The organism is Massilimicrobiota sp. An80, assembly GCF_002159255.1.
Lineage (GTDB): Bacteria > Bacillota_I > Bacilli_A > Erysipelotrichales > Coprobacillaceae > Allocoprobacillus > Allocoprobacillus merdigallinarum.
Genome location: NZ_NFHI01000001.1, coordinates 1 through 57,671, shown reverse-complemented (window position 1 = coordinate 57,671; position 57,671 = coordinate 1). Strand labels below are relative to the sequence as shown.

The 57,671-nt window shown below is 31.5% G+C and carries 55 protein-coding genes, 11 tRNA genes, 1 pseudogene and 1 other annotated feature (1 of these 68 running past the window's edge); of the genes and pseudogenes, 14 read left to right on the top strand and 53 right to left on the bottom strand.

What is annotated here, in order from left to right:
* On the top strand, positions 1–874 hold the 3' portion of the coding sequence (locus B5G32_RS00335) for a 6-phosphofructokinase (RefSeq protein WP_087245113.1). It extends 368 nt beyond the left edge of the window; only the last 874 of its 1,242 coding nucleotides appear in the window; its start codon lies beyond the left edge, outside the window; its stop codon occupies positions 872–874.
* Positions 875–957: 83 nt separating this feature from the next.
* Here the strand turns inward: B5G32_RS00335 and B5G32_RS00330 are convergent, their stop codons facing one another.
* From B5G32_RS00330 to B5G32_RS00310, 5 genes and pseudogenes are all read right to left on the bottom strand, one after another.
* A complete protein-coding gene (locus tag B5G32_RS00330; protein ID WP_087935461.1) occupies positions 958–3,090 on the bottom strand; it encodes a transglutaminase-like domain-containing protein in 2,133 nt (710 codons plus the stop codon).
* A complete protein-coding gene (locus B5G32_RS00325) occupies positions 3,087–3,929 on the bottom strand; it encodes a DUF58 domain-containing protein (RefSeq protein ID WP_204209549.1) in 843 nt (280 codons plus the stop codon). Before B5G32_RS00325 ends, B5G32_RS00330 begins: the two co-directional genes overlap by 4 nt.
* A gap of 119 nt (positions 3,930–4,048) precedes the next feature.
* On the bottom strand, positions 4,049–4,984 hold the full coding sequence (locus B5G32_RS00320; RefSeq protein WP_087298003.1) for an AAA family ATPase: 936 nt from the start codon (positions 4,982–4,984) through the stop codon (positions 4,049–4,051).
* A gap of 78 nt (positions 4,985–5,062) precedes the next feature.
* On the bottom strand, positions 5,063–5,404 hold the full coding sequence (locus tag B5G32_RS00315; RefSeq protein WP_087935459.1) for an arsenate reductase family protein: 342 nt from the start codon (positions 5,402–5,404) through the stop codon (positions 5,063–5,065).
* A pseudogene (locus B5G32_RS00310) lies at positions 5,405–6,874 on the bottom strand (helix-hairpin-helix domain-containing protein); the annotation flags it as partial.
* 200 nt (positions 6,875–7,074) lie between these two features.
* On the opposite strand from B5G32_RS00310, the gene B5G32_RS14340 reads away from it, so the two are divergent.
* The 3 genes from B5G32_RS14340 (at position 7,075) to B5G32_RS00300 (ending at position 9,242) form a co-directional block, all read left to right on the top strand.
* Positions 7,075–7,491: a DUF6431 domain-containing protein gene (locus B5G32_RS14340; RefSeq protein ID WP_353477938.1), complete on the top strand. Its 417-nt coding sequence runs from the start codon at positions 7,075–7,077 to the stop codon at positions 7,489–7,491.
* A gap of 108 nt (positions 7,492–7,599) precedes the next feature.
* Positions 7,600–9,009, top strand: coding sequence for an ISL3 family transposase (locus B5G32_RS00305; protein ID WP_143746539.1), 1,410 nt, complete (start codon positions 7,600–7,602; stop codon positions 9,007–9,009).
* A complete protein-coding gene (locus B5G32_RS00300) occupies positions 9,006–9,242 on the top strand; it encodes a hypothetical protein (RefSeq protein ID WP_087358087.1) in 237 nt (78 codons plus the stop codon). Before B5G32_RS00305 ends, B5G32_RS00300 begins: the two co-directional genes overlap by 4 nt.
* A gap of 684 nt (positions 9,243–9,926) precedes the next feature.
* Here the strand turns inward: B5G32_RS00300 and B5G32_RS00295 are convergent.
* The 5 genes from B5G32_RS00295 to B5G32_RS00275 all read right to left on the bottom strand — a co-directional run bounded on the left by B5G32_RS00295 (position 9,927) and on the right by B5G32_RS00275 (position 15,332).
* On the bottom strand, positions 9,927–10,409 hold the full coding sequence (locus tag B5G32_RS00295) for a nucleoside-diphosphate kinase (RefSeq protein WP_087245498.1): 483 nt from the start codon (positions 10,407–10,409) through the stop codon (positions 9,927–9,929).
* 21 nt (positions 10,410–10,430) lie between these two features.
* Positions 10,431–12,644, bottom strand: coding sequence for a RelA/SpoT family protein (locus tag B5G32_RS00290; RefSeq protein ID WP_087935458.1), 2,214 nt, complete (start codon positions 12,642–12,644; stop codon positions 10,431–10,433).
* Between the two features lie 54 nt (positions 12,645–12,698).
* Positions 12,699–13,211 carry an adenine phosphoribosyltransferase gene (locus B5G32_RS00285; protein ID WP_087245494.1) on the bottom strand — a complete coding sequence of 171 codons (513 nt, stop codon included), beginning with the start codon at positions 13,209–13,211 and terminating at the stop codon, positions 12,699–12,701.
* 59 nt (positions 13,212–13,270) lie between these two features.
* The gene (recJ, locus tag B5G32_RS00280) at positions 13,271–14,893 is read right to left on the bottom strand and encodes a single-stranded-DNA-specific exonuclease RecJ (RefSeq protein ID WP_087935457.1); all 1,623 of its coding nucleotides are present in this window, start codon (positions 14,891–14,893) and stop codon (positions 13,271–13,273) included.
* A gap of 151 nt (positions 14,894–15,044) precedes the next feature.
* Positions 15,045–15,332, bottom strand: a complete 288-nt coding sequence (locus B5G32_RS00275) for a post-transcriptional regulator (protein ID WP_087245490.1) — start codon at positions 15,330–15,332, stop codon at positions 15,045–15,047.
* A gap of 79 nt (positions 15,333–15,411) precedes the next feature.
* Between B5G32_RS00275 and B5G32_RS00270 the strand changes: the two genes are divergently transcribed.
* A complete protein-coding gene (locus tag B5G32_RS00270; protein ID WP_087935456.1) occupies positions 15,412–16,722 on the top strand; it encodes an oligosaccharide flippase family protein in 1,311 nt (436 codons plus the stop codon).
* Here B5G32_RS00270 and B5G32_RS00265 read toward each other — a convergent pair.
* The 17 genes from B5G32_RS00265 to B5G32_RS00185 form a co-directional block, all read right to left on the bottom strand.
* Positions 16,717–17,856 (bottom strand): aminotransferase class I/II-fold pyridoxal phosphate-dependent enzyme, encoded by a 1,140-nt coding sequence (locus B5G32_RS00265; RefSeq protein ID WP_087935455.1) that lies wholly within the window; start codon positions 17,854–17,856, stop codon positions 16,717–16,719. The genes B5G32_RS00270 and B5G32_RS00265 overlap by 6 nt on opposite strands.
* Positions 17,856–18,584 (bottom strand): amino acid ABC transporter ATP-binding protein, encoded by a 729-nt coding sequence (locus tag B5G32_RS00260; protein WP_087935454.1) that lies wholly within the window; start codon positions 18,582–18,584, stop codon positions 17,856–17,858. The genes B5G32_RS00265 and B5G32_RS00260 overlap by 1 nt, the downstream gene beginning before the upstream one ends.
* Positions 18,577–19,248 (bottom strand): amino acid ABC transporter permease, encoded by a 672-nt coding sequence (locus B5G32_RS00255; RefSeq protein ID WP_087303675.1) that lies wholly within the window; start codon positions 19,246–19,248, stop codon positions 18,577–18,579. The genes B5G32_RS00260 and B5G32_RS00255 overlap by 8 nt, the downstream gene beginning before the upstream one ends.
* A gap of 5 nt (positions 19,249–19,253) precedes the next feature.
* Positions 19,254–20,000 (bottom strand): transporter substrate-binding domain-containing protein, encoded by a 747-nt coding sequence (locus B5G32_RS00250; RefSeq protein WP_087303676.1) that lies wholly within the window; start codon positions 19,998–20,000, stop codon positions 19,254–19,256.
* 132 nt (positions 20,001–20,132) lie between these two features.
* Positions 20,133–20,339 (bottom strand) — a binding site (T-box leader).
* 131 nt (positions 20,340–20,470) lie between these two features.
* Positions 20,471–20,704: a hypothetical protein gene (locus tag B5G32_RS00245; RefSeq protein ID WP_087297406.1), complete on the bottom strand. Its 234-nt coding sequence runs from the start codon at positions 20,702–20,704 to the stop codon at positions 20,471–20,473.
* Between the two features lie 8 nt (positions 20,705–20,712).
* Positions 20,713–21,249 (bottom strand): nitroreductase family protein, encoded by a 537-nt coding sequence (locus B5G32_RS00240; protein ID WP_087935453.1) that lies wholly within the window; start codon positions 21,247–21,249, stop codon positions 20,713–20,715.
* A gap of 54 nt (positions 21,250–21,303) precedes the next feature.
* Entirely contained in the window at positions 21,304–21,591 is a 288-nt protein-coding gene (locus B5G32_RS00235; RefSeq protein ID WP_087935452.1) for a hypothetical protein, read from the bottom strand.
* Positions 21,592–21,630: 39 nt separating this feature from the next.
* Positions 21,631–22,233 (bottom strand): hypothetical protein, encoded by a 603-nt coding sequence (locus B5G32_RS00230; RefSeq protein ID WP_087935451.1) that lies wholly within the window; start codon positions 22,231–22,233, stop codon positions 21,631–21,633.
* A 68-nt stretch (positions 22,234–22,301) separates the two neighbouring features.
* Positions 22,302–24,197 (bottom strand): molecular chaperone HtpG, encoded by a 1,896-nt coding sequence (gene htpG / locus B5G32_RS00225; protein WP_087935450.1) that lies wholly within the window; start codon positions 24,195–24,197, stop codon positions 22,302–22,304.
* A 202-nt stretch (positions 24,198–24,399) separates the two neighbouring features.
* Positions 24,400–25,812: a glycoside hydrolase family 1 protein gene (locus B5G32_RS00220; RefSeq protein ID WP_087242708.1), complete on the bottom strand. Its 1,413-nt coding sequence runs from the start codon at positions 25,810–25,812 to the stop codon at positions 24,400–24,402.
* Between the two features lie 137 nt (positions 25,813–25,949).
* The gene (gene vanT, locus B5G32_RS00215; RefSeq protein WP_224762547.1) at positions 25,950–27,071 is read right to left on the bottom strand and encodes a serine racemase VanT catalytic subunit; all 1,122 of its coding nucleotides are present in this window, start codon (positions 27,069–27,071) and stop codon (positions 25,950–25,952) included.
* Positions 27,052–28,062 (bottom strand): acyltransferase family protein, encoded by a 1,011-nt coding sequence (locus tag B5G32_RS00210; RefSeq protein WP_158093933.1) that lies wholly within the window; start codon positions 28,060–28,062, stop codon positions 27,052–27,054. The genes vanT and B5G32_RS00210 overlap by 20 nt, the downstream gene beginning before the upstream one ends.
* On the bottom strand, positions 28,059–28,805 hold the full coding sequence (locus B5G32_RS00205) for a D-alanyl-D-alanine carboxypeptidase family protein (RefSeq protein WP_087935448.1): 747 nt from the start codon (positions 28,803–28,805) through the stop codon (positions 28,059–28,061). The genes B5G32_RS00210 and B5G32_RS00205 overlap by 4 nt, the downstream gene beginning before the upstream one ends.
* The gene (vanG, locus tag B5G32_RS00200) at positions 28,783–29,841 is read right to left on the bottom strand and encodes a D-alanine--D-serine ligase VanG (protein WP_087935447.1); all 1,059 of its coding nucleotides are present in this window, start codon (positions 29,839–29,841) and stop codon (positions 28,783–28,785) included. Before vanG ends, B5G32_RS00205 begins: the two co-directional genes overlap by 23 nt.
* A 128-nt stretch (positions 29,842–29,969) precedes the next feature.
* Positions 29,970–31,052, bottom strand: coding sequence for a sensor histidine kinase (locus tag B5G32_RS00195; protein ID WP_204209546.1), 1,083 nt, complete (start codon positions 31,050–31,052; stop codon positions 29,970–29,972).
* On the bottom strand, positions 31,042–31,737 hold the full coding sequence (gene vanR / locus B5G32_RS00190) for a VanR-ABDEGLN family response regulator transcription factor (protein WP_087297414.1): 696 nt from the start codon (positions 31,735–31,737) through the stop codon (positions 31,042–31,044). The genes B5G32_RS00195 and vanR overlap by 11 nt, the downstream gene beginning before the upstream one ends.
* A gap of 9 nt (positions 31,738–31,746) precedes the next feature.
* Positions 31,747–32,433, bottom strand: a complete 687-nt coding sequence (locus B5G32_RS00185) for a nitroreductase family protein (RefSeq protein WP_087935446.1) — start codon at positions 32,431–32,433, stop codon at positions 31,747–31,749.
* A 161-nt stretch (positions 32,434–32,594) separates the two neighbouring features.
* Between B5G32_RS00185 and B5G32_RS00180 the strand changes: the two genes are divergently transcribed.
* Positions 32,595–33,479: a MurR/RpiR family transcriptional regulator gene (locus B5G32_RS00180; RefSeq protein ID WP_087242712.1), complete on the top strand. Its 885-nt coding sequence runs from the start codon at positions 32,595–32,597 to the stop codon at positions 33,477–33,479.
* An 80-nt stretch (positions 33,480–33,559) separates the two neighbouring features.
* On the top strand, positions 33,560–34,759 hold the full coding sequence (locus B5G32_RS00175) for an MFS transporter (RefSeq protein ID WP_087242714.1): 1,200 nt from the start codon (positions 33,560–33,562) through the stop codon (positions 34,757–34,759).
* 21 nt (positions 34,760–34,780) lie between these two features.
* Here B5G32_RS00175 and B5G32_RS00170 read toward each other — a convergent pair whose 3' ends face one another.
* Together B5G32_RS00170 and rbr are read right to left on the bottom strand one after the other, a co-directional pair.
* Positions 34,781–35,320, bottom strand: coding sequence for a phosphohydrolase (locus B5G32_RS00170; protein ID WP_204209544.1), 540 nt, complete (start codon positions 35,318–35,320; stop codon positions 34,781–34,783).
* Between the two features lie 224 nt (positions 35,321–35,544).
* Positions 35,545–36,198 carry a rubrerythrin gene (rbr, locus tag B5G32_RS00165; RefSeq protein WP_087242718.1) on the bottom strand — a complete coding sequence of 218 codons (654 nt, stop codon included), beginning with the start codon at positions 36,196–36,198 and terminating at the stop codon, positions 35,545–35,547.
* Positions 36,199–36,440: 242 nt separating this feature from the next.
* Here rbr and B5G32_RS00160 point away from each other — a divergent pair, with 242 nt between their 5' ends.
* Genes B5G32_RS00160 through B5G32_RS00150 form a run of 3 tightly spaced genes read left to right on the top strand, consistent with a single transcriptional unit; the run spans position 36,441 to position 39,019 of the window.
* Complete coding sequence (locus B5G32_RS00160; RefSeq protein ID WP_087242720.1) at positions 36,441–37,031, top strand: ECF transporter S component; 591 nt, start codon at positions 36,441–36,443, stop codon at positions 37,029–37,031.
* 9 nt (positions 37,032–37,040) lie between these two features.
* Entirely contained in the window at positions 37,041–38,234 is a 1,194-nt protein-coding gene (gene coaBC / locus B5G32_RS00155; protein WP_087935445.1) for a bifunctional phosphopantothenoylcysteine decarboxylase/phosphopantothenate--cysteine ligase CoaBC, read from the top strand.
* On the top strand, positions 38,228–39,019 hold the full coding sequence (locus tag B5G32_RS00150) for a type III pantothenate kinase (protein WP_087242724.1): 792 nt from the start codon (positions 38,228–38,230) through the stop codon (positions 39,017–39,019). The genes coaBC and B5G32_RS00150 overlap by 7 nt, the downstream gene beginning before the upstream one ends.
* On the opposite strand, the gene B5G32_RS00145 is transcribed toward B5G32_RS00150, so the two are convergent.
* The 5 genes from B5G32_RS00145 to B5G32_RS00125 are packed head-to-tail and all read right to left on the bottom strand — an operon-like array spanning position 39,014 to position 44,626.
* Positions 39,014–40,282, bottom strand: a complete 1,269-nt coding sequence (locus B5G32_RS00145; RefSeq protein WP_087935444.1) for a patatin-like phospholipase family protein — start codon at positions 40,280–40,282, stop codon at positions 39,014–39,016. The two genes, B5G32_RS00150 and B5G32_RS00145, sit on opposite strands and share 6 nt — an antisense overlap.
* Before the next feature lie 2 nt (positions 40,283–40,284).
* Positions 40,285–41,727, bottom strand: a complete 1,443-nt coding sequence (malQ, locus tag B5G32_RS00140; RefSeq protein ID WP_087935443.1) for a 4-alpha-glucanotransferase — start codon at positions 41,725–41,727, stop codon at positions 40,285–40,287.
* Between the two features lie 10 nt (positions 41,728–41,737).
* On the bottom strand, positions 41,738–42,379 hold the full coding sequence (locus tag B5G32_RS00135) for a lactate utilization protein (RefSeq protein ID WP_087297422.1): 642 nt from the start codon (positions 42,377–42,379) through the stop codon (positions 41,738–41,740).
* 11 nt (positions 42,380–42,390) lie between these two features.
* A complete protein-coding gene (gene feoB, locus B5G32_RS00130; RefSeq protein WP_087297423.1) occupies positions 42,391–44,403 on the bottom strand; it encodes a ferrous iron transport protein B in 2,013 nt (670 codons plus the stop codon).
* Positions 44,393–44,626, bottom strand: a complete 234-nt coding sequence (locus B5G32_RS00125; RefSeq protein ID WP_087242734.1) for a FeoA family protein — start codon at positions 44,624–44,626, stop codon at positions 44,393–44,395. The genes feoB and B5G32_RS00125 overlap by 11 nt, the downstream gene beginning before the upstream one ends.
* A 117-nt stretch (positions 44,627–44,743) precedes the next feature.
* Between B5G32_RS00125 and B5G32_RS00120 the strand changes: the two genes are divergently transcribed.
* Positions 44,744–45,265 (top strand): cysteine hydrolase family protein, encoded by a 522-nt coding sequence (locus B5G32_RS00120; protein ID WP_087297424.1) that lies wholly within the window; start codon positions 44,744–44,746, stop codon positions 45,263–45,265.
* A gap of 92 nt (positions 45,266–45,357) precedes the next feature.
* On the opposite strand, the gene B5G32_RS00115 is transcribed toward B5G32_RS00120, so the two are convergent.
* The 4 genes from B5G32_RS00115 to B5G32_RS00100 are packed head-to-tail and all read right to left on the bottom strand — an operon-like array spanning position 45,358 to position 48,167.
* Positions 45,358–45,816: a gamma-glutamylcyclotransferase family protein gene (locus B5G32_RS00115; protein ID WP_087935442.1), complete on the bottom strand. Its 459-nt coding sequence runs from the start codon at positions 45,814–45,816 to the stop codon at positions 45,358–45,360.
* A complete protein-coding gene (gene pcp, locus B5G32_RS00110) occupies positions 45,816–46,457 on the bottom strand; it encodes a pyroglutamyl-peptidase I (RefSeq protein WP_087242740.1) in 642 nt (213 codons plus the stop codon). Before pcp ends, B5G32_RS00115 begins: the two co-directional genes overlap by 1 nt.
* 13 nt (positions 46,458–46,470) lie before the next feature.
* Positions 46,471–47,490 (bottom strand): DUF979 domain-containing protein, encoded by a 1,020-nt coding sequence (locus tag B5G32_RS00105; RefSeq protein ID WP_087935441.1) that lies wholly within the window; start codon positions 47,488–47,490, stop codon positions 46,471–46,473.
* Entirely contained in the window at positions 47,490–48,167 is a 678-nt protein-coding gene (locus B5G32_RS00100) for a DUF969 domain-containing protein (RefSeq protein ID WP_087242744.1), read from the bottom strand. Before B5G32_RS00100 ends, B5G32_RS00105 begins: the two co-directional genes overlap by 1 nt.
* Before the next feature lie 240 nt (positions 48,168–48,407).
* Between B5G32_RS00100 and B5G32_RS00095 the strand changes: the two genes are divergently transcribed.
* Together B5G32_RS00095 and B5G32_RS00085 are read left to right on the top strand one after the other, a co-directional pair.
* A complete protein-coding gene (locus tag B5G32_RS00095) occupies positions 48,408–49,472 on the top strand; it encodes a branched-chain amino acid aminotransferase (protein WP_087935440.1) in 1,065 nt (354 codons plus the stop codon).
* 333 nt (positions 49,473–49,805) lie between these two features.
* Positions 49,806–50,078, top strand: a complete 273-nt coding sequence (locus B5G32_RS00085; RefSeq protein WP_255374723.1) for an MFS transporter — start codon at positions 49,806–49,808, stop codon at positions 50,076–50,078.
* Positions 50,079–50,087: 9 nt separating this feature from the next.
* Here B5G32_RS00085 and B5G32_RS00080 read toward each other — a convergent pair whose 3' ends face one another.
* The 3 genes from B5G32_RS00080 to B5G32_RS00070 form a co-directional block, all read right to left on the bottom strand.
* A complete protein-coding gene (locus B5G32_RS00080) occupies positions 50,088–51,425 on the bottom strand; it encodes a citrate synthase (RefSeq protein ID WP_087935437.1) in 1,338 nt (445 codons plus the stop codon).
* Between the two features lie 74 nt (positions 51,426–51,499).
* A complete protein-coding gene (locus B5G32_RS00075) occupies positions 51,500–52,273 on the bottom strand; it encodes an HAD-IIB family hydrolase (RefSeq protein ID WP_087935436.1) in 774 nt (257 codons plus the stop codon).
* A 23-nt stretch (positions 52,274–52,296) separates the two neighbouring features.
* Positions 52,297–53,310, bottom strand: coding sequence for an AI-2E family transporter (locus B5G32_RS00070; protein WP_087935435.1), 1,014 nt, complete (start codon positions 53,308–53,310; stop codon positions 52,297–52,299).
* Between the two features lie 129 nt (positions 53,311–53,439).
* On the opposite strand from B5G32_RS00070, the gene B5G32_RS00065 reads away from it, so the two are divergent.
* Complete coding sequence (locus B5G32_RS00065; protein ID WP_087935434.1) at positions 53,440–53,985, top strand: hypothetical protein; 546 nt, start codon at positions 53,440–53,442, stop codon at positions 53,983–53,985.
* Here B5G32_RS00065 and B5G32_RS00060 read toward each other — a convergent pair.
* The 12 genes from B5G32_RS00060 to B5G32_RS00005 all read right to left on the bottom strand — a co-directional run bounded on the left by B5G32_RS00060 (position 53,982) and on the right by B5G32_RS00005 (position 57,528).
* Positions 53,982–56,318: an HAD-IC family P-type ATPase gene (locus B5G32_RS00060; RefSeq protein ID WP_087935433.1), complete on the bottom strand. Its 2,337-nt coding sequence runs from the start codon at positions 56,316–56,318 to the stop codon at positions 53,982–53,984. The two genes, B5G32_RS00065 and B5G32_RS00060, sit on opposite strands and share 4 nt — an antisense overlap.
* 128 nt (positions 56,319–56,446) lie before the next feature.
* Positions 56,447–56,523: transfer RNA gene (locus B5G32_RS00055), tRNA-Ile, on the bottom strand.
* A 40-nt stretch (positions 56,524–56,563) separates the two neighbouring features.
* Positions 56,564–56,640, bottom strand: a tRNA-Met gene (locus tag B5G32_RS00050).
* A gap of 26 nt (positions 56,641–56,666) precedes the next feature.
* Positions 56,667–56,742, bottom strand: a tRNA-Phe gene (locus B5G32_RS00045).
* An 8-nt stretch (positions 56,743–56,750) separates the two neighbouring features.
* Positions 56,751–56,827: transfer RNA gene (locus B5G32_RS00040), tRNA-Asp, on the bottom strand.
* A 3-nt stretch (positions 56,828–56,830) separates the two neighbouring features.
* Positions 56,831–56,907 (bottom strand) — tRNA-Met (locus B5G32_RS00035).
* Between the two features lie 17 nt (positions 56,908–56,924).
* Positions 56,925–57,017, bottom strand: a tRNA-Ser gene (locus tag B5G32_RS00030).
* A 9-nt stretch (positions 57,018–57,026) separates the two neighbouring features.
* Positions 57,027–57,102: transfer RNA gene (locus tag B5G32_RS00025), tRNA-Ala, on the bottom strand.
* 7 nt (positions 57,103–57,109) lie between these two features.
* A tRNA-Pro gene (locus tag B5G32_RS00020) sits at positions 57,110–57,186 on the bottom strand.
* 14 nt (positions 57,187–57,200) lie between these two features.
* Positions 57,201–57,277, bottom strand: a tRNA-Arg gene (locus B5G32_RS00015).
* A gap of 84 nt (positions 57,278–57,361) precedes the next feature.
* Positions 57,362–57,450, bottom strand: a tRNA-Leu gene (locus tag B5G32_RS00010).
* 3 nt (positions 57,451–57,453) lie between these two features.
* Positions 57,454–57,528, bottom strand: a tRNA-Cys gene (locus tag B5G32_RS00005).
* Between the last annotated feature and the right edge of the window lie 143 nt (positions 57,529–57,671).

Here is a 57,671-nt window from a genome sequence, read left to right as displayed (position 1 = left end):
ACTATCAGCTTATGCCAAGTCTATTCATTCCCCTATTTGTTTTATTGGTATTCCTAAAACAATTGATAATGATTTAATGGGAACTGACCATACTCCTGGTTTTGGTTCAGCTGCTAAATATGTTGCAACTTCTATGTTAGAAATTGCTTATGACAGTTCAATTTATAAATTAAATGCTGTTACAATTGTTGAAATTATGGGGCGTAATGCTGGATGGTTAACTGCTGCCAGTGCGCTAGCAAGAACGCAATGCAATGAAGCACCTGACCTTATCTATTTGCCTGAAGTTCCGTTTTCAACGCAAAAATTCTTAGATGATATTCGTAAAGTTTTTCGTCATAAAAAGAATATTATTATTGCTGTCAGTGAAGGAATTAAAAATGAAAATGGAGAATATTTAGATGCTGATTCTAAATATACAAAACGTGATGCTTTTGGACATGTTTTGCATTCTGGAACTGGTAAAGTCCTAGAATCATTAGTTTATCAGGAATTCAAATGTAAAGTGCGTAGTATCGAATTAAATGTCCTACAAAGATGTGCTATGCATATTGCTTCAAAAGTTGATTTAGAAGAATCATTTCAAATTGGACAAGCGGCTGTTCAAACATCAATGGAAGGACACAGTGGTGTTATGATGACTTTCCAACGTGTTCAAAATCAGCCTTATCAAGTTGAGTACACCTATAAGGATGTTCTCAAAATTGCCAATTTAGAACAACGTATTCCTGTTGAATGGATCAATGATGAACATAATGATATCACTCAAGAACTTTATGACTATTTAATTCCATTGATTCAAGGCGAAGTTGCGATTACATATGAAAATGGTATTCCATGTTATAGTGATATAACACATTTACGTTATAAATAAAACATAAAAAAGAGATTTCACATCAAGTGAATCCCCTTATTTGGACATTCAAATAAGGAAGGTTCATTTCATAAAATCTCTTTTTATTTATTTCCAAAAATATATTGGAAAATAAATCTCTGATACCATTTCAATGATTGACTATATTGACGAATCCATTGTTGATAACAGCGAAGGAATTGAAACCATTCTTCATCACTTATTTCATGAGAAGAATATTTAGCTTTATAAGCAAGATTCTTTAAATCTTCATCATCAACATTATGCCAAGAAGATAATTCCCTTATTTTTCTATAATAAGTTAAAACTTTCTGATTGTTATTCATACGTCTTGTTTTGATCATCATCCAATGTGTTGTCAAATAACGATAAATAACAATGAATATAAAGATTCCAAATACCCCAGCAATAATCCATATATTTTGATGAGATGATCTTGTTGTAACATCTAAATCTACAGGTGTATCCTGTATTGTTTCTTCTTCAGGCTGTGTTGTTGGCACATCACTCGTATTTGCAGTCTGCTGATTTTGACTTGCTATATCATCAAGAACATCACTGATTTCTTCGATATTTCCTGCAGGTGTCATTTCATAAGGAATCCACCCCTTCATATTTTCATAAACTTCTATCCAGGCATGCGAACGATATTGAGGAATTTTGGCTTCACCATTATGAAAATCACTTTCTAGCATTGTATATCCTCTTACAAAGCGTGTTGGAATACCTAACTCCCTTAACAACAAAGCTCCAGCAGTCGCAAAATGAGTACAACTTCCTTTATGATTTTCAAACAGAAAGTATTCAACAAAATCTTTATCAAAAGGTAATGTTCCTGCATTCAAATCATATTCTGCTTGCTTAGCTAAAAGTTCCTGCACCTGTTGGACTGTTGATGCAATATCAAAATCATATGGATATTCAATATCATTTTCATATAATAAACGCGATAATTGTTGTTCTAATTCATCTGGAACATCTAAATAATGTTGATACACATAATCTTCATATTCTTCATCATACTGCTCAGAAATAAAATAGCTATTTTCATCTAGTCCTAATTGAGGATCTTCTTCATAAAGATATAAAACATCCAATGAATCAGAAGTACTTTCTATATATGAATCAAAAAGAACTGGATACTCTTGAACATTATCAATAAAATAGTATGGTACAAATTGAAAATCATATTGACGTTGTGGTAGAATTTCAACACTTTGAAAAGATGGTAAATAATTCAACATTAAAAAATCGCTATACATAGTTAAAGACTGACTATTATCATAATTTTCCGTAACCTCATGCCATTCATTATCACTGTAATTAGCAAGCGAATAAGCTCTCAAATAAGAAGAAAAAGGAATATCTGATTGTACTGTTAAAGCCAATCCATTAGTAAGTTGCACATTGCCTGTAGGTAAAGAACCATCAATATCACGACTCATACCCGTTTGTGTAGCTATTCCTAAAGGATTTCCCTTTCCGTTAGCAATCCAATCAATCATTTGTGATAAAACCGATGATGATTCTTGTTGAAACAAAGGATTTCCCTCTAAATAAGTAGATGCAGTTACAGACATTATACATAATAATATAATAATCACAATCTTTAAGGTATATTGTTTTTGCTGATATTTTAAAGCCACTGTAAATAATAATGCATAACAGATAAAGATAATAAAGCAATAACTCTCTTGAGAAGAAAGTTCATGATTAATAAATACTGGAAACATAAAGAGAAAAATTAAACTGATGATTTTAATTAACGAAAAATGCATTGTACATACAGTTGACACAATCAAATAGATAACTGGCAACCCAATTATGAATATAATAACTTGATAAAACATATCTCGACTATATAGTTCTAAAGGAAGTAATTCATCAAATTTTAAGAAATAATCAAATTCAATAACAGATTGAAGATTATTGAGAAAATAATGACACTCACTTTGAAATAATATAATCAACACTAATAATAAAATGATAAAAATGAATACACATGGTTTTTGAGGCATTGTCTGATATTTAATAAAATAAAGATAAAATCCTATTCCTATCACACCTAAAAGAATAATACTTATATATGTGTTTTCAGGAAAATATAAAGAATGATCATAATTTCCTATCAAACCTATACATCCTAAAATAATCATGAAAATATTAATGATATGGATGATGTATTGTTGAAAAAAGGAGTTGATTGTTTTTTTCATAAATGATACACCTCCAGATTCTGTCCCTTTATTTGATAAAAAGAACGTGACATGAAAGATTTATCTAAAGTTTTGATAGGATTTTTCATCATCCATCGAATGGTAGTTGCAAGATTATCAACAGAATGTATAGATTGCACATGCATATTTTGCACATCACATGAAGTTACAATTTCAAAAGTAATATTCTCTTTTAATAAAGAAATACATAAAGAATAAAAATAATCAAACTGTAAATCATAGAATGTATTGTTTTCTTTATATTCTATCGCAAGAGTAAGATTTTCGTGAACAGGTTGGCTTCCCACCTTAACAAAAAACTCTTGAAATTTTGATGACATATTCCAATGAATATGCTTAAGTTCATCCCCTTCACGATATGTTCTAATCTCAAAAATTTCACTATAATCATCACCTTTTTGATCTGTCAAATAATTTTCTCCTTGTTCATCCAATTGATGAACCTGATGAACAGATACATCTATAAGATGGTAATGTGGCATTACATCAAATGAATTTTGTAAGGATACAGTTTTTGAAAAAGAAAAACATTGTAATAAATCAAAACATTTTATTTTCTGAACCTGAATCGTATAATGACCACAATGAGGACAAGGAATCTCTACATCTACTTGCTGATCATGAAGACATACGCTTTTTTCAGCTACAATTTGAGAAAAAGCATCTATCATTTGATATTCAATTATAATCTGACCACATGGGATAGGTGTAACACTTTGACGACAAAAACTCAGGTTAATAGTTTCATCACGCAAACAATATGCTTGTTGCATTTTTATTGAGATTGTTGATTTTCGCATTGGGATAATACTAAACAATAGGCATATACATATTAAACAAAAAGCCATCAAAAACAATAAAAATGAAAAATACCCTGAAACAAAACGCCATAATCCATATAAAAAAGCAAGAAAACAAAAATATTTTAATAAGTTTTTCATACTTTTAATTGAGGTTCTCCAACTGATTCTAAGATTTCATCTACAATCTGATATGAAGAGACTTTGTTCATTTTAGCTTCATATGTCAGTATGAAACGATGAGCCAAAACCATTGGTGCAACATATTGGACATCTTGTGGAATCACATAATCACGGTCATTTAAAAATGCATAGGCTTTAGCCGTTTTCATGATAGCTAAAGAACCACGTGGTGATACACCTTGTTCAATTTGAGAATGTGAACGTGTTGCAGTAATGATTTGCATGATATAATGATAAATATCATCATGAACATATATCTGATCAATCATCTTTTGATATTGCAGTATCATCTCAGGCGATAAAACTGATTGTATATCATCTAAAGGATTAGATTTTTGACGTTGTTTCATCATTTCTATTTCCTCTTCAAATTGAGGATAACCTAAACTTAATCGACTCATAAAACGATCCATTTGAGAATCAGGCAATAGTTGCGTTCCAGCAGAGCCAAAAGGGTTCTGTGTAGCAATGACACAAAATGGCTGAGGTAATATATATGTTTTTCCATCTACAGTCATTTGTCCTTCTTCCATCAACTCTAATAAAGCTGCCTGTGTTTTACTAGATGTACGATTCATTTCATCTGCTAATAAAAGATGACAAAAAGCAATTCCTTCTTTATATTCAAATTGCTGTGTCTGTGGATTATACATCGTAAATCCAACGATATCACTTGGCATAATATCTGGTGTTAATTGAATACGGTGATAATCTAGCTGTAAACTTTTTGATAATGCTAATGCTAGATTTGTTTTTCCAACACCAGGAATGTCTTCAAGCAAAATATGTCCCCTAGAAAGTAAAGTAACCAATATTTGAATAATAACCTCATCTTTCCCAATAACAGCTTTTTTGATTTCATTGACTGTTTGTTTCATTTCTTGATTCATATTTTTTCACCTCATTCTATCTTTTCTTTAGTATAACAGATATAAAATCATTTCAAAATAAATAATAAAAAAAGAAATCTATTTTTCATAAATTTCTTTTTGATATCCAATAATAATTTTTTCACCATCAATAAGCAATGGACGCTTGATTAACATACCATTTTGAGATAATAACAATGCTGCTTCATCTTCATTCATATCATTTATTTTATCTTTTAAATTCATTTCACGATAAAGTTTTCCAGATGTATTAAAAAATGGTTTGATTCCTTTTCCATTTTGACGTATCCAACAAACTAATTCTTCTTGAGTCGGTGTTTCATTGACAATATCTCGTAATGTCACATCTATTCCCTTTTCTTTAAGCTTTTTTAAAGCTTTTAAACATGTACTACAACGCGGATAATATATAAATTGCATTTATGCCACCTCCATTAATGATAAAGCAACTCTTTTTTTCTTCAAATCAACATCATATACATATACATCTAAAATATCTCCAACATGACATACATCTAAAGCATGTTTCACTTTATGAGATGACATTTTAGAAATATGTATTAAACCATCATTTTTTAATCCAATATCAACAAAGGCACCAAAATCAACAACATTTCTCACAACTCCCTGTAATTTCATTCCTTTTTTCAAATCTTCAATTTTTAAAACATCTTTTCGTAAAATAGGAACATTATATTCATCACGAGGAGAGCGATGTGGAGATATAAAAGCTTCTATTAAATCTTCAGCCAAATAAGAATCTAAGTGTAAATCTTCTTGAATCTGCTGAATAGATACTTGTTCAATCACATCTTTTGCATGTTTTGTACCAATATCATTTTTTTGTAAATGAAGATATTCTAAAAGATGATTCGCATCATTATAATTATCTGGATGGATACTCGTTTCATCTAATTTCTCATTACCAGATAGAATTCTTAAAAATCCAACAGCCAATTCATATGTTTTTTCTCCAAGTTTTTTTACATTTTTAATTTGTTCACGAGATGTAAATTTACCATGTTCTTCACGATATTTCACAATATTTTTAGCTGTAGACATTGATAAACCAGATACATATTGTAGTAATGAAGGAGACGCTGTATTAATATTGACTCCTACCTGATTGACAACTTTTTCTACCACAAAATCTAACTGTTCTGTTAATTTCTTTTGATTCATATCATGTTGATATTGACCAACTGAAATAGCCTTTGGTTCAATTTTAACAAGTTCCGCTAAAGGATCTTGTAAACGTCTGGCAATAGAAACAGCTGACCTTTCTTCTACCTGATAATCTGGAAATTCTTCCTTAGCAATTGTACTTGCAGAATAAACGCTAGCTCCCGCTTCAGACACGATGACATATTGTACATCTAGATTATATTTCTTAATAAACTGTGCTATAAAGCTTTCTGTTTCGCGACTGGCAGTTCCATTTCCAATAGCAATAATTTCAATTTGGTATTTTTGAATCATAGACAGTAATATTTTTTCATCCTTAGTGTAATCATCTTTAGGTATAGTAATGAAAACTTTATGAATATCTAACACTTTACCAGTTGGATCAATAGCCGCTAATTTACATCCTGTTCTAAAAGCCGGATCAACCCCTAATACATATTTATCTTTCATTGGTGCCTGTAATAAAAGATTTTCCAAATTTACTGAAAAAACATTTAATGCCTGTTCCTGTGCTTTTTCTGTTAATTCATTACGAACTTCTCTTTCTACAGATGGGAAAATCAAACGTTTAAATGCATCTTTAACAGTATCTTCAATAAAGGTATCTAGCGAAGATTCACGTCTACGCATAACACCATTATAAATATATTGAATAAAGCGATCTGTATCAATATCAATAGAAACCGTTAATACCTTTTCTTTTTGATAGTCTAAGAAGTCACGGGGTTTCCCAAAACGAATAAGTTTTACGGGAAATCTCTTTTTTTGTTTTCTCTTATGCTGGTTTAAAATCACGGGAAATTCTATAATGGTATTATCAGGATATATCTTCTGAAATCTATAGAAAGAAAAAAAGATGAAACCCTCCCGACCAAAGTTGAGTCTCATCTTGTCCTAACGACAATATGATAATATTAAAAACCAGCAGAAAAATCAATACCATTAATCAAAAAAATTATTCCAATGTTATCTTTTCACTGGATTTGTCTCTTCTGTCATGTCCAAAATGCTCTCATAGAGGCTTGTCTGTTCATGGCTACTATAAAAGAAACTTCAAGGACAGCTCCATCAACATCCAGAGAGTCATATGCCCTCATTGCGGCAAAACTCATGCGCTGCTTCTTTTTCCCATGATTCCTTTCCTATCTGCTGTCTCCTTCGATGATATTGTTTCCATTCTTTCTGATTCAACAGATCATCTTATTATCGAACTGTCTCACATATACTATTTCATCGTTAAGCTTGGCAACTGCCCAATAGATGAACTGCTCATCTATAAGAAATTTTCCAGAAAACTGTATTTCTCTTTTCAAACCACATGACCTTTATGTCTTTCTGCTTCCATTTCCTCTATCATGAAGATGTAGAAAAAGAAAGGACGGGATGTTTTATGAAATTACAGATTCTATTGGCTTTGGATGGTGATGACGATGTGTGATAATACCACGACCATGTCCAGCTGCATCATTTCCCAGAATGATTTCCTTGTTTTCTTCAATATCGAGGACAAGGATATCGAAACATTCGATATCCATCATCAAAAGGATGGTATCTATATTGATGTGACACTGAAGAAGAAGCCCCACCAGTGTCCTGTCTGCCTCAACATGACAGACAGAGTCAAGGACTATAGTGTCAAGCATATCAACCATTCCATACTGACAAACAAGAAATGCATCATCAATTACAGAGCTCGCAGATATAGATGTCCAAAATGCCATAAGACATTTATGGAGTCCAATCCCTTCACCGTTGCTGGCTCAAGAATCTCTCTGGCGACTGTATATAATATCCTGGAGGATTTGAGAAAGCCAAACATGACATTCAGGGATGTGGCCGAACGATACCACATATCCCAGACAACAGCTGCACGTGTATTTGACTCATTTGTCTCCATATCAAGAAGACCTCTGCCTGAGTATCTGCTGATAGATGAGGTCTATGCATTCAAGTCTGCTCACAGTAAGTACGTATGCGTTCTTGTCGACTTCGAAACACAAAATATTGTCGATGTCCTTCCGTCAAGAAGAAAGCAGACACTCATGGATTATTTCTTCTCCATTCCTCTTGAGGAAAGGAAGAATGTCAAAATTGTTTCCTTTGACATGTGGGAAACATACAGAATCGTATCGAAAATCATGTTTCCAAATGCAATATGTGCAACCGATCATTTTCATGTGAAGCAGGAATTTGGAAGAAAAATTGACAGAGTGAGAATCGATGTCATGAATAAGTATTATTCCAGAAAAAAATATCTTGAGAAGAAAAAAGAAAAAACCAAGACTGAAAAGCTTGAGTTAAAGGAAGCATCCAAGCATTACTATGCATTAAAGAAATTCAACTGGATGCTCTTCTCCAATGACAATAGAATATTCGACCCCAACGAAAAGAAGATATACAATCATACCCTTGAGGGGTATTACAACTACTATGATATCCTTGAGTTCATGGTCAGACATGACCCTGTACTGGATCTAGCCTATGATCTTAAATATGAGCTGGATGAATTTTACAGCAGATCCAATGAAAAAAACGCATTGAAGAACATAGAAGAGCTGATCATATCCTTCAGGAATTCCCAGATCAAGGAAATGATGGATTTTGGGAATACACTGGTCAAATGGAAATATGAGATTGTGAATTCATTTGTGCCGGCAAATGGAAGACGCATATCAAACGGCCTGATTGAAAACAGAAACAAATCCATCAAGCTGCTGAAACACAGTTCAAACGGATACCTCAACTGGCATCGTTTCAAAACAAGAATCATGTACAGTCTCAATAAAGACTCAACATATCACCTGTATCCAATCAAAAACAAGGGGGATTTTACAGAATGATGACAAGAAAAAAGATTTATACACTGATTGTGGACAATCATGATGTAAGCATTATCAGCAGACAACGTCTGCTGGAAGACATACTATACAGACTCAATATGATATACGAATATGCAGATGAACTGGATGACTTGACTCAGGAAATCAATCTGAAGTTAGATAAACTGATAGAAAAAGCAGAAAAAAAGAACCATGACCCATCATCAGATCATGATTCTCCTATACAGTTTTAAAATTGTGGGAAGAACAGCCTTCCCACAATTTCTTATAATCCAAAACCCCACAACCCCGTGTTATTTTAGATTACCAAAAAAGATAGAAATCAAGTTTTTCACTTCTTGATTTCTATCCTTTATTTTAAAGAAGAAATATTATCTTCAATGTGATTTATTTATATAAATGTTATAAATAACGATGACACTCAATTATCTATTTGCTTATCATTACTCAACTCTATCTTATTGTTTTATTTCTTAAAAACTCTTTTTTATTTCCATACATATCATTTGAAATATTCAATAAGACTTCATTTCATATTGATAATCTCATGAATAATGTTTCCATATTTTCTATAAAGCGATATCATTATGTCCTTTTTTACTCATTTATCATGAATTGATAAACTTTCTCATTCACCCATCATGATCACTCTTTATTATATCATGAACTTTTTTATATTTACGGCCTATCTTTCCCAGGCCTATTGTATGTTAGGGGGTAGAATATCTCTTTCCAATCTATAATCTTTTGGAAGATCAAGATTGTCAACGAATTTAAGTCCTAAATACAATGTTTTTTCTTTTATTTTTCTTCCCATCATTTTTAAGACCTCCTTTCGTTTCTTTCCTTTTCTTCGCTTATATTTTAACACACTTTTTATAAAAATGAAAGCCTTTTCATTTTCGTATTATGAAAATTTATCGAATAAATTTCTCCCATATAATCAACTCTTTTTGAGCATCTTCATGAGAAGATGAAGCATGAATAATATTATCAACAAGACGATATTCCTGATCAGCTAATTCATAGCTATCACAACTCAATTCTCCACGAATACTCTGTGGATCTGCCTGTATTGGATTTGTCTTTCCAACAATTTTTCGAGAATACGTAATAATATCTTCATCACCATCATAACTCACTTTCATAGGCATAATATAGTGAGGACCATCAAAATAGAAAGTATTAAATAATCTTGCAGGAAAATTAAAATCCTTTCCCTTTTCGTCAATAACGTGATGATAATGTTCCAATAAAATCTTCATGACATCTATATCTACCTGCACGACTTGTGATTTTTCAACATGTAATTGATGTTGAGCTAATATTTCAAGAACTCTTTGATTTTTATGATCAACAAAAGCATCAGGTTTTAACATCATATAAGTATATTGTTTCATTTTCTTCTCCTCTTTTCTATATTAATGAATCACTCTTGTAATATTATAAATACCTTGAATTTTATTTAAATTGTCAATAGTCAACTGTAAAAGTTCTGCATTTTCAACCGAAAGTTTTAATTGAATTTGCGCCTCAGTATCTACAACTCCAGCATTAATATTTAAAATGTTGACTTTCACCTGTCCTAATACAGTAATAATATCATTTAATAAATTAGGACGGTCTAAACCTCTAATATCAATATCAACTTCAAAACGTTTTTGCATAATATTAGTATAATCCCAATACACATCAATTAAACGTCCTTTTTCAACGCCTTTTAAGTTAGGACAATCACTACGATGCACTTTGATTCCCTGTCCCTTAGATACATATCCAACAATATCATCTCCAGGAATAGGATTACAGCATTTAGATAACTGTATTTTCAGCCCATCAACACCTTTAACACTGATTCCTAAACTACTGCTTTTCTTTTCATTTTTTAAAGCATTATTATTCTTCTTTAAAATCTTTGAAAGATTATCAAAGAATCCAGTTTTGCTTGGAAGAACCTTATCAATCAATGTAGAAGCAGTTGCTTGTTTCTTTCCAATGACTAACATTAAATCATCAAAATGACGAGCACCAAAAGACCCAAAATAAGATTTATACGTATCAGGATCCATAAATTTCTTTTCATCCAAATTACGTTTACGAATTTCTTCCTTTAATAATTTTTTTCCTTCCTCAATAGCTTCTTTTTGAGTTTCAGCATCTTTCTTTGAAATATACTGTCTGATTTTATTTCTTGCTCCTGCTGTCTGAACAAATTTCAACCAGTCTTCACTTGGTCCAGAATTTTTATTTGTTTTAATTTCACAGACATCACCTGTTTTTAATTTGGTATTAATAGGAACCATAACATTATTGACAATAGCTCCTACAGCATGATGTCCAACTTCTGTATGAATACGATAAGCAAAATCAATAGGTGTTGAGCCGTTTGGTAACTCTACAATCTTACCTTGAGGCGTCATAACATAAACATTAGCTTCAAAAATATCTCTTTTTAAAGAATCATAATATTCCTTAGCATCACCATCTTTGATTTCATCACTTAAAGTAATAAAATCACCTAACCATTGTAACTTATCAACGATATCTTTTTGTTCCTGTTTAGATGAATATTCTTTTCCTTCTTTATAACGCCAGTGAGAAGCAACTCCACGTTCAGCTAATTCATCCATTTCTTCTGTACGAATCTGAATTTCAAAAATATGCCCGTCTTCTCCTATAACCGCTGTATGCAAAGACTGATACATATTAGGTTTAGGCATCGCAATATAATCTTTAAAACGTCCAGGTAATGGACGATAATGATCATGAATAATACCTAAAACTTCATAACATTTCATTTTATCTTTTAAAATAATACGTAAAGCATTTAAATCATATAATTCATCAAAACGTTTATGCTTGATAACCATTTTTTTATAGATACTATAAATATGTTTTGCACGTCCTTTAATGCGATATTCAATATGATTTTCATCCAATAATTCTTCTACTGACTTCATCATCTTCTCAACAGATTCTTTACGCTCACTACGTTTTTGTTCTAATAATTCAGAAATTTCTAAATAAGCTTTAGGATCCAAATAATGTAAGCATAAATCTTCTAATTCAATACGAATATCATTAATACCTAAACGATGTGCAATTGGCGCATAGACTTCCAATGTTTCCCTAGAAATACGTTGTTGTTTTTCAGGTGTCATATATTGCAATGTGCGCATATTGTGTAAACGATCTGCTAACTTAATCAAAATAACACGAATATCTTTAGCCATAGCAATATAAATTTTACGATGATTTTCAGCATAAACATCTGCTTCATCTTTAAATGGCATTTTATTAATTTTGGTTACACCTTCTACTAAACTTGTAATTTCTTCACCAAAACGCTCAACCATTTCATCATGCGAAACATCACAATCTTCCATGACATCATGTAAAAGCCCAGCTGCAATCGTTGTTGGTCCTGTCTGTAAAGTTGTGAGAATATATGCAACCCAAATCAGATGAATAGTATATGGTTCTCCACTTTTGCGCTTTTGTCCTTCATGTTTGACCATAATAAAATCATAAGCTTTTTGAATCAAATCTATACTTTCTTTTTTCGTGATATAAGTTGAACAGCTTTCTAATACATCATCAAAAGTAACTTGATCATGTGCTCCTTTATATTTCATATATCCTTCCTCCTTTACTTTGGCTTTATGCTAAAAAAGAGACACCGTCTCTTCTTAATACTTCAAGACTGAATAAACGTCATAATCTTTTAAAAGTTCTCTACCTTTCAAAGCTTCAAGTTCAATCAAAAAAGCAATTCCTACAACGTTTCCGCCCATTTTTTCAATTAAAGATACAGCTGCATCAACTGTACCACCAGTTGCTAATAAATCATCAACAATTAAAACATTCTGTCCAGGTTGAATACTATCACTGTGCATTTGAATTTCATTTGATCCATATTCTAAATCATATGACTGGCTTACAACTTCACGTGGTAATTTCCCTGGCTTTCTAACTGGAACAAAACCACAATTCAATGTCAAAGCCACTGGACATCCAAATAGAAATCCTCTCGCTTCTGGTCCTACAACAAGATCTACTTTTTTCTCTTTTGCAAAATCACTCAATAAGCGAATAGATTCCTGATAAGCATCTTTATCAGCTAAAAGTGGTGTCACATCTCTAAACAAGACACCTGGTTCTGGAAAATCAGGAATATCTTTAATATACTTTTTTAAATCCATAGCTTAAAAGCCCTCCTTATTTGTTTATTATATCAAAATTCTATCTTTTTATAAAGTCATTATACGATATCTTTAATAATAAAATTCAGACTTTTCTGATTTCGATATTCATTAATTTGTAATGTTCCTATAACACTCATCTTTTTTATATTTTTAAGTTTTCCATATAAATCTCCATGCTGAAAATACAACATCGACACATGACTACGATTCAAGTCAGTTTGCATCTTTAAATGTTTTCCCTGACTTAATTGTTGTATTTGTGATACAGGTACATCCTTTAACATATATAACGGTTCTTCATTACTCATACCAAATGGTTCCAATAAAGATAAAGATTCAACATTTTTTATATCTATATCCTGTTCATCAATATGAAGAACTGTCGTTGTTGGATGCAAATGAAGATCTTTTAATGCATCTTTAATACATTGATAACATGAATCATAATGTGCTTCATCTACAGTAAATCCACCCGCCAAAGAATGTCCACCAAAAGCAACAAACTGATCTTGATGTTCCATAAAAAATTGATGTAAAGAAAAACCTTCAATACTTCTGGCACTTCCTTTATATAATCCCTTTTTCTCATCATATGCCATCACAAAGCCTGGACGCTCATATTCTCGAGTATATTTACCAGCAATCAAACCAACTAATCCTTCATGAACCTGATCACTTGACCAATATAGAAAATCATCTCCCATACCTTCCTTAGCCATTTCATATTGTTGATTTGTCATTGTTTGACGTTTGGTATTTAAAGAAATCGCCATTTGAGAAACTTTCACCATAAAATCTCTAGGAGCATTCTTTAAAAAATATTTCACTAAAACATTAGGCGAACAAAACTCTGGTAAACGTCCAAATGAATTAATTTTAGGTGCAATCACAAAACCTATACTTGTCGTTGAATATGTCTGCTGATTTCCTAATAATAGCTCTAATGAAGGATATTTTTCTTCCTTCATGAATGTTAAAGCTTTTTTCACTAATGAACGATTTTCATCCAATAATGGCATCATATCTGAAACCGTTGTAATCGCAGCCAAGCAATAAAGATATTTATCCTGTCTTCCTAATAAAGCACTCGCTAATTTATATGCTACAAAACCACCAGAAATTTCTTTAAATGGATAATCCGGAGATAATTTCGTATGAATAAAAGTACAGGCATCAGGTAAATCGTTATCAAATTGATGATGATCAGTAATAATAACGTCAACACCCAATTCATTAGCTCTTTCTACCGCCTCGAAAGCTTTGACTCCATTATCAACCGTAATAATGAGAGAATAACCTTTTTGTGCCATCTGTTCTACACGTTTAACATTGAGTCCATAACCATCATCAAAACGATTAGGAATATGATACCCTACTTCTACACCTAATTCTAAAAAAGCTTGTACAAGAATTGTCGTTGCTAAAATACCATCACAATCATAATCACCATAAATACATATTTTTTCATGATTTTCAATAGCTTCATGAATTCTTTCCAATGTCATATCAGCTTCTTCAAACAAAGAAAAATCATGATAAATTAAACGTGGATTTATAAAATCTTTTAAAGTGTTTTCATCATATTGACGACTTTCAATCACTTTTGCTAATAAAGAATTGATATGATATTGATTTTGAATCTGCTGATAATGTTGTGGCTCAATAATTTTATATTTCATAAAATATATCTATCTCCTTAAAGTTCATCCTTTTTCAATTACGTGTATTATAACATACGTATCTTTTATATTTCAAATAATCTGTTTGGCATGATATCAAATAAAAACACCTCTAACAAAAACAAAACGGTTAGAGGATCAATCATTATTATTATTTAGCTATAAAATCACTAAAATCATCTATATTCATGGTTGAAGCTTCTTTAATGACTTTCATTTTTAAATAATCAAAAACTTCTGAGAAACGTAATGACATAATATCATCAATAACATCACACATTGCTTTTGTTTCAACATCTTTCCATTTTATAGAATAAAGATAGTCTTTAATATCATAACTATCAATTTCATGAATTCCTTCATTTTTAAATTCATTAGCTTTTATACGAATTAAAAAAAGAATATCTAATGGCAAGTTATTCTTAATATTGATTTCCATTGACTGCACTTCCTAACATATTTTTTGAATAATTAACATATTTATTATAAAGGAAATTCGACAATAAAGGAAGTATTTTATGAAAAGAAAATTGATTAATTCATTTCTCATATTAACAAGCAGTACCCTCATCACAAAAGTCTTTTCTTTATTCAACAGAATGCTTTTATCCCGTCTTTTAGACGAAAATGGAATGGCTCTTTATATTTTGGTTATCCCGACACTTTCTTTATGTATTACCTTAGCTCAGTTTTCCATTCCATCTGCTGTTTTCCGCTTGATTTCACACCCCAAATACAACAATAAAAAAGTTATTATTTCAGCTTTATGCATTTGTTTAGCAACATGTTTATTGATTATGGGTGGACTTTTGTTTTTTTCAAAAATAATTGCTCTCTATTTTCTAAAACAAAGTGATGCATATTTACCTTTATTATGCATCCTTCCATTCATTCCATTAGTTGGTATAAGTGGTATTATTAAGAATTACTATTTAGGAAGAGAAGATGTTTGGAACTTATCACTTGCACAATTATTTGAAGAAGTTTCTCGTATTCTTTTTACCTACATTGTTATTCAACAGTTTCATTATTTACCGATGACGTATTTAGTCAGCATTGCTATTTTAGCTATGAGTATTGGTGAACTCACTTCTATTCTTTTTTTAATGTTACGTTTAAAAAGGAAAATCAATTGGCATTATCATCCCATATCCTATTTTCAAAAACATTTTATTTTTAAAGATATGATGAATATTGCTTTACCATTAACAGGTTCAAGACTGCTTCATGTCTGCTATAATTTTTTAGAACCCATCCTTTTGGTTTCTATTTTAACAAAACTTCATATAGGAGAAAATCAAATACACCTTCAATATGCGATTATTAACGGTTATGTCATTTCTTTGCTGGTTACACCTACTTTCTTTAATAATGTTGTTTTAAGATTGTTGATTCCTATTCTTAATAAAGATATTGCATATAATCGTTTAGAAGCATTAAAAAAACATGTTTTTTATAGTTTGGTCATCTGTTTTTTTATCAGTCTTCCTTTTACACTTATATTTTATTTTTATGGCGATGTCTGCCTTCAAATCATGTACAATACAACTAAAGGTTATCGTTGTTTACAATACATGTGTATTCCCTTTACAATCTTCTATTTACAAACACCTTTAAGTGCCACACTTCAAGCATTCAACAAAAATAAAGAAATGTTTATGATGAGTACATTTGAAGTTATTATTGAATTAATTTGTTTAATCATTTTAATTCCACGTTTTCATGTAGAAAGTGTGGCAATTGTCATGCTGATTGGTTTATTTTCGACACTGATGTTCTCAACTTATTTTGTCTTTCAATTAGTATATAGACGCAAAAAAAGTCTATAGCTGAATGTCTATAGACTGATGATCAAATTGTCTTAACCATTTAGAAAATGTAATAAGCCCTTCTTTAATTATCTTTTCATCTTGTGTAAAGCCAAAACGTAAATGATATTCTATATCAAATGCACTTCCTGGCACAAAAAATACACCCGTTTCTTTTTGAAGTTTTTCACAAAACTCTGCTGATGGTATATCCAAATGATAATGTAAGAAACAAACTGTTCCATGACGTGGTATAACACAAGAAACAAGTGGTTCTTGATCTAACCATTTTTTAAGAATAAGTTTATTTGTTTGACATATATCACGACTACGTTTTAAAATCACATCTTTATTTTCTAATACTAAACAAGCTAGATAATCATCTAATGGACCACTACTAATAATATGATAGTCACGTCGATAGTTTACTAAATCAATGACTTCCTGAGGTCCTTTTATCCAACCAAGTCTTAAACCAGCAAATGAGAAAACTTTTGATAAACTTTGTGTCACTATTGCTTTATCATAATAATCACTAAATGAAGGATATAATTCTAAGCTTTCAGTATCTACACCACGATAGATTTCATCACATAAAATATAGCAATCATATTTTTGAGCTAATTTTATAATATCTTTCATTAATGACAAAGGTATTGTTGTTCCAGTAGGATTATTAGGTGAATTTAAGCATATCATTTTTGTATGTTCTTGTATACATGATTCAAAATCTTCAATTGTTGGTAACCAGTCATTTTCTTCTTTTAAAGGAATTAAAGAAACCTCACAACCTAATGATAATGGAAAATCATACATTTGCTGATAAGTTGGAAATAAAGTAATAACATGATCTCCTTTTTCTAGCAAGCTCATTAATACCAGTTCATTGGCATTAATAGCTCCATGAGTTATAGTTATATTTTCAAGTCCACCCTGTTCATAGAGTGATAAGATAGCTTTTTTTAAACGTGTTGATCCAACAATAGGACCATAATCCATTTTCATAGACATCATCTGTTTCGCTATATCCTCTTGAACAAATTGTTGAAGTTCTAATAAAGATAAGGATGACACACATGTTTCTGTCAAATTATATTGACAATCGTTTTCATGATCTGTCATCCATGTTTCTACTTTAAATTCATTAAGTTTCATTAATGCATAACCTTATTTAAGAAATCCTGTGCTCTTTGTGTTTTAGGATTTCTAAAGAATTCTTCAGCCGTATTTTCTTCAACAATTTTGCCATCCTCTAAAAAGATAACACGATCTGCTACCGTTCTAGCAAATCCCATTTCGTGTGTCACAACAACCATTGTCATTCCTTCATTAGCCAATTCCTGCATAACTTCCAAAACTTCAATAACCATTTCTGGATCCAAAGCACTTGTAGGTTCATCAAATAACATGATTTGTGGATTCATGCATAAACTTCTTGCTATCGCAACCCTTTGTTTTTGCCCACCTGATAATTTATTTGGATATTCATCTTTTTTATCAAGAAGACCCACTCTTTCTAAATATTGACAAGCTATTTGTTCAGCTTCATCTTTGCTTTTTTTCATAACCTGAATGGGTGCTAAAGTCAGATTTTCTAAAACTGTCATATTTGGAAATAAATTAAAATGCTGAAATACAAATCCCATTAAACTTCTTAATTTTTTATAAGTTTCTGGATTTTTTTCATCAAGCAATTGATCATTCACATAAATATGTCCACTTTCTGGTTTTTCTAATCCATTAATACATCTTAAAACTGTACTTTTCCCAGAACCAGAAGGACCAATCAAACAAACAATCTCACCTTTTTTTATGTCTAAGGAAACATCATTAACAGCTTTTAAATCATTAAATTGTTTCACAATATTTTCTACTTTAATCACGGGCAGACAACTTCCTTTCTAAACGTCTTGAAATATATGAAATAGTGAGTGTCATCACGAGATATAAACATGCTGCCTCAAGTAAAGGATAAATCAAATTAAAAGTTCTTGATCCTAAAACTTGTGCACTCATAAGCAACTCAGTTGCTCCAATACAGCTAATCAATGATGAATCTTTAATTAAAGTGATAAATTCACTGACAATTGGTGGAATAATTCTCTTAAAGGCTTGTGGCAATACCACAAAACGCATTGTCTGAAAATAACTTAATCCTAATGTTTCACAGGCTTCCCATTGTCCTTTATCAATTCCCTGAATACCACTTCTGATTAATTCAGTTGAATAGGCTCCACTATTTATACTTAAAGCGATTAATCCACAAATATATGGATCAGGATTCATACGAGTTCCAGTTATTGACTGATAGATAACTGGAATAGCTATATAGAAGAACATAATCTGTAATAACATTGGTGTTCCTCGAATGACTTCTACATATATATTTCCAATCCATCTTAAAGGTGCATGTTTAGATAACTTTGAAGCAGCCCCCAATGTTCCTAAAATCATCCCAAAGAAAACTGCGAATGTCGCTAATATTAGCGACATTCCAGCACCTCTTAACATAAACATTAAATTTTCTTGTGTTAAAAGATTTTCCATTTATATTAAGCTCCCCATTTTTCTTTTAGTTCAGTATATTTATCAGATTTTATAAATTCATCTAAAGCTTTATTGACATCATCCATTAATTCTTGACTATCTTTATTTGCAATAATTAAATTTTCTTCTTCTAATAAAGCTTCATCAATCATTCTATATGCATCTTGTGAATCATAATTTTTAGCAACTGCATAATCTAAAATAACAGCATCAACACCACCAGATTTTAATGTTTCAACTAATACCTTAACATCTGTAACAGTTGTTACTTTCGCATCTTTAATATCATTAGCACATGCTTCACCAGTTGCTGATAACTGTGCTCCGATTTTTTTACCTTCTAAATCTTTAACAGTCTGGATAGAACTATCTTCAGAAACTAAAGCTACTTGTTTAGAATCATTATATTTATTTGACCATAACACATCCCAGTCATCATGCATTGTAAAACCTGAAATACCTAAATCAATTTGTTTTGCCATTAAGCTTGTTGAAATTGTATCAAATGACATCTGTTTAAATTCATAAGTATAATTTCCACCATTTTCATTCATGATATTAATAAGCTCTTTTGTCATATCAATATCAAATCCTTCCATTTCACCATCAGTATTTAATGATTCATAAGGTGCATAATCAGGAGAAATACCAATCAATAACTTTTGTTCATTTGAACCACTTTCTCCTCCACCACATGCTGTCATTGTTAATGCCATAGCGGCAACTAATAATCCTTTAAATAATTTTTTCATTTTCATTCCCTCTTCTTTCTTTTTTGATTTTATTTATTTTATAGCTTCTGTGATTTTAATCAATCATCGCCGTAAACTCATCCTCATCAAAATCAATTCCCCCTTTGTATAAAAAAACGTCTCTTAGTTGAACTAAGAGACGAAATCATCGCGGTACCACTCTTTTTGATATATCAAAGATATATCCACCTCTATCCTTAAAGCAGATTCACTCGATACCCTACTTCTTTCAAGCATCGTTCTCCAAAGTGCGGTTCATTTAAACGCCTATACTGATCTCACACCAACATCAGCTCGCTTGATATTTGTTTAAACTACTCTCTTTTTCATCGAATTTTTTTATATGCTTTTATTATATGCATTTGCATAAACATGTCAACACTTTTTTTACTTTTTATTTATATAAATCATTATATTTTGAATTTTACTATAAAAGCTATCATTATTTTATTATATTCACAAAAATCATTTTATTTTTTCATATAAAATAAAATTTGTGAACTTATATCATGAGCCTTTTGAATAGAGTCATCCATCAAATCAAGTTGGTATTGAATCTCATCTAATTGATTATTCAGTTCTTGAATTTCTTGTTTTTGTTCTTTGATTTGTTTAATCTTTTTTGACATTTTTTCTCTACGATCTAATACATATATAGCCAATAATAAACAAACAAATCCACCAATAATATATAAAACTATCATATCTTTCCTCATTTCATTACAGTTATATCTTCAAATGTTTTACGTTGTGGTCTTTCAATTTCCATATCACTATAACCTAAAGCGATAACACTGACAACAGATTGATTATCAGGAACCGCAAATATTTCCTTTATTTTCTGTTCATCACGAATACCCATAACCAACGTAGATAATCCTAATTCTGTTGCCTTCAACAAAAGGTTCATATTATGCATACCACAATCATAATATCCCCATCCATTGCCAAGTTCATTCGTTGGTGTACCATCTTTATTATAACCAGAGCGATTCAAAACAATCGTGGAAACGATTAAAACAGGAGCTTGACCAACATTTTCCTGATTGAATTCTGGCAAAGCATTCTTCACCTGCTGTAAAGCTTCTTTTGATTTAGCAATATAATAACGTGTCACTTGTGAGTTCTTCCATGAAGGTGCTAAAATAGCTGCTTCAATAACCTGACGAATCACATTATCATCAACTTCTTTTGACAGATATTCTCTTCTTATACTTTTTCTTTTATTCAAAACTTCATCTAATTCCATGTTTTCATCACCTATCCTTATTATAATCTTGATAAATCCGATTTGCAAATAAAGTTACACAGCATCATCTATATATTGTACAGGAATGATTGCCATTGGAGCAATATCAGGAATTTCATCACCATCATCATGAAGAGCATAATTTCCATTCAATGTTAAATAGACTTGATCACCTTTAGATAACTGATAAGGCATAAAAACATCTTCTCCATAAACACTATCTAAACACAAGCATAGCTTTTCATCTTTTTGATAATCAGATGATGTTGATTCAGGCTTGAAAAATATCTGATTGTCATTTTTTTCAATGACTGTTGCTAAAACTCTTGAATAACCTTCCAATTTTGAAGAGTCAGTCACATCATTTTGTTGACTTGTCAGTCAATCTTGAGAAGTGATCTGAATAGATTCATACGGAAAAATAGCTTCTGCAACCTGATAGTCACTATCTAAATTAATAATATGAATTTCAACAGCACTATCACAATCTCCCGTTGTCAATACACGACTTGCTGTAACAAGACTTATAATGCCAAGCATGTTCCCACCTACTTGAAAAGCTTCACTTGAAAAAATATCTACAAAATGTTCCTGATCAATCCAAATTGTCATAGACGAATAATCATCACTATAATCCATCTGATAATCTTCTCCCATTTTCATAAATTCTTGTGTAGCCTGTTCAATAAGCTGCTTATTTTGATTGATCAGTGCTTGTTTTTGTTCATCAGTTGCTTCTATAATCAGGTATTCACCATCTCGATAAATCTTTTCACCATATTGAGAATCAATCTTTAAAGATTGATCATTAGAGACATATGTCATAAAATCTTCATATTCCTCTTTTCCTAAAAACCAATCATAATAACCTGCAAAACGATATTCTGTTAGATTCGCCTGTTGAGATCCGTCTTGAGATTGACAACCTGTTATCAGTATCAATAAACAACTTATAATCATTATAGAAATACCCTTTTTTATCATAATTCCTCACCCAAATCTATTATAACATAAAAAAGAAACGATTTATCAAAACCGTTTCCTCCAATGACTTATTTATTTGCATCTACCATTAATTGACAAACCTTATTAGAAAATTCAACAGGATCATCAATACTAAATCCTTCAATTAATAAAGCCTGATCATATAACAATGATGCATAATCATTAATTTTATCTTTATCTTTTTCAAATAAAGATTGTAAAGCTGTAAAGATTGCATGATTTGGATTAATTTCTAAAATTCTTCCTGCTTTGATATTTTGTCCATCAGGCATTTGATTGAGAACTTTTTCCATTTCAAAAGAAACACCTTCGCTACTTACCAAACAAACAGGATGTGTTTTTAAACGTGAAGACACTTTGACATCTTGAACTTTATCTTTCAATGCATCTTTAAGAGTTGAGATTAAGTCTTTATTATCTTCACTGACTTTTTCTAACTCTTTCTTTTCTTCTTCACTATCAATATCTAAATCACCTTGATTGATATTTTTAAATGGTTTTTCTTTATAATCTCTTAACATCTGAATACAGAATTCATCTACATTATCAATCATATAAAGAATATCAAATCCTTTATCTTTAACCATTTCTACTGTTGGTAAATGATCAATCTTTTCATAGCTTTCGCCACTGGCAAAATAGATTTCTTTTTGACCATCTTTCATGTTTTCAACATATTCATTGAAAGTTATCATTTTCTTTTCATTGGCACTATAATATAACAATAAATCTTGTAATTTATCTTTTAACATACCATAGCTGTTATAAATACCGAATTTTAACTGTAATCCAAAGCTCTTAAAAAATTCTTCATATTTTTCACGATCATTCTTTAACATTTTTTCAAGTTCACTTTGAATACGTTTTTCAATTTTATCAGCGATGATTTTCAATTGACGATCATGTTGTAACATTTCACGAGAAATGTTTAATGATAAATCCTGTGAATCCACTAAACCTTTGACAAATCTGAAATGTTCAGGAACAAGTTCACTGGCTTTATCCATAATAAAGACACCACGAGAATAAAGTTGTAAACCTTTTTCATAATCTTGTGAATAATAGTTCATTGGTGGCTTAGAAGGAATAAATAATAATGAATCATAAGAAATTGTTCCTTCTACACTGTTATGCATAACACATAATGGATCGCTAAAATCATTAAATTTATCTTTATAGAATTCATTATAATCTTCTTCTGTGATTTCCTTTTTAGGTCTTTTCCATAAAGGAACCATTGAATTTAATGTCTTATTTTCAATGACTTGTTCATATTCATCACTATCTTCTTTTTTCTTAGAAGTTGTCATATCCATCTTAATTGGATAATGAACATAATCAGAATATTTCTTAACTAATCTTTGAATTTCATATTCATCTAAATATTGGTCATAATTTTCATCATCAGTGTTATCTTTTAAATATAAGTTAATTCTTGTTCCATGATTTGGATAATCAATTTCGTTGATTGTATATCCATCACTTGTATCAGATTCCCAGATATAAGCCTGATCTTCTCCATACTTTTTAGAAATCACTTCCACCTTATGAGCAACCATAAATGCTGAATAGAATCCAACACCAAATTGTCCAATAATGTCAACATCATCTTGTCCTTTTTCTAATGCCTGTTTAAATTCAAAAGAACCACTATTAGCAATTGTTCCTAAATGTTCTTCTAATTCATCTGCATTCATACCAATACCTTGATCAATAATAGATAACATACGATGATCTTTATTGATGACAATTTGAATAGATAAATCTTCTCTTGAAATACCATTTAAATTTTCAGTCAATGCTTTGTAATATAATTTATCTGAAGCATCACTGGCATTTGAAATCAATTCTCTTAAAAAAATCTCTTTATGTGTATAAATAGAGTTAATCATTAAATCTAATAATCTTTGCGACTCAGCTTTAAACTGTTTCTTTTCTGCCATATTTACATCTCCTTTTATTAGCACTCTATCTATTTTTGTGCTAATAGTATCTTACACCTATCCTTTAGCACTGTCAACCCAGATGTGCTAATTTTTCTTTTTTTATCCGTCTCATAAAAATAACTACATTGAATATTCTTTTTTAATATAATTTTTATCAAAAAAAAGAATGGTCAAGTCAACTTGCCATTCTTTGATTTTATTAATCTAAATCTTCACCATTAGATTTAAATGCTTTAGCAACCCAATAGAATGATTTTTTAGGAATACGTTTTAAATCTCTGATATCTTTGTTTGTTCTGTTAACATAAACAAATCCATAACGTTTATCCATATTACACATACTTGCTAAAATATCAATTGGTCCCCAAGTAATATATCCTAAACAAGGAACACCATCTTCAAACATTGCATTTTCCATTTCTTTAATATGATCTCTATGATAGTTGATACGATAATCATCTTCGATTGTTTTACCTGCTGCAAGCATTGCATCTACTTCTTCTTGAGTCATATCTTCACGCCATCCAATACCATTTTCAAGAACGAATACTGGTAAATCAGAACGTGTATGTAAATCATTTAATGTCCATCTAAATCCAATTGGGTCAATTTCCCATCCCCATTCATTAGCTTCACAATGAGGATTTTTGATCATATGTTCACCAACAACTTCATGATATGGTCTTTCTAAGTCAAATTCACCTTCAGTCACTGTATTAGAACGATAATAACTGAATGCAATATAATCAACAGTGTATTTTAATAATTCTTCATCGCCTTCTTCAAAATGAGGCATCCATCCTCTATTTTCAAGATAAGCTACCATATAATCTGGATATTTTCCTTTTGCAAAAACATCAACATGGAAACCATTCATATATTGATAAGCTTGCCATGCAAATAAGTTGTTTTTAGGTGTATTTGTGTATGGATAAATATTTGTAACAGCAGCCATACCACAGAATTTAGCATCTGGTTGTAATTCTCTTAATGCTTTAACAGCTTTACAATGTGCAATAAAGACATTATGGTTAACTTGATATAAATGTTTTGGTTCACTTACACCTTCAGGAATTTCTTCAGCATTAGAAACTCTTAACATTTGACCATGCAAATTTTGTTCATTGAAACTCATCCAATGTTTCACACGATCTCCAAATCTTTCAATACATACTCTTGCATATCTTTCAAAGCAATCTACAACATAACGAGATGCAAAACCATTATAATTTTTAACAAGATGGTAAGGCATATCAAAATGAACTAATGTAATCATTGGTTCAATACCAGCTGCCAATAACTTATCAATTAAATCACTATAGAACTTCACACCTTCTTCATTAACAGGTTCATCTAAAGTTCCATTAGGAATAATTCTTGACCAGCAAATAGAAAAACGATAGAAATTAAATCCCATTTCTTTCATTAATGCAATATCTTCATCATAACGATGATATTCATCAATCGCAACATTCCAATCTGAAAATTCAGGATTCATTGGTCTAACATCATAAATACAAACCCCTTTTCCTCCTTCATTTCTTGCTCCTTCAGTTTGGAATGATGATACAGAACCACCCCAATAAAAATCTTTTGGCATTTTCTTTTCCACTTATAAAGTCCTCCTTTTTCTCTTATATTCTCATTTTAAAAGATATTGACATATGAGTAAATATCTTTTCATAACTTTATAAATTAGTTTCATAATTATATAAAAAATGCATTGTCATATGAAACTTTGTTTCATAATTATTCGTATTTATATATTTTAGGCAGACGATATCCTATACGACTTAAAATTTCGTTAGAAATCGTATTTGTTTGCATTGCAATTGTTTCTACATTTTGACAAACCTGATTCTTACCTATAATAGTTACAACATCATTTTCCTGAATATTTTCAACATCTGTCACATCAATCATCATCTGATCCATGCAAATACGACCCACTATCGGTGCAAATTGTCCTCGAACAATCACTTTTCCACGATTAGATAAGGCTCTAGGTAATCCATCAGCATAACCAATAGGAACAGTGGCAATTTTCATGGGTTTTGATGTTATAAATGTTCTTCCATAACCAATAGAATCGCCTGATTGAATATCTCTGACTAAAATGATTTTTGATTTTAATGATAAAACAGGTTTTAAAGATAATTGACTTTGCTTAGGCAATGAAGAATCAACACCATATAATAAGATTCCCATTCGAACATAATCAAAACTATATGTTGAATAATTTAATAAACCATAACTGCTTAAAAGATGAACCTTTCCTATTGAATAATGCTCTTTTTTAAGATTTTGAATGAATGTCATGAATTCTTCAATTTGTTGATATGTATATTTTTGACTTTCCTTTGTCGTTTCATCACAGACACAAAGATGTGAAAAAAGACCTGTCACATGTAAATAATGAGATTGATAAATAGCTTTGACTTTTTTGATATCACTTTCTCCTAAACGGTGCATACCAGTATCAATAGCCACATGAACTTTCACATCTATTTTTTGCTTTTCTAAAAGCTTGGCATAATCTTCGCATATAACTGTCTGCGTCAAATCATAATCTCGTAATTCTTTAACATGACAAGGGTCGGTATATCCTAAAATCAAGATGTCACCCTTAATATGACTGTCTCTTAATTCAATGGCTTCTGCCAATGTCGCAACCGCAAAATGATGTATCCCCATTCGATTCAATTCTTTAGAAATACGAACAGCTCCATGTCCATAAGCATCCGCTTTGACAACAGCCATGAATTGTTCTGGACAAGAAAGCATTGTACAAATTTCTTTCACATTATGTCTTAAAGCTGATAAATCTATTTCTAACCAGCTTCTTTGACAATCAAACATGTTGTTTCTCATCAATATTCCCCTTTCTTTTTATAAGAACATTCATGATAAATCCAAAACAAAACGAAAATAAAACAACCATAAGAAATTGTATAAAATTATTCTCAATGAAAGCCATCTGTCCACTCCATTTACCTATCATTCTCACCACAACAATCATCCATGGATGTATGACATAGACCCATAATGATATATTTTTAAGACTGATATATCGACGACCTTGAAACGTTATTAAAAATGAAAATAATAAGTAGGAAACAACAGGTAAACTGAAATACATAGCATCATGTCTTAATGTATAAAAAGTATGTAAAATCAAAGATTCTCCTATCATCATACACAAACTCAGCAATAGTAAAATTATATGAAGATGATGCTTAAAATGATATTTCTGTCTCGCTATCTGAGCACCCAACATGATAAAGAGTGGCGCAAAGAAAAATCCATTTCGTGTATAATCCATATATTGAAATATGTATGTATAGAAATGATGAAAAATATCAATCTGACTGATCATACTCAAATAACCATCACCAAACACCCCTATAACATATAAACCTATAACTATAAACCATGCATAGTTAAAACAGTATTTGATTAACAATAAAACGATAATCAATCCAATGATGGTAGCTGGAAAATACCATAAATGATAAAATGGTCCATCAATAAATATATCTTTGATAATAGCTATCACAAGATGTTCCTGAGAAAAATAATGATTATAAATCATGAGTGGAATATAAATCACAATCGCAATTCCATACCATTTCAACAATGAAAAAATTGTCTTTTTTATATGTTCCTGTGTAGGATAGCCATCTTTAAAAAGAAAGAACGATGTCACCATAAAGAAAAATGGGACAGCCAACCTTCCAATGGTACGTGTGACAATCAATTCCATAGTTGGATTGATTTGTAAAAATGGATAAATATGAATAGCTATTACGAAAACAGCTGCAATGATTCGCCCTATATCAATACAAGGATAACCTTTTTTCATAAGCTTCTCCTCCATACTGTCACAATGAAACCATCCATGTTATTACCTGATACCTGATAAATATCATCATTTCGTAAAGCTATTGTTATCTGGTCTTTGATCATGGGTACATAAAAGATTTCAAATACTCTTTGTCCGACAACATAAACATAGGGATGATAAATGGAATAACATTTCAAAAAATCATGATATTCTTCTAAACAAAAGTGGTGATCGTTCATAATCAAGGAATGTGGAAATCCAACATAACGAAAATGCCATGCTTCACCACTGATTCCTGTCATCTTTTCTTTATCTTTTTGATATCTTTCTATAAAACCAAAATCACCACAAACATGACGAAACTTTTGACAAATGCCCTGTTCAGGAAAATCCGGACAAATCTCATCAATAACACCCTTATTAAGTGCCAAATCAATAGCCAAACCTGTTTCATGTTCACTATGATGAGCCTTTGCAACATATTTTTGTGTAAATTCCTGACCATGTTTTTTTAAAGATTCCTGATAAAGCTGTTTTTGTTCTAAAGCAGAGCGATAAGCACTGGCCACAATGATTTCATCTTGAATATGAAGATGATTTAAACATTGGTGAAGAAGTCTAGAAGCATCCATTTGTATTTGATGGACTGTATCTTGAAAGAAGCAAAGATTGATATGAGAAAAGGAAAATGGATAATGTTGATTGACAAGGATTAGTGAGCCCTGATGAATATCTTTTTTATAAAGTGTTTTGATTTGCATGCTGAATCCCCATTTCAATCAATTGTGTTAATAATGTCTGAAAAGATAAACCGTTTTTTTCCATCATCATAGGATATCGACTATGGGCTGTAAATCCTGGTATTGTATTGACTTCATTAAAAACAATATGATGATCCGGTGTCAAAAACATATCCACTCTTGCAAATATTTGGCATCCTAAAATGCGATAAATTTCTTTAGCCGTTTCTTGAATTTGAAACTCTAAAGAAGATGAAATACGTGCTGGAACATGAATTTGAGATGTTTTGAGTGTATATTTTTCTTGAAAGTTAAAGAAACCTGAGGACAATTCAATTTCATCAACACGTCCTGTTTTTAAAGTCTTGCATCCCATAACAGCACATCCTACTTCAAAGCCTTTGACTTCCTCTTCTATTAAAACACAATCATCATATTGGAACGCTTCAAAAACAGCCTGATCAAGATGATCAAAACTTTCTAAACGACACATACCTAGTGATGATCCAGATTTCACAGGTTTCACATAAACAGGTAACTGTAAACCCATGATATCTGGTTTCTTATTTGGATAATCCTGTTGATGCTGTAAATAAACACAGCTAGGCACTTCAATGCCATGTGCTTTCACTAATTCATGTGCACGATATTTATCCATACACAAAGCCGATGACAATACATCACATCCAACAAGTGGAATACCAGTGATTTGAATTAGTCCCTGTACACTTCCATCTTCTCCATTTTTACCATGTAAAATAGGAAAAATCGCATCGACTTTCACTTCTTCAACTTTTTGATTGCGTATTTCTAGTAAACATTTTTGATGCGGATTTAATGATATAGTAACAGGATTTAAATATTCATGATCCCACTTATCATCTTTAATCAAAGAGATATCCCCTTCAAAATGTTTCCACTCTCCTTTTTGATTAATACCAATCATGTAAACTTCAAACTTATGTAAATCAAGATGAGATAAAACAGAATAAGCTGACTCTAATGAAACACTATATTCTGTCGATTTCCCACCAAAAAGAATTGCCACTTTTTTCATCTTATTTCCCTCCATTAAAAAAAGCATTTTTATTTTGACAACTTCAGTTTATCAAAATAACAAATGCTCTTTTTTAATATTTCAATATAATCTTCTTATCATTCTATTAATAAAATCTTACAATTTTCTTACAATAAAGGGATCAAGACTTTAAAAATGATTTTTTCATCATAGCTTTCCACCTGAATCTGACCATGATGCTGTTCAATAATCGCTTTAGAAATAGAAAGTCCTAAACCTGCACCACCCGTATGAGAAGCACGTGAACTATCCAGTCGATAAAATTGTTCAAAGATATGATCAAGCTTTGCTTGAGGAATTGTATTTCCCTGATTTTCAAAAGTAAACTCATAACCTTTTTCACTTTGCAAAAGAGTTATATGAATGACTGTATTTTCAAAGCTATAATTCACTGCATTTTTTAAAAGGTTATCAAAAACTCTTTGCATTTTTTGAACATCACATTTCATTTCCAGTAAACGTGGAGCATCCAGTTCACATTGTAAGTTCTTATCCTTGAACATGGGTTTAAATTCATATATCAATTGTTCTAATAATCTCACGATATCAATACGCGAAAGCTCTAAAGCCTGTTGTGTCAGATTGAAACGTGTAATTTCAAAAAATTCATTAATTAAATCTTCTAATCTTTCTGCCTTATCCAAAGCAATCTCAACATAATGATCATGGGATTGTTGAGGAATATCTTTTTCATCTTTTAAAATTGTTAAATAACCAATCATAGAAGTTAAAGGCGTTTTTAAATCGTGGGCCAAATAAACAATCAAATCATTTTTCTTCTGTTCAGCCATTTTGGCAGCCTGTTCATTGAGTTCAATATCTGCTTTTGTCTGATTTAATAAATCATTGACATCTCTTAATTCATCATGTTCCAAATGAATCAGATGTAAATGACGATCATTAATATTTTGAACACCTTGAATCACATCTTCTAAATAAGCATAGGGTTTCCTTAATTCAAAAAAGACAATTACCAGATAACCAATAATTAATAAGATGGGCAAGAAAATAACAAGTCCATCCTGAATAAACAATAGAAAACGATACAAAGGATCTGATGCATACCATGTGATTTGTGACGCTAAATTCCAGGCAATCAAAATAATGACAAACAAAACACAGGTATAAATAATGGCGAATCCAATAATTCGTAACATTGCTTTTTTTAATAACTCATTTTTACTTTTCAATTTGATACCCCACTCCCCAAACCGTTTTAATAAATTTAGGTTTTTTTGTTGACTCCTTGAGTTTTTCTCTTAATCTGGCAATATGTGCCATGACTGTATTATTGTTATCAATGTATTTTTCTTTCCATACTGCTTCAAACAATTCTTCACTCGATACAACTTTGCCCTGCTTTGAACATAAATACCATAAAATTTCAAATTCAATAGGTGTCAAATCCAATAATTCATTATATAAATAACACTTATGTGTTTCTTTATTAATAACCAGCCCTCTAATATCATATTCTAAAATGTCTTGAGGCTGTGTCGTTGCATTATATCTTTTATAACGTCTCAGTTGTGTTTTCACTCGAGCCACAACTTCTAAAGGATTAAATGGTTTTGTAATATAGTCATCCGCACCTAATGTTAACCCCATAATTTTATCCATGTCTTCTACTTTAGCCGTTAACATAATAATTGGGAAAAAATAATGTTCTCTAATTTTCTGACAGATTTGAAAACCATCAATATCAGGTAACATCACATCTAAAACAGCGATATCAATTTCTTCTTTTTCAATGCACCTGATCGCATCCTGTCCATTATAAAATTTATAAACTTCAAACCCTTCATTACATAAATAAAATTCCAAAAGATCTGCAATTTCTTTTTCATCATCTACAACTAATATTTTATCTGCCATTTTAATCACCTATCTTTGATCATCTTCATTGTCCCATTGAAAATGATTTTTTCCTGCACCTATTTCAAAATGATATTTCACAATACCTAAATCTAATTTTGTATAAAAACCTATTCCTCTTTTCACTTTCACTTTTCCATTTTCAAAAGCAAACTTAAATTTCTGTTGATTCATAGCAGTTGGGGCCAATAATGCATAACGAACGCCTTCATAAAACCATTGTGGAAGATTTTCCTCTGTTTCTATAACATCTTTCATATCTTTGCTTCGTCTAGCCACTCCTTGATTTTCACCATAACCAATTGAAATCACAGCCACTATTTTCTCATCAGAATCAAGATGAAGCACTTCTGGAATTTTTTTATAAGTTAAAGCAACCCAACATGTATTTAAACCAAGATGTTGTGCTAATAAAACAAGATGCTCTCCATAATAGCCACATTTTTCCTGTAAATCAGGACTATTCTTCTTACCTATTAAAGCAATATAATGTTGAACACCCTTAAACTTACCATAATGAGCCAGCTGACTTTGAAAAGCACGCGGTTCATTGAGAATCAACTGAATGTTCAAATCACCCTCCTGATTACATTTTTCAATTTGTTTTTCTAATATTTGTGTTTTTTCATCATCAATGGGTTTATCTAAATATTGACGAACACTATGTCGTTTTTCTACTGCTTCTTTGATATCCATTATGAATCTCCTTTCATCCATTCATCAATACTGATTCTATTCTAACACAAAGCATCATAAAATACTTCAAAAATATAACAAACATCATTTTTCATAATAAGAGTAAAAATCATCACTTCTATGAAACAAAGTTTCATGGTATACTAGGATTGGTGATAAAAATGAGTATAATGACACAATTAGAATTTGAACTGGAATTCTCTCAATCAGAAAAACAAATTGCAAAATACATTTTAAATCATGGTGAAGAAGTTTTAAGTATGTCAGTCAAAGAACTGGCAAAAGAAACATATACTTCTCCTGCGACCATTGTCAGACTCTGTAAAAAAATAGGTTTAGAAGGTTATAATGATTTTAAAATCAAATATTCTGCTGAATTACAATATGATTTACATCATACGGATCGTATTGATGTCAATTTTCCTTTTTCTAAAGATGACAGTTATCCTATGATTTGTCATAAGTTATCTTCTCTTTATCAGGAAGTCATTGCAGATACAATTAAACTTATTGATTTTACTGAATTAAATAAGATTGTTGATTTATTATATCCCCATCAGCATATTGATATTTATGGTTCTGGTAATTCCTTATTAGCAGCTATGAGTTTTCAACATAAGATGATGCGTATTTCCAGAGATGTCAATTTAAGAATTTTACATGGTGAACAGGTCTTTATGTCCTATAATTCCAATTCCTCACGTATTGCGATGATTATTTCTTATTCAGGAGAAACCAATGAAAATATTCAGATTGCTCAAACCTTAAAAGAAAACAATACACCCATCATTGTTTTAACATCGGTTGGTGATAATCGTTTATCTCATTATGCAGATTATATTTTAAATATTGGTTCTAGAGAAAAGATTTTTACGAAAATAGCTCCTTTTGCTTCACAGATTTCTATTGAATATCTCTTTAATGTCATTTTCTCTTGTATTTTTCAAAAAGACTATGAACAGAATATTCAAAATAAAATTAGTTATGATAAAAAGAATGATTTTCGTCATCCCTTATCTAGTCCAGTGAGTGATGAAATAAAGTAATTTCATAATATGAAAAAAAGCTTGTTTCAATACTTTTTTTGTTATGATTGAAAAAAACAAAAGTTATGGAGGGTGAATCAATGAAATCTTTACAAATGAAATATAATGGATTACAAATTCTTTTCTGGTTATCCTATTTAGCTATTTATGGTTATGTGGCTATATTTTTACAATATCGTGGTTTATCCAATACGGATATTGGGATAGTGACAGGTGGTGGAGCTATTTTGTCCATCTTTTTATCTCCATTTATCTCATCCCTTTTATCACGCATCAAAGGTTTATCTATTAACAAACTGATTTTCACCCTATACCTGATCATGATTGTCATCTTTACTGTCTTAACAATCATCACTTCACCTATTTTTCTCATTATGATTTTATATGTTTTCCTATTAAGTCTGATTGCTGCAATGGTTCCTCTATTTTCTACAATATGTATGAATTACTTAAAAGATGGTCAATATATCAATTTTGGTTTAGCTAGAGGACTAGGCTCTATCTCTTATGCTGCGGGAGCTATTATTGTTGGTCAGCTGATTGATTTTTTTAATCCAACAGTCATTGCATTTGTCTATGCAATTGCCAGCATCGCTTTATTAATTCTTCTTTATACAATGCCACCCTATCAAATTCAAGAAGAAACAACGACAAAAAACCAGGAAAATATATTCTCTGTTATTAAAAAATATCGTATATTTTTCTTCATTCTCGTAGCTTTTACATTCATGTATGCTGCTTCAACAGCCTTATCAACTTATTTAATTAATATTGTTAAAAATCTTGGTGGAAACACTTCATTATATGGAATTGCTGTCTTTTGTATGGCTGCCAGTGAAATGCCAATTATGTCCATCACTTATCGTTTATTAAAAAAATACCGTTCTGAAACATTACTTTTAGCGAGTGCTTTCTTCTATGTTTTGCGTAATCTGACAATCTGTTTAGCACCTCATTTGATTGTCTTATTAATAGGTATGATGTTCCAGGGATTATCTTTTGGACTCTTTACTGCAACCATCACTTATTATGTCAATGATCATCTTGATGAAAGTGATCAAATGATGGGACAAACAATGATTGCGATGATGTCAACAGGATTAGGATCATCAATAGGAAATATCTTTGGTGGTATATTACAAGATAGTTTAGGTTTAAATAGTATGCTTATCTTTGTATGTGGATTGACTTTGATTGGATGCTTCATTATGTTTATGACATTGAAAAATAAAGTTGGTTTAGGACATCGTCCTTTAATCAAATCAACAAAAAACAGCTAATGATTTGATTTCATTAGCTGTTTATTTTATATTTGATAATCTTTCAAATAATTCTAAGAATTCTTTTTCAACATCATGGTGATGTCTTTCTGCAAAACATGGTTGACTTTTTAATAAACAAGATGGCTTTGGTTGCTGCTCCATCAATGTATATAGTTCATAAGCTAACATATCATCATCTATCCTTTTGATTTTTAAAAGGTCTTCGTCTTTTAATTCTGAAAGTTCATACTTTTCAAAAATAACTTTCATCCATTGACTTTCAATATCCTCATAAAGCTTTAAATGCTGTTTAAGTGGTCTGATAATATCTGATATATAAGCTTCACTGGCATCATGTAATAAACAGGCCAGTGATAGACGAGAATCCTGATATCGAAGAAATGCTTCTTGAGCACAGTTAAGACTATGTTGTGCTACAGAATAAAACATTTTTAAATGACCGCCACCACGACATAATAAGCTTAATGCATGCGCAATGTCTTTGATATCTATATCATCTTTTGTAAATGCAAGAGGATTAATTTTTTTACCTGTATATGTATGCATATATGGATTCATAAAAACACCTCTAAAAAGACTGGCATTTGTCTTCCCTTAACAACAAAATCTTCTTTGAAAAGCAAACCATCATCAAAATAATTGTTAACAAATTGATTTTTTAACATATCACTTTCACCTTCTTTAAAAACCATTGCTTTACGTATCCTATTATATATGACATAGTTTGAAGTCGCAATAGAAACAAAAAGTGATGAGAAATTCTCATCACTTACCAGATTAGATTAATAATTTTCAGTCATTCTTTCGAAATATGCTTTTGGATAACCACATGTTGGACATCTTTCAGGAGCTTCTTCTCCTTCATAAATGAAACCACATTGTCTACATTTCCATCCTTTTGGAGCATCTCCTTTGAATGTTTTTCCTTCTTTATAATTTTTTAATAATCTTAAATAGCGTGCTTCATGTGATCTTTCAACTTTACCGACATTTTCAAACTTAATAGCTAATTCTTCAAAACCTTCTTCTCTTGCTTCTTGAGCCATACGTTTGTACATATCAGTCCATTCTTCATTTTCTCCAGCAGCAGCATCTTCTAAGTTTTGATCAGTTGAACCAATACCATGGAATTCCGCAAACCACATTTTTGCATGTTGTTTTTCCTGGTTAGCTGTTTCTTCAAAAATCGCAGCAATTTGTTCTAAACCTTCTTTTCTTGCCATTTCAGCAAAATAAGTATATTTATTTCTTGCTTGAGATTCACCTGCAAAAGCTTCCATTAAATTCTTTTCAGTTTTTGTTCCAGCATATTTAGATTTCTTTTCTTCTTCAACTTTTTCAAATTGACTTGCTGGAGCTTTACAGATTGGACATTGTTCTGGAGCTGTTTCTCCTTCATGAACATATCCACAAATTTTACAAATCCATTTTGACATTTTCTTTTTCCTCCTTGTTCATCTATCTTCATTATACACCTTAAAAATAATAAAGCAAGAACTTTTTTAATAATAGTAATTATTATTAATAATATTATACATTGCTTTTAAGAAGATAACCATGTATAATGTGAAATGAAAAAAGAATATCGTCAGTAGTGACTTTTATCAAGCACTAACTTTTCTTTTTTAAACTTATGAAAACGTCGTATTCTATGATAGAAATGACAGTGGAGGTACAAATGAATAAACAAAAAACTAAGAATCTTGCATTCATGTCGCTTTTTATTGCCATTGAAATTTTAATGGTTATGGTTCCTTTTCTAGGTTTTATTCCTATTGGTCCATTACGTGCCACAACTTTGCATATTCCTGTTATTATTGCAGGGATTGTCTTAGGGAAAAATAAAGGTGCTCAAGTTGGTCTGGTTTTTGGCTTATCAAGTCTATTTATAAATACAATTCAGCCAACCATTACATCTTTTGTTTTCTCACCATTTATAAGTGGTTCATTTTGGAGTTTAGTGATTGCGATCATTCCTAGGGTCTGTATTGGATATGTTGCTGGAATGATTTATGAAAAATGGAAAAAACATCCTATATTAGCAATGAGTCTAGGTTCTTTTTTAGGTGCAATGACAAATACAATTCTTGTATTGGGTGGTATTTATCTTTTCTTTGGAAATCAATATGCTTCAGCTTTAGGCATGACATTTTCAAAATTGATGCCCTATCTTCTCACAATCATTGCGACAACTGGTTTATTAGAAGCTATTGTTGGAACAATTATTTCTGTTATTGTTTCACGTATTTTAATTCAAATTAAGAAATAAGGTGAAAAAATGTCAAAAAAAATAATTATTGGTATTACAGGAAGTGTTGCGGCTTTTAAAAGCATACAGCTCATTAGTGATTTAGTGAAACAGGGATATCAGATTGAAGTCATGATGAGTGAAAGTGCTACACGTTTTGTGACTCCTGTTTGTATTCAGTCGCTGACAAAACGTAAAGTCTATGTGGATACATTTGATGATGAAAATCCAGCTATCATTACTCACGTAGATATTGTCAAAGATGCTGACTTATTTATGGTTGTCCCTGCCAGTGCTCATACGATTGCAAAACTGGCATATGGTATGGCTGATAATATGCTAACAAGTGCTTTTTTAGCTGCCACATGTCCAAAACTCATTGCGCCTGCAATGAATGTTCATATGTATGAAAATCCTATCACACAAAAGAACATGCAGTTATTAAAAGAAACAGGTGTTGTTTTTGTAGAACCTATCTCAGGATTATTAGCCTGTGGTGATACAGGAAATGGAAAACTGGCAGATGAAGACACTTTATTAGAAATGATTGATTATATGTTAGCACCAAAAACACTTTCAGGTAAAAACATATTAATCAGTGCTGGACCTACACAAGAAAGTCTGGATCCTGTTCGTTTTATTACCAATCACTCAAGTGGTAAAATGGGCTATGCGCTTGCGAAAGCTGCTTTCCAATTAGGGGCCAATGTCACGCTTGTCAGTGGACCTACGCATCTCAAAAAGCCACATGGAGTCAATGTTATTGATGTGATCAGTGCAAACGATATGTATCATCAAATCATTCAGTGTGTTAAAGAATATGATTATATGATTATGTCTGCTGCTGTGGGTGACTATGCCTGCAATGAAATAGCTGATGAGAAAATCAAAAAGCATACTAATACACTCACATTGGAACTTCATAAAAACAAAGATATATTATTAGAAATTGGGAAAAGACGTTTAGCATCTCAAGTGATCTGTGGTTTTGCGATGGAAACAAGTCATCTTATTGAAAATGCTCAAATGAAGCTACAAAAGAAAAACTGCGATATGATTGTGGCTAATCATTTAAAAACAGATGGCGCAGGTTTTCAGGGAGATACCAATGTCGTCAGTATTTTAACACAGCAAGATGTCACAGATTATCAAAAGATGTCTAAACAGGAGTTAGCTTACATTATCTTAAATCAAATGAAAAAGCTGGAGGAAGAAAAATGTTAATTGTTATTGATATTGGAAATACAAATATTACAATGGGAATCTATCATCAAGATCAGTTAATTGGAACTTATCGTTTAACAACAAAATTCCAAAGAACATCTGATGAATATGGATTTATGTTATTATCTTTTTTGAGCGCTTCTTCAATATCTGCTGATGATATTCAAGATATTATTATTAGTAGTGTTGTACCAAAAATCAACTATTCATTTACTAACTGTATCAAAAAATATTTACATAAAAATCCTATCTTTATTGGCCCAGGTGTCAAAACTGGTATTGATATTCGTATTGATAATCCTTCAACTTTAGGTGCTGACCGTCTGGTTGATGCCGCTGGTGCTTATTATACTTATGGTGGTCCTTGCCTCGTTATTGATTTTGGGACTGCTACAACTTATGATGTTGTGAGTGAAAAAGGAGAGTTTTTAGGTGGAGCAACTGCTCCAGGAATAGGCATTTGTGCAAATGCGTTGTCTTCTCAGGCAGCCAAACTTCCTGAAATTGAAATTCAAAAACCTGAACGAGTGATTGCTAAAAATACTATCAAAAGTATGCAGGCTGGGGTCTTCTTTGGATATATTGGACAAACGGAATATTTGATTAAACAAATCAAAAAAGAATATCAGCAAGATATGAAAGTCATTTCAACTGGTGGTTTAGGAAGAATGATTGCTAAAGAAACAGATTTCATTGATATTTATGATGCTGATCTTACATTTAAAGGTCTTAAAATCATTTATGATAAAACAAAAAAGAATTTATATGAAAAACAAGGTTTATAATGAACCTTGTTTTTCTTCTATATATATCATTTTAATCAATTGAGCTATAACATATTGTTTATCAAATAATGTCATCAATCTTTCATTTCCAATTTTATCATGTTCAGGATAAAGCAGAAAATGTAGAATGATGCCTACAATTCCTTTATTATTCATATGTTTAAGAATGTGCAAATCACCATTTAATAAAACAGAAAAATCTTTTTGCAGATATTCTTGAAAATCTTGCAGTAAATCATGAACGAATATATCAAACTGATAAACATAACTCTCATCACGTCCTAAAATTTCACAGATCCAATCGAGTAAAATATATAAATAATCTTCTTTTTGTAAAGGCTCTTGGAAATGTGCCTCTAGAAACTGCTGATAAAGATGATCTTGACTACTACTTTTTGTATATTGACGTATATATCTTTCTGTCAATAAAATATTTTGATAAGTTTTTTCAAATAAGACAGTTTGAAATGGTAAAAATGTATATTTATGACCAACATACTTGTTCATTGCTTTTTGACCCTGCTGATATCCTAAACGTAGTGAACGTTGAATAGATTCTTTAGAAAAATCCATAAATCCACTGAGTTCAACAGTTGGATACGTATAATGAATATGAGGACGATGCAAATAATGGGAATGCTTAACAGGATAACTCATATCAATGACTAATACTTCATCTGCTCCCATAGCTAAAGCTAAATCAATGGGAACATTATCATAATACCCTCCATCAATATACGCCTGATCTTGAAAGCGATGAATAGGAAACAATGGAAAACAAGAGGCACTGGCTAATAAATAATCATAAATATGTTGACGTGGCATTTCTTCTTTTGTTATATACAAGGGTTTGAGTGATGGAAATTGTACTGTACATAATCCAAAATCAATTGATGATTGAAGAAGTTTATCTTCATTTAATAACTGGCGTATCAAATGTTTTAAAGGTGTAATATCAGCACCTTTTTCTTTCATATAATTCTTAAAAAATGAAATAACCAGATGTGATTGATCAAGCATATGATCAAAATCAAAACTCAAATCTGGTAAGCCCCCTTCAAAAACATCTTTTTCTTCAATATTTTCCCATAAATGCAAGAGAACATCTATATCCTTTTGCGCTAACAAACAGGCATTTAAAGCTCCTATAGATGTTCCCGTTACTATCTGATAATCCATTTGCGCTTCATGAATAGCTTTTATAAACCCAGCTTCATAAGCACCCTTGGCTCCTCCTCCAGCGAAAACAATTGCTTTTTTCAAAATTAATCTCCCCTTTTGCTCTCTTTTATCATATGAGAGAACTGTTCTAAATAGACATCAAATTCCTGAAAATCTGTTAAATGATATTCCCAGTTAGGAGAACCAATTTTCCCTGGTACATTAAAGCGACAAAATGTATCTTTGCCCATCAAATCCCAAAATGGAATAATAACTTCTTTGGCATCTAAATCTAAACAATAATTTAAGATTTTCTGATACATATGTTGTTGTGAATAATCTTGTAATAGTTCTTCTAATTTTTTATATTCATCTTCATCTAAAGTATTGAGCCATCCAACTAAAGTATCATTATCATGTGTTCCACTATAAACAACAACATTTGAAAAATCAAAATCATAGGCATAATGGAACTGAAAAACATACATACCTTTTAAATGATAATGATCTCTCAACTGATAAACTTCATCTCTTAAATCACCCAAATCTTCAGCTAAAATAGATAAATGATCAATTGATGAATACAGAGTATCAAATAAATCATAACTTGGTCCTTCAACCCACTCTCCGATAACAGCAGTCGGTTCACTCGCTGGAATTTTCCAATACGTATCAAATCCCCTGAAATGATCAATTCTGACACGATCATACATTTGTTGACTCGCTTTCATACGCTCAACCCAAAAAGCATAATGGTGTTGTTTTAAATATTCCCAATTATAAATAGGATTTCCCCAACGTTGTCCAAATTTACTAAAATAATCAGGAGGTACACCTGCTACAAATGAAGGTGTCCCATCTTCTTCTAATAAAAAGCATTCTCTGTTTTGCCAAACATCCGCCGAATCTAATCCTACATAAATAGGCATATCTCCAATAATTTCAATATTTTTTTTGTGCGCATAATCTCTGAGTTGTTGCCACTGTAAGAAAAAGAAATACTGTAAGAAAATTTGATAATCAATATCCTTAGTAAACGGCAATAATGAAAAAGATTGATCATGTTGATAATTTTTATATTCTTCTGGCCATTCAACCCATGAACGTTCATGATGATGTGATTTAAAAACTCTAAAAATAGCATATGAATAAAGCCATGACTTATTTTTTTCAACAAATTCCTGATATTGCTGATCACCGTGAAAACGTGAAAATGCCAAACGATAATATGCTTGTTTTTGTTTTCTTACCTTTGCATAATCTACATATAAACTCTGTTGATTATCAATGTGAACTTCATCAGGATATAATAACCCTGCTTCAATAAAAGCTTCGATATCTAAATAAATTTCATCACCAGCATGACTTGATAAAGGCTGATATGGGGAATGACCATATCCTAATGGATTTAATGGCAGTATCTGCCAAATTTCAAGATGTGCTGCGGCTATTTTATCAATAAATTGATATGCATTTTGACCAAAATCTCCTACTCCATATACACTAGGCAATGCTGAAATAGGAAATAATATACCTGTTTTTTTCATAACTCTTCACCTAATAACCTATATTTTCCTCAATAATAATGACATGAATACGATTTTTTTGTCCCTGATAAGCAAGTTTAACGTAACTGCTGCAAATACGTTCGTCACTTAAACAATCCTGACATTGTCCTAACTTTGTACAAGGTGTATGCTTATGCAATCGTAAAGCATTAGCTGGTGCACTATATTGACGTATATGTTCAATCGCTTCCTGTTCATTCGCACAGATTTTATTTATTCCAGCAATAACATAAACATCTTTAGGACCAAAAATCATTGCTGCTACACGATTCCCTGTACCATCTATATTATATAAACATCCATCCATTGTCAAAGCATTAGTTCCTGTAATAAATATATCTGCCAATAGCCCTTCTCTTAAACGTTCTTTCACTTGTTCTTGAGATAATCCCATTTCATAACGATCTATAAACTGTACATCGCTTTCCCTTATCAAATCAATAATTCCTAATTGTGATAATGTGACACTTCCTCCTACAGCAACTTTCTTTTGATCCTTTAAAACAGTTCTTAAATATTGTTTTAATTCATTTTCATCCTTGACAATCATACATGACATCTGATTTTTTTCAAAAGCCTTTATTAACTGATTTTCTTTCATACGTAATAATGTTTGATAATTTTCTTCCATTTTTTATCCTCCTATAATAGCAATTGTCCTAACTGATAGATAACAAACGCAACCAGATATGCCATTCCGGTTTGAAACATGACTGTTAAAATTGCCTGAGGCCATGAACGTAATTCACGTTTTGTTGCAGCAAAAGCAGCAACACAAGGCATATATAAAACGGTAAAAACTAAAAATGTAAAAGAACTTAATGGTGTGAAAATGCCAATTAATGCTTGATTTAAAGCTGCTGTTGAAGAAGATTGTGTTAAAACAGTTAAAGTAGAAACAACTGACTCTTTTGCAGTAATACCTGTCATTAAAGCTGTTGAAGCACGCCAATCATTAAAACCAAGTGGTGCAAAAATAGGTGATACAAATGAACCGATTGCAGCTAAAATACTTTGCGAACTGTCTGTGACAAAATCAAAAGTAAAACTAAAACTTTGTAAAAACCATATCACAATAGAAGCCATAAAAATGATAGTAAAGGCTTTATGGATAAAATCCTTTGCTTTATCTAAAACATTTAAATAGACATTTTTTAAAGTTGGAATACGATAAGCTGGAAGCTCCAATACAAATGGAACAGGTTCACCAATAAATATCGTATTTTTCAATAATAAAGCAGAAATAATAGCGACTAAAATTCCAATACAGTAAATGCTTATCATGACTATTGCTGCTTTATGAGGAAAGAAAGCCGCAATAATCATTCCATAAATAGGCAGTTTCGCACTACAAGACATAAATGGCGTTAAAATAATTGTCATCTTACGATCTCGATCACTGGATAAGGTACGTGTTGCCATAATAGCTGGGACACTGCATCCAAAACCAATTAACATAGGTACAAAAGAACGTCCTGATAATCCTATTTTTCTCAACGCCTTATCCATGACAAATGCAACACGTGCCATATAACCGCTATCTTCCAGCATTGATAAAAAGAAAAACAAAATCACAATCACTGGTAGAAATGATAATACGCTTCCAACACCTGCCAAAATACCATCTCCAACTAAAGAACGTAACCAAAAAGCAACATCATATTGTTCTAGAAGGCGAATGATCATATTTGAAAATTCTCCAATAATAGAATCCATTAAATCTTGTAATGGTGCTCCAATAAGTGAAAATGTCAAATAAAAGATCAACAACATAATAAGAATAAAAATAGGAATTCCTAAATATTTATGTGTCAATAAACGATCAATTTTCTCAGAACGAATTTGTTCTTTTGTTTCACTTTCTATAAAAACAGTTTGCTTACATACATCTTCAATAAAAGAATAACGCATATCAACAAGTGCTGCCTCACGGTCTGTTCCTGCTTCTTCTTCCATCTTCTGTAAAATATGCTCAATAATATGACGATCTCCCTGATCAATATGCAATTGATCAAACATCTCATCATCACCTTCGATAATCTTTGTCACACAATAACGTAAAGGCAACTGTAAAGATTGTGCACTCTGTTCAACGATATGTGATATAGAATGAATAGCTTTATGCACAACACCATGACAAATATCAATATGTTGTGATGGCTTATCTAAATTATTTTCAATAGCCGTTATAACATCTTCAATACCTTCATTTTTACTTGCTGAAATAGGAACAATATCCATTTCTAAACGTTCCTTTAAGCCATCAATATCAATGCTATTACCACTCGTAATCACTTCATCCATCATATTTAAAACCAGAATCATAGGAATATTTAATTCTAATAATTGAGTTGTTAAATAAAGATTTCGTTCCATATTCGTTGCATCAATAATGTTAATAATTAAACATGGTTTTTCTTCCAATAAATAACGAATAGAAACGATTTCTTCAGCTGTATAAGGTGATAATGAATAAATACCAGGTAAATCTATTAATTCTAATTCATCTTTATGTTTTTTTATGAATCCTGTTTTTTGTTCAACAGTAACGCCAGGAAAATTCCCAACATGCTGAGAAGAACCAGTCAAAGCATTAAATAATGTTGTCTTCCCACAATTTTGATTACCAATTAAAGCAATTTTTTTACTCATCATCAACCACCCTCACTTCAATCAAGGCAGCATCCTCTTTCCTCAAAGTCAAAACATAGCTTCTTAAATAAACTTCTATTGGATCCCCCATAGGTGCCACTTTCCTGATTTTCACTAATGTATGGGGTGTTAAACCCATTTCTAATAAGCGTCTTCTCAAAAGTCCTTTACCATTAACAGATACAATCTGTACCAATGTTTGAGGACTCATCTGATCTAATGTCATACCCTCACCTCATCTACCTACCCATTATAACGCATTTTTTAAACAATGAAAATATTATCTTTTTCAATATCATTGACATGCTTCAAACAAGCAGTAAAATAATATTGAGGTGAAAACATGAAAAAATTATTAATTGTTGTTGATTTTCAAAATGACTTTGTGACTGGTAGTTTAGGATTTGATGAAGCTCCTCAACTAGAAAATCATATTGTCCATTTAATTCAGACATTCCAACAAAATCATGATGATATTATCTATACAATGGATACACATCAAACAAATTATCTACAGACTTATGAAGGATTGCATCTTCCTATTGCCCATTGTATAGAAAATACACCAGGATGGCAGTTATATGGAAAAGTGAAAGAATTATTAAGTGATTGTACCTGCTATAAGAAAGAAACATTTCCATCTTTAGAAATGGCTAATGATTTAAAAAATAAAGAATATGAAAGTGTTACTTTAGTTGGACTTGTTTCTCATATTTGTGTTTTATCGAATGCGATTATGGTCAAATCAGCTTTACCTGACACGCCCGTACGTGTAGATTTAAAAGGTTGTGCCAGCAGTGATCAAATCACTCATCAAAAAAGTATTGACGTTATGAAGTCTTTACAAATAGAAATAATTGAATAGTAAAAACCACGCCATGAATTGAACTTTTAGAGTTCATTCAAAAGACGTGGTTTTTTACATTTATAATAGACTTGTTTCAATATAAACACTCTTTAATAAAACATATCTTCATCATCAAATAAATTTTGTGAATTTAATTTTTTCTTTTGCATATATTGAACATAATCATGTTCTAGGATATCTTTACCTAAAAGATTGACATTCATAGGATTATCCATATTAAACTCATAAACATATGCTTGATCTTTGACTTTTCCATCATTATCTAAAATATCCATATAGATTTTATTATATTCATTATTCTGGCAATCTTTACCAAAATAGCTTTCTAACTCATCAAGATGAGCTAAAGTCTGATCATTAACATCATAAACTTCACCAAAAATCATATCCTGACCTTCACATAAATAAGCAGGATAAATTTTACCAATAATTGTCATTAAACTTCCTTTTATATAACCATGACCACAATATGTTGCTTGATCTTTTAAATAAATGTCATAATTATACATACCTTGTCTTAAAGTTCCATATACAAATACTTTTGCCATTAATGTGTCGCTCCACCTGTTACTTTTAAATCTTCTTTAGTATCTACAATAGCTTCAATAGCTGCGCATAAACCTTCTACTATAGTTGATAAACTCATGCTTGCAGTGTTTGCTCTTTCAATAACTTGTTCTGGTAAAAATGGAATATGTATAAATCCACTTCTTTTCCCTGGATATTTCGTTTCAATAATGTGTCTAACTCCATATAACACATGATTGCATACAAATGTTCCTGCCGTATTAGATACTGCAGCTGGTATATTCTTTTCACAAATTCGTGCAACCATGGCCTTTATTGGTAAATTAGAGAAATAAGCTGCAGGTCCATCTTCAAAAACAGGTTCATCAATAATCTGTTGCCCAGCATTATCAGGAATACGGCAATCATCAATATTAATTCCAATTCTTTCAACAGTGATAGCTGTACGTCCTCCAGCCTGACCAATAGATAAAACAACATCTGGATCATATTTAGCAATTGCTTCATCAATGACCTTTAAAGATTGATGACAAATGGTTGGAATTTCTAATTTTATAATCTGAGCTCCTGCAATTTCATCAGGCAATAATTTTACAGATTCAATCGCGGGATTAATTTTATCTCCACCAAATGGGTCAAAACCAGTCACTAAAATTTTCATCTTTTATAACCTCCTAAAATGCTAAGACAAGCATTAATACAATATGAATAACAATCATGATCATAGCCATTGGAAGCTGTGATTTAATAACAGCCCATTTTTGATCTTTTGTTTCTAAAACGGCACAAGGAACAATATTGAAGTTTGCTGCCATTGGCGTTAATAGTGTACCACAATATCCAGCTGTCATACCTAAAGCAGCTACAATTGATGGATCTCCACCTTGATTAATAACAAATGGAATCCCAATACCAATGGTAATAACGGTAAATGCCGCAAAAGCATTACCCATAATCATTGTAAAGATAACCATACCTAAAACATAAACAATAACACCAATCACAATATTACCAGATGGGATAACACTTGAAATAATGTTTGAAATAACATCTCCAACACCTGCTTCATTAAAAACACTTCCTAAAGCTCCTAACAACTGTGGTAATAAACAAGAAGCTCCTACTTGCATTAATAAACGTGATGTATCACTACGTGTTTCAGATAATTTTGGTTTACAAATGATCATCGCTAAAACAAGTGCTACAAGACATGCAATTCCTGTCATAACGGCACCATCTAATGCAGTTGGATTTCCTGCACTGCTACCAAATGAAAATAATTGTAAAGTAAAGAAATTACTTAATTTCAAGAAAAATGTCTGTGCTGTTTCAGCATTATATTGAATTAATGATAAAATTAAAGCCATAACCCCAATAGAAACAGCAGGAATAAAGATTTTATTTCCTAATTTTTCACTCGCTTGTTGACGGAATTCATGAGTTGATTCTGTAAATTCACCCATTTTCACCTGATTTGTTGCTGTTAAGCATCCCATAACAACAAGCATAGCTCCAATTAAAACATTAGGAAGTAATTTTCCTAACATAAAAATGACACCTAATAAAGCCCAGAATAATGTTGTTCCTACTTTTGCTTCTTTATTACGTGTTGCACGATAAGCAGTATCAAAACTTACAAATGCACATAAAACATAGAAGAATTCAGGAAGATAGATTGTTAAAAAGTCTAACATTATTTATTTCCTCCCTTCTTGATTTTTCTGTCATATAAAAAGACTTGAACAAATGTTAATGCTACAGAAATAACCGCAATATATATAGAAGCCGTTGCAATGGATGCAAGAGTCACTTCTGTAAATCCTGCTTCAGCCATTGTTCCATACATCAAAACAACACCACTGGCAGCTGGGAAACAGTTTTGTGCAAAGAAGTTTCCATAGTTTTCTACTGCAGAAGATAATCCTTTTAATGATTCTTCTTCTTTTTCATCTAACTCTCCACCTTTAACTTTTTCACCTGCTGCTTGAGCCATTGGATAAATTAATGGTCTTACAAACTGTACAACCCCACCAATTCTAATATTTAATGCAGAAGCAATAGTACGAATAACAGAGTAAATCGCTAAGACTTTTCCAGCCGATGCATTTTTTATTTTACCAATTAAATATGCAGCTCTTTCTTTTAAACCATATCTTTCGATAATCGCAATAACTGGGAAAATAATTAAGAAAATTGACATTAAACGATTAGAAACAAAAGAACTTCCTAAGATTTCTAATATTTCAATAAAACTCATTCCAGAAACTAAACCAGTCACAATTCCTGAAATAATAACAGTCGCTAAAACATCTAATTTTAAGGCAAATCCTACAACGATGATAACGATTCCAATCAGTGTTATATACTCCACAAATACACTCCCTTTCAAAATGTTAACAGAAATATTATATATGATTTTTCTATTTCTTGCAACTCAATGTCCTTTTCACTAAAATTGTTCATTACCATTTTATACCAATATAACAATTTTATATAAACAAATTTATGAATTATAGAAAATATAACGTTTTTTCATTATTTCATTTCAAAAAAACATTGTATACAACTTTAAAAAAGAGTATAATTTCTTTAATCAAAAAGGGGGATTTTTATGGAAATAAGAATTGAAAAAGTACAAACTTTAAAAGAAAAACCTAATCAAGATCAGTTAGGTTTTGGAAAATATTTTACTGATCATATGTTCATTATGGATTGGGATAAAGATCAAGGTTGGCATGATGCACGCATTGTCCCTTATGGACCCATCCCAATGGATCCAGCCACAATGGTTTTACACTATGCTCAAGAAACATTTGAAGGATTAAAAGCTTACCGTAATCCAAATGGCGATATTTTACTTTTCAGACCAGAAATGAATGGAAAACGTATGATTAATTCTAACAAACGTCTATGTATGGCTGAACTTCCTGAAGATATGTTTGTAGAAGCGGTTGAAGCCATTGTTAAATTTGAACAAGATTGGATTCCAACTGCACCAGATACATCTTTATATATTCGTCCATTTATGTATGCTTCTCAACCAGGCGTTGGGGTACATCCTGCTGACAGTTATCGTTTCATCATCATTCTTTCACCAGTAGGTGCTTATTATCCTGAAGGTGTAAACCCAGTGAAAATTTGGGTTGAAGATGAATTTGTCAGAGCGGTCAAAGGCGGTACTGGTTTTACAAAATGTGGTGGAAATTATGCTGCCAGCATTGCTGCACAAGTCAAAGCTGAACAGAACGGATATACACAGGTTCTTTGGTTAGATGGTGTTCATAGAAAATATGTTGAAGAAGTTGGAACTATGAATGTCATGTTCCTTATTGGTGATACCGTTGTGACAGCGGCGCTTGAAGGTTCTGTCTTACCTGGTGTGACAAGAGATTCTATTATACATATCTTAAAAGATATGGGATATAAAGTAGAAGAACGTGATTTAAGTATTGATGAACTCATGGAAGCGGGTCGTACTGGTCAATTAAAAGAAGCATGGGGAACGGGTACAGCTGCTGTTATTTCTCCAATTGGTGAACTTTGTTATAAAGGTGAAAAAATAACGATTCATGACTTTAAAACAGGTCCTCTCACACAAAAACTTTATGACACTCTAACAGGTATTCAATGGGGGCGTCTTGAAGATAAATATCATTGGACAAAAGTTGTTAAATAATGAATATATAGAGATTTGTTTAAACAAACTTTTACATTTTAAAAATGATTTTGCTATAATATCAACGTTATCGAGCAACGAAAAGGTGTAAGTCCAGATTATGGACTTATGCCTTTTTTGTCATTTAAAGGAGGAATATATTTTACAATTGTGGCTGTCATGTTATTCTTAACAAGAATTTTCATAGGAAAAGTGGCCAATCAAAAAGAGGAAGTTATCTTTGTTTACACATGTCATATGTGTATGTTTATTGCATTATTCCTGATAGCTTTCATTCCTCATAACATCACTTTTCTTCTTTCAGCAGCTCTTTCTGGTTATGTCTTTGGATGAATTGAACCCGCCTTACAGTCTATGGCCGTGAGTATTGCACCACCTCAAAGAAGAGGTGCAGCCAATTCAACATTTCTATGTGCTTATGATATGGGAATTGGATTAGGTGGAGGAATCGCTGGTGTTTTGATTGATATGATTGGATATAATTATATGTTTGCCATCATTGCTATAGCAAATATTTTATCTATTCTTATTTATATTGCTATTGGCCAAAAGCATCCATCATCATTAACTTATCGTTTAAAAATGCAAAAAGAAAAGCAAGCTTAGACTTGCTTTTTATTTACGTTTTTCAACTGGCTGATAGTCTTTTAATGTCCCAACATATTTTGTAGCTGGTCTGATAATACGGTTTGAATATAATTTGTTTTCTACATTATGTGCGATCCACCCTACTGTTCTTGCAACAACAAATAATAATGTATAAAGATCACTCGGTATATTCAACATATTGTAAACAAGCCCACTATAAAAGTCGACATTCGTACAGACATGGATTCCTTTTCGTTGATAAATTTCTTGAACAGCAATTTCACCAAAACGTTTATAAAATAAATATTCCTGATGACGCCCTTTTTCAATGGCTAATTCCTCACAGATTTGACTTAACATCTCACTACGAGGATCACTTAATGTATAAACAGCATGTCCAATTCCATAAACAAGACCACTGCCATCATTGAAATCTTTATCCAAAATACGATTAATAATCATTTTTATTTGATCATCAGTTGCATCTAATGATATTTCTTCAATAACGTTTTCCATTTGTTTTTTTACAGCTAAATTTGCTCCTCCATGACGCGGCCCTTTTAAAGAACCAATTGCTCCAGCTACTGAAGAATATATATCTGTTCCTGTTGAAGAAATAACAACATTGGTAAATGTAGAGTTATTTCCTCCACCATGGTCTGCATGTAAAACCAATGCAATATCTAAAGCTTCTGCTTCTTTTTGAGTAAATTTTCCGTCATTTCTCAATAAAGATAAAATCGTTTCAGCAATACTTAAATCTTTTTGAACATGATGAATAACCAGACTCTTTTCATCAAAATAATGAACTTTTGTCTGATATGTATAACAGACAATACTTGGAATCTTAGCCAATAAATCAATTCCCTTATTAAGAGTTTCTATTATACTTGTATTATCAGGATCATCATCATAACCATATAACATCAATACTTCCTGCTGTAATTTATTCATTAAGTTTTTAGCTGGAAATCCTAAGATATTGGCCTCTAAATAATGTGGAGGCAATTCATAACGATCACTTAAAACTTTTTTGAATTTTTCAAACTCATCATATGAAGGCAAATAACCAAAAAGAATTAAAAAACATACTTCTTCAAATAAATATCTTTTCTCTTTTCTTTGACCATTTATAATGTCTTCAACATTAATACCACGATAATAAAGACTTCCATAATCATCTGTTTTTTCTCCATCTTGGATTTTATATCCAACAACATCAGAAATTTTAGTTAATCCAACCAATACTCCTGTACCATCTTCATTACGTAAACCTTTTTTCACAGAATAAGTTTGATAAAGTTCATTATCTATATGATTTTCAACTAAGGACTTTTCAAAAAAATCTTGGATTTGATCATTCATAGATTCTCACCCCTTTTTCTATATTAAGTCCATTATATCACTATTTTGTATAATTGTATACAATAAATAGATATTTAAATCCATCCAAAATATTGACAGGCATATTCAATACCATCTTCATAACTTGCTTTTGTAATAAAGCTCGCTTTATCTTTCAATTCTTGACAGGCATTTCCCATTGCAATTGATGTCCATTCTGGTTTAAACATAATCAAATCATTATAATCATCCCCAAAAACAACGACATCTTCAGCTTGACCATGAACATACTCTAACATTTTGAAAATACCTTCATCTTTAGCATCATGCTGATATGTTAAATATTCTTTCATAAAACGAATATGTCCAATTGAATCAAGAAGTGTTAATTCATGTTCATGCTTTTCATCCACAGCAATATAAATTTTATAATAATCTTGAATATCCTGATAAGTTAATGATGAATCAAAGAAATATCTAGTTGGTTCTTTTCTATATCCAACCTGTTGAATAAATAATTCATCATTCATAATAACATCAATACTATCATTAGGTGAAATAAGAAGTCCAAATCCTTTTTGATGAGCTTCCTGACATAACGCAATAGCTTTTTGACGATCCAAAGGTTTATTTTCAATAAGCTGATCATTCATTGTAATAGCAGCGCCTCCATTACTTACAATATGGTGAAATCCTGCTTCTTTCGCAAATTCTTTTGTTTTATAATAAGCTCTTCCTGTCGCAATACATACAAAATGACCATTGTCCTGTAATTTTTTGATTGTTGTTTTTGCACTAGGTATCAATTCACCTGTTTGCTTATTTGTAAGTGTTCCATCTATATCAAAGAAAAAATATTTTTTATTCATAACTATCACCTTCCTAAAGTTTATTATATCAAATCCTCACTTTTATGAAAATACTGATAAATAAAACTCATATGAATGGGTGAAAGAATAACGCCAGCTATACCAAAAAAATGAATATGCAAAACCATAGATACCAATAATAAAAAAGCAGGAATTTTCATCTCTTTATTCATGATATGCGGTTCAAGAAAACTACGTATCATGTTAATAATCAAATATAAGCAAAATAAATAAACTGCCTTCATATATACCCCTTGAAATAAATATAAAACCATCATAGGTATTAAAATAATTCCAATTCCAATAAATGGCAAACTGTCCAGCAAACAAATTGTAAAAGCATAAAGCAATGGTGAATCAATCTTTAAAATAAGAAAAGCAATCAATAAAATTAAAAATGTTACAAACATTAAAATAATCTGACATTTCATGTAAATCCATAAACTTTTTAAGACTCTATTTTTAAACTGTACAAGTTGAAAACATGTCTTTTTTTGTAAGAGTCGTAAAAAACAACCTTTCATATCTTCATAATCTAAAACAAGAAAAAATGTAGAAATCACAAATATGAAGAAAGACAAAAGAAATGAAGGAATGGATTTAATAAAAGATGATGCAAAAGATATGAAATCAAGCATATTCTGATTAATCCAGTTTTGAAAGATGATTACAAAATCTTGTGGTACAAAAGAAAAGATATTTTCTAAAAGTTTTGTTATTTTATATATAAAGGGTAAAAAAATAGAATCATAATACACAGGCAATTGTTGAAAAAAGTGGACACATAAACAAAATAAAGCTGTTATTAATATGCCCAAAAGGAATGCTAAAGCAAGATAAATAAATAATAGCAAAGAAATACCTATAGCACTTTTTTGTAATGGAATATACTGTTGAATACGATCAATCAATGGCTTTAAAACAAAAAAACAGAGAATAGCTAATATAAATGGAAAAAGCAAAGAAAACATATATTTTAAAATAATAATATATATTAATAAACCAAACCCAATGATAAGGTATTGTTTTTTATCCATAGACTCACCTATTCATTTATATGTTTATAAATAAAAATAAGTCCATTCAGGACTTATTTATACAATTCATGACAACAATCGACATTTTTCTTATTGAAAACATGTTAAAGTTAATCATGGTGATTAAAAATGCATATATATGATTCAACGAATAATCAATATCAATTCCCAATTTTAGATCCAGATTTTTCCTATCAGCATATTGATTATCAAAAAAATCTATATCCTTTCTTTAAACAGTTACATATTCCTTCTACTGTACGCTTTTTAACTGGAATATATATTGAATATCAAATTCTACCCTATCATATTGAAGAATATCCTCAACTTTATTTTCATATTTCAAAACATTTAGCAACAAAAATGAATGAATTCTTTGATTTTGGTGATGCTCACCTCTATTATGAAAGATCCAACTTCTTCTTTTTAGTTATGTTTAATACAAATGAAGAACTGATTGAAATTGCTTTTATTCAATTTCATTCATATTTGAAAAACAAAACATTTGAATACTTACATCATACATGTTCATTTCAAATCAAATGTGGTGCTTATGTATCAACCATTAATATTCATCCTTATAAGCTCTTTGATCTAGCTAAAGAACAATGTCAACAAATTTTATCTAAAGATAAAACTCACATTTCAGTTTATAATTTAAAATTATTACGTTAATGACATTCAAAGTGTTGATATAAAAGGACAATTGCTTTTTTTAAAATCAATAATACAAAAATACTGCTCAAACATATTGGAATAATGAAAATTAATGATTTTGAGAAAAGTGAATAAATCTCAAAGAAATCATGCATTATCATCAATATGAGATAAAAAACAACTGTAATCGTACTCGTAACAATGACTCTTATACGATTCCATGGTAAACATACAACAAAAACGACCAGAAAACTGATAAAACCAGCAACTAAATAATAATATGTAGATAACATTTTAGCATCAAAATGGAATTCTTTTCCAATCCAGGTAATGGCCAGCATATAAATGATCATAGTCAGGGCACAAGGCAAAGCTGTCGAAATGACATGTTTCAAAAAACCTTGTGATGATAAAGACGATGAACGTTCCAGAGTCAACAAGAAACTAGGTAAACCGATTGCTAAACCACTAATTAAACTTAACTGTAATGGTGTAAATGGATAACTCATTCTTAAAACCGCAAAAATCAAGGCTAATACTGTTGAATAAATTGTTTTGGTTAAATAAAGTGAGCTGACTCTTTCAATATCTGCAATAATAGCTCTCCCCTCTTTCACAATATCAACCATAGATGCGAAAGAAGAATCTAATAAAACAATATGTGCAGCCTGTTTAGCAGCATCACTTCCCGCGGCCATAGCGATACCACAATCAGCATCTTTAAGTGCCAGAACATCATTTACTCCATCTCCAACCATTCCAACAACATGCTCATTTACCTGTAGTGCTTTAATAATACGCTGTTTCTGTTCTGGTTTAACACGACCAAAAACATGATAATGTGCAACAATATTTTCTAATTCCATATCATCTTCAGGTAATGTTGAAGCATCAATATAGAGATGACCATTCTTTAATCCAGCTAATTGCACAACACGAGATACAGTTGCTGGATTATCCCCTGATAATATACGTATATCCACATTTGCATTTTCAAAGAAATGTAATGTTTCTTTAGCTTCAGGACGAATACAATCATAAATAATAATAAGTGCGATTGGCTTGACTTGACCAATCTTGGATTCTTGTTCATCAATCAAATCTATTTTTCCTAACAAAAGAACACGAAATCCCTTTTGGGCATATTCATCACCCTGATTTAAAACAACATGATCTGATGGTAATAAAAATTCTGGTGCTCCTAAGACATAGTTACCATTTCCTTGAATACTTAAGGCACGCATCTTTCTTTGAGATGAAAAAGGAATACGTTTATTCACAATAACGTTGTCTTGTTTAAAGAAATAGTCTTGCAATGCTAATTGCGTTGCATTGACATCATCAAACTCATGAGCCATCACACCCATAATATATTCTATTTCCTTTAAACGATATGGCTCAACAGGTATCACTTCTTCAACTTTGAGTTCACCTGTTGTAATGGTTCCTGTTTTATCTAAGCATAAGACATCTACCCTTGCTAAAGCTTCAATAGCTTCCATTTCTTGAATCAAGGCCTTTTTACGCGCCAATTTTCCAACACCAATGATAAATGATAAACTTGTTAATAAAACCAAACCTTCAGGAATCATTCCAACGACACCAGCTACAGTTTTGACAATGGCACTGGCTAAATCATTTGGAAAGGCACTACGTTGTGAAAAAAACAATACGATACCAACTGGAATAATCACAACACTTAAAACTTTAATCACTTTTTCAATAGAATCTTTCATTTCAGAAGAAGCTTTATTTTTATTTTTCGCTTTATGAACAAGCTTAGTGGAATAATTATCATTCCCTACACGAATAACCTTCGCATAAGCACTTCCGGCAACTACAAAACTACCTGAAAGTAACTCATCATCTTTATACTTCTTAACAGGTTCAGATTCACCAGTTAACATAGCTTCATTAACTTCCATTCCCTGCGAACTTAAAACGATACAGTCACTTCCTATTTGATTACCCATTTCTAAAAAAACAATATCATCTAAAACCAATTCTTCCGTAGGAATAATAATTTCTTCTTGATTTCTTATAACTTTTACTTTCTTAACTGTCACAACAGTTAACTGATCAATAATTTTCTTAACCTTAAACTCCTGATAAATACCAATAAAAGCATTAATAAAGATGACAACCATAAAGGTTAAATTGGTCCAACGACCAGTAGAAATAATAATGGCTGCTAAAAAAACATTTAAACAGTTGAAATAAGTCAAAGTATGTTCTAAAACAATTTGTTTTTTTGTTTTTGAAATATTATCATGTGATATATTAATAAGCCCTCGTTGCTTACGTTCTTCTACCTGTTGATATGTTAACCCCATATATTTCATATCATCCATCAAATCACCTACTTTTATATCAATATATAACATTGTTATGAAATATATATGAATATCATAAAAATATCATAACACAAATTATGATATAAAAAAATAAAAAAAACCTCATAAAGAGGTTGCATACATCTTGGTGGACCCTGAAGGACTCGAACCTTCGACCGATCGGTTATGAGCCGATAGCTCTAACCAACTGAGCTAAGGGTCCAAGTAAAATAAAAAGTGGTATTCACCACTATTAAACTTAATGGTAGCGGGGAAGGGATTCGAACCCCCGACCCACCGGGTATGAACCGATTGCTCTAGCCAACTGAGCTACCCCGCCATGTAGTGAATCGTTTTTGATAAAAATGGTGGTTCCGGCCGGAATCGAACCAGCGACACGAGGATTTTCAGTCCTCTGCTCTACCGACTGAGCTACGGAACCAAAATAAATGGCGGTCTGGACGGGGCTCGAACCCGCGACCTCCGCCGTGACAGGGCGGCATTCTAACCAACTGAACTACCAGACCATTTGGTTGCGGGAGAAGGATTTGAACCAACGACCTTCGGGTTATGAGCCCGACGAGCTACCAGACTGCTCCATCCCGCGATATGAAATTTAATAAATGGCGGAGGTTGAGGGATTCGAACCCCCGCGGGACTTTCATCCCCTGTCGGTTTTCAAGACCGATCCCTTCAGCCGGACTTGGGTAAACCTCCGCAACATAATGGTGGAGCTTAGCGGGATCGAACCGCTGACCTCCTGCGTGCAAAGCAGGCGCTCTCCCAGCTGAGCTAAAGCCCCATTACAATGGTCGGGAAGACAGGATTCGAACCTGCGACCCCCTGGTCCCAAACCAGGTGCACTACCAAGCTGTGCTACTTCCCGTTCGTATATTTGATTGGCGCGCTAGGCAGGAATCGAACCCACAACCTCTTGATCCGTAGTCAAGCACTCTATCCAGTTGAGCTACTAGCGCCTCTTAACAGTGCCATTCAATAATATCACATTTCTTATTCAATTGCAACACTTTTTTTCATTTTTTTCAATTTCTTTTTTTGAATGGTGCCCAGGGCCGGAGTCGAACCGGCACGGATTTTAAGGTCCGCAGGATTTTAAGTCCTGTGCGTCTACCAATTTCGCCACCTGGGCAGTTGGAGGTTCCAGCCGGACTCGAACCGACGATGACAGAGTTGCAGTCTGTAGCCTTACCAACTTGGCTATGGAACCAACTTCCTTAACTCGTTGCTCACCTAGTATATAATATTTTCCCCATTTATGCAATACCTTTTTTCGTTTTTTTTACAAATGATTGCTCTCATTTGACTCCATATTTTAATTTTACTTCTTAAATTCAAAGCTTTTTTTATTTT

Bases quoted from the DNA above. Each gene is read 5' to 3' on its own strand.
- B5G32_RS00150 (WP_087242724.1), top strand. From the start codon at position 38,228: ATGTTAATTGTTATTGATATTGGAAATACAAATATTACAATGGGAATC.
- B5G32_RS00180 (WP_087242712.1), top strand. From the start codon at position 32,595: ATGAGTATAATGACACAATTAGAATTTGAACTGGAATTCTCTCAATCA.
- B5G32_RS00230 (WP_087935451.1), bottom strand. From the start codon at position 22,233: ATGATAAAAAAGGGTATTTCTATAATGATTATAAGTTGTTTATTGATA.
- B5G32_RS00135 (WP_087297422.1), bottom strand. From the start codon at position 42,379: ATGGAAGAAAATTATCAAACATTATTACGTATGAAAGAAAATCAGTTA.
- B5G32_RS00255 (WP_087303675.1), bottom strand. From the start codon at position 19,248: ATGGAAAATCTTTTAACACAAGAAAATTTAATGTTTATGTTAAGAGGT.
- B5G32_RS00320 (WP_087298003.1), bottom strand. From the start codon at position 4,984: ATGAATCAAGAAATGAAACAAACAGTCAATGAAATCAAAAAAGCTGTT.
- B5G32_RS00175 (WP_087242714.1), top strand. From the start codon at position 33,560: ATGAAATCTTTACAAATGAAATATAATGGATTACAAATTCTTTTCTGG.
- B5G32_RS00070 (WP_087935435.1), bottom strand. From the start codon at position 53,310: ATGGATAAAAAACAATACCTTATCATTGGGTTTGGTTTATTAATATAT.
- vanG (WP_087935447.1), bottom strand. From the start codon at position 29,841: ATGAAAAAAGTGGCAATTCTTTTTGGTGGGAAATCGACAGAATATAGT.
- B5G32_RS00125 (WP_087242734.1), bottom strand. From the start codon at position 44,626: ATGACATTAGATCAGATGAGTCCTCAAACATTGGTACAGATTGTATCT.
- B5G32_RS00095 (WP_087935440.1), top strand. From the start codon at position 48,408: ATGGAAATAAGAATTGAAAAAGTACAAACTTTAAAAGAAAAACCTAAT.
- B5G32_RS00275 (WP_087245490.1), bottom strand. From the start codon at position 15,332: ATGGAAATCAATATTAAGAATAACTTGCCATTAGATATTCTTTTTTTA.
- rbr (WP_087242718.1), bottom strand. From the start codon at position 36,198: ATGTCAAAATGGATTTGTAAAATTTGTGGATATGTTCATGAAGGAGAA.
- B5G32_RS00245 (WP_087297406.1), bottom strand. From the start codon at position 20,704: ATGATAGTTTTATATATTATTGGTGGATTTGTTTGTTTATTATTGGCT.
- recJ (WP_087935457.1), bottom strand. From the start codon at position 14,893: ATGAAATATAAAATTATTGAGCCACAACATTATCAGCAGATTCAAAAT.
- B5G32_RS00060 (WP_087935433.1), bottom strand. From the start codon at position 56,318: ATGGATGATATGAAATATATGGGGTTAACATATCAACAGGTAGAAGAA.
- B5G32_RS00065 (WP_087935434.1), top strand. From the start codon at position 53,440: ATGCATATATATGATTCAACGAATAATCAATATCAATTCCCAATTTTA.
- B5G32_RS00265 (WP_087935455.1), bottom strand. From the start codon at position 17,856: ATGAAACTTAATGAATTTAAAGTAGAAACATGGATGACAGATCATGAA.
- B5G32_RS00105 (WP_087935441.1), bottom strand. From the start codon at position 47,490: ATGTTAGACTTTTTAACAATCTATCTTCCTGAATTCTTCTATGTTTTA.
- B5G32_RS00290 (WP_087935458.1), bottom strand. From the start codon at position 12,644: ATGAAATATAAAGGAGCACATGATCAAGTTACTTTTGATGATGTATTA.
- pcp (WP_087242740.1), bottom strand. From the start codon at position 46,457: ATGAAAATTTTAGTGACTGGTTTTGACCCATTTGGTGGAGATAAAATT.
- vanT (WP_224762547.1), bottom strand. From the start codon at position 27,071: ATGAGAAACAACATGTTTGATTGTCAAAGAAGCTGGTTAGAAATAGAT.
- B5G32_RS00300 (WP_087358087.1), top strand. From the start codon at position 9,006: ATGATGACAAGAAAAAAGATTTATACACTGATTGTGGACAATCATGAT.
- B5G32_RS00315 (WP_087935459.1), bottom strand. From the start codon at position 5,404: ATGCAATTTATATATTATCCGCGTTGTAGTACATGTTTAAAAGCTTTA.
- B5G32_RS00250 (WP_087303676.1), bottom strand. From the start codon at position 20,000: ATGAAAAAATTATTTAAAGGATTATTAGTTGCCGCTATGGCATTAACA.
- B5G32_RS00205 (WP_087935448.1), bottom strand. From the start codon at position 28,805: ATGCAAATCAAAACACTTTATAAAAAAGATATTCATCAGGGCTCACTA.
- B5G32_RS00115 (WP_087935442.1), bottom strand. From the start codon at position 45,816: ATGGCAAAAGTATTTGTATATGGAACTTTAAGACAAGGTATGTATAAT.
- B5G32_RS00080 (WP_087935437.1), bottom strand. From the start codon at position 51,425: ATGAATGATCAAATCCAAGATTTTTTTGAAAAGTCCTTAGTTGAAAAT.
- htpG (WP_087935450.1), bottom strand. From the start codon at position 24,197: ATGGCAGAAAAGAAACAGTTTAAAGCTGAGTCGCAAAGATTATTAGAT.
- B5G32_RS00160 (WP_087242720.1), top strand. From the start codon at position 36,441: ATGAATAAACAAAAAACTAAGAATCTTGCATTCATGTCGCTTTTTATT.
- B5G32_RS00120 (WP_087297424.1), top strand. From the start codon at position 44,744: ATGAAAAAATTATTAATTGTTGTTGATTTTCAAAATGACTTTGTGACT.
- feoB (WP_087297423.1), bottom strand. From the start codon at position 44,403: ATGATGAGTAAAAAAATTGCTTTAATTGGTAATCAAAATTGTGGGAAG.
- B5G32_RS00270 (WP_087935456.1), top strand. From the start codon at position 15,412: ATGAAAAGAAAATTGATTAATTCATTTCTCATATTAACAAGCAGTACC.
- B5G32_RS00240 (WP_087935453.1), bottom strand. From the start codon at position 21,249: ATGGAATTAGATGAAGTTTTGAATAAAAGAAAAAGTATAAGAAGAGAA.
- malQ (WP_087935443.1), bottom strand. From the start codon at position 41,727: ATGAAAAAAACAGGTATATTATTTCCTATTTCAGCATTGCCTAGTGTA.
- B5G32_RS14340 (WP_353477938.1), top strand. From the start codon at position 7,075: ATGATAATATTAAAAACCAGCAGAAAAATCAATACCATTAATCAAAAA.
- B5G32_RS00305 (WP_143746539.1), top strand. From the start codon at position 7,600: ATGTGTGATAATACCACGACCATGTCCAGCTGCATCATTTCCCAGAAT.
- B5G32_RS00330 (WP_087935461.1), bottom strand. From the start codon at position 3,090: ATGAAAAAAACAATCAACTCCTTTTTTCAACAATACATCATCCATATC.
- vanR (WP_087297414.1), bottom strand. From the start codon at position 31,737: ATGGCAGATAAAATATTAGTTGTAGATGATGAAAAAGAAATTGCAGAT.
- B5G32_RS00185 (WP_087935446.1), bottom strand. From the start codon at position 32,433: ATGGATATCAAAGAAGCAGTAGAAAAACGACATAGTGTTCGTCAATAT.
- coaBC (WP_087935445.1), top strand. From the start codon at position 37,041: ATGTCAAAAAAAATAATTATTGGTATTACAGGAAGTGTTGCGGCTTTT.
- B5G32_RS00285 (WP_087245494.1), bottom strand. From the start codon at position 13,211: ATGGATTTAAAAAAGTATATTAAAGATATTCCTGATTTTCCAGAACCA.
- B5G32_RS00170 (WP_204209544.1), bottom strand. From the start codon at position 35,320: ATGAATCCATATATGCATACATATACAGGTAAAAAAATTAATCCTCTT.
- B5G32_RS00295 (WP_087245498.1), bottom strand. From the start codon at position 10,409: ATGAAACAATATACTTATATGATGTTAAAACCTGATGCTTTTGTTGAT.
- B5G32_RS00210 (WP_158093933.1), bottom strand. From the start codon at position 28,062: ATGAAAAAAGGTTATCCTTGTATTGATATAGGGCGAATCATTGCAGCT.
- B5G32_RS00075 (WP_087935436.1), bottom strand. From the start codon at position 52,273: ATGAATAAAAAATATTTTTTCTTTGATATAGATGGAACACTTACAAAT.